Here is a 51023-nt window from a genome sequence, read left to right as displayed (position 1 = left end):
TTCTAAGTTACGATAATATACAGCCTGATTGCATAAGGCGATGAAGAATGACAAAAGACTGATAGAGTGTGACGGCTCCCTTAAAAACAAAGCGGCATTGAGTTACCTTAAAGCTAGACACTCCTCCATCCACTCATCCACTTCACTTTCAACCCAAGCTACAGCTCTATCCCCGAGGCTGATGGACTGAGGGAATTGATCTTCATTCATTTTGCGGTAAATCGCTGAACGGCTTAATGCTGTTTTTTCCATTACTTCTTTTAGTTTTAGAAATCTCATGGGACGTCCTCCTATGGCTGTGGTCCTCATGGGATAAGCAGGTTCGGTAAAAAAAAGTGGCATCGGCGTAGAGTACGTATAATCAAAAATTCTTCAGGTATATGTCATCTCTGTGAATCCATTCCATGACTGATACAGGAAGCCTGAATATGTCCCATTTTCCCCGTTACGGTAGTTTGTTACCTCAAAAAGAATATGAACACCGCGTGCTCGAAGAAGCCGCTGAAATACTCAAAGATCGTTATGTTCGTGGTGATGCGTTTTCAAGTCCCGCGGCAACCTCAGATTACTTACGCTTCAAATTGGCAGGGTATGAACATGAAGTTTTCGCGGTCATGTTCTTAGACAATCAGCACCGCTTGATTGAGTTTAAAGAGCTGTTTCGTGGCACGGTTGATTCCGCAAGCGTTTATCCTAGAGAAGTCGTCAAAGAAGCTCTGTACACCAATGCTGCCGCGGTGATATTTGCTCACAACCATCCATCTGGAGATCCTAATCCATCTCAGGCGGACAAACGGATCACTGAGCGTTTAAAAGAAGCACTCTCGCTGGTGGACATTCGAGTGCTTGACCATTTCGTTGTGGGAGACAGTTGCGTCTCATTTGCTGAGAGGGGGTTGCTATGATCATTGATGATTACAGAGGTATCCGGCTGCCAATCAGTTTTTGTGAAACGATGGATAACCTTTTGACGCGTTTCAAGGTTCCTGATGATGCAAAGCGCCTAGTATTCAACTTTAGAGATCCGACATACTATCAATCCAGAGTGGGCTTACACCCAGTCGAAATACAATTAAGCAGAGACAATGATCGAGCGCCTTGGTCATTCGCGTTTCTCGCCAGTTTTTCTTATCAAAGCGATAGTGCCCAATCCCTTGATGTCGAGCTGTACTTTCACTTACGTAACCATTGCTGCTATCAGCCCGATGCTGGCACTGCTGATCTCTCACAGCCTGCTGTTTTAGATCTTTTCAACACCTGGTGCACCGCACTAGAGCGACACATAAATCGCCGAGCATTCAGCGATATCCAGTTAAGCCAAATCCGTTAAATCCTTTTCTGTTCACTCTAATCTTACCTTTGTAGGAGGCATCACCATGTCTGATATTTTGTTTAATGCTTCAAGCTTGCCTGTTTCAAAATCACTCCATTCCCTTCTGAGTAAAAGTCTTATCGAGAAGCTCGCTGAAGGGGAGCATATTGCCACCAGCACTTATCTCGTATTTAACTTTCGTGATAGTTCCTACAGCGCTGAAGCGGGCGGTTTTCATCCTGTTGAAATTGCTATTGCTCAATCAAGTGATGGGCGATGGAATATTGAATACGCGACAGATTTTGCGTACGTGGGTAGTGCTTATCCTGAGCTAGAACGTTGTCTCGACTTCGACTTTCGAGATCAGTCGTTTTATGCTCAGTACAGTGGGTGGGCGCCAATGAAAGGAAATATCTCAGCCATCGAGCTCTATCAGTTATGGGAAAGTAACTTTCTTACTTACGCCGATATGGAGGTGTATGACCAGGTTTCTGTTGCGCCGCAATGAACTTCTCTGAGTTACTTTGCCAATAGCAACAACGCATTCACACCGTGGATTGATGTGCTCACTGAGCACGTTAGATTGAAGGTAAAACCCAGTGTTTGGCCGTGATAAAAAGACAAAATAAAATGCCGATATAGTGTGCCATTTGAGGCTCTATATCGGCATGTTTTATTACAAACGCTCGCCTTTGAGAGGGCGACAAACCCTTGTAGCACAAGGGCTGAACACCATCCAAGGACCGAGCGCAGGCAAACTGGACTTACAACTTGCTAAGCGCTTGTTTTGCCATGTTATACGCTTCGTTCAACGCTTGATGCGTACTTGGGGTTGCTCTGATTACCTCGACGTATTTTTCGGCTCTTATCGCATCTACCTGTTGCCATAGGTCTCGATTTGCCACTGGTTTTTTATCTGACTTACGCCAACCTTTTTGCTTCCAGGTATCAATCCATTCGTTAAACCCACGAACACAAAAATCACTGCTGGTATAGATGACATCGCCATCACGCGCATATTGCATGCACTCCACCAGCGCAATTAGCTCTAGCTCAGTATTACTGGTATATCCCTGCATCGGTAAACATTGCTGGTCCATTAACTCACCAGCTTTGTCGTACACCACCAAACCAATTCCACCATCGACACTGGACGCCGTGACTGCAATATACAATGCGCATGATTCATTTTTCATTGTTTGTTCCTTTTCTATTTTGACAACGCAACGTGCTTGTCTCTCATCAGATAAGGATGTGATGTGAAAAATGAAGTACGCTCGCATCACTGTGCCCTGAACCATAAGGACACGTTATGACCACCTTTTCTCCGCTACGCGAGAAGATCTTAAAGGCCCTACTGAAAGCCGCCCTCGCAGGCTATCACCATCTCAGTGCCCACTTTCAAAAGGTCAAAGCTGAAATGACAGAACTCAGTGACCACGATTTATTTGAAGAAACAAAGCATCACCCCACCCTGCACTTACGCTGCCTCTTGGCAAGCTTTGAGCTCATCCAGCGTGGCTACTATCTCAGTGATATTCGTGACGTGAGGAATGACCTTTAACTTCATGGCACAAGTAATCTGCGTGTCAATTCACAAAACCATACCAATAAAATTGAGTGAGACATTATCTGTCTCACTCGTCCGTATTCTTTCACCAATTTACAGCACCGTGCTCTACGTGCGGATCGAGGATAAATAAATGAGTAAAAGCAACGTATTACATCACGTTGACGAACAGTCTCTAAATGACCTTATTCGGCGCCATGAATCGTTCACTTTAACGAATGTGAAAAATTTCAACCAAACGGTAAAAAAGGTCGAACGACTAATAGAAAAGCAAGGGCTGTCGTGCCGTGTATATACCGCAGGACGCTCTGCCACTATGGCAGCAGCTCTGGCCTCTGGGCCCGCAGTCATCTTTGGCTTAGCTTCTGCCGCAGCTATTGCGACACACAAAATAGCGACGTTAAACCCCGACTATGAAATCGCTAAGTATCCACTGGCTGACAAGCTTGTAGTGAACTTTAAGAAGTAATCATTACTAGGACTGTGTGGCCACCAGTCCTCCTTTTTTCCCGCGTTCTCTCCAAACATTCATGTCTTGGGGCCAGATAAACGTGCTTAAAATTTGGTGGTCCTATGTCTACTAGCACAAATCGACAAAGTGCCGAGCATCTCGAATTGATATTCGAGATTTATTCCCTAATCCCCACAACACGAAAAATAACAGCGCGAGAACTGCACCTTGCACTTAGCGATAAAGGGATCGCCCGAAGTAAACGTACTGTTCAGCGTTGTCTTGATTGCTTATTAACTTACTTTGATGTTGAACAAGATGCGACAAGCAAACCTTATGGCTATCGCCGTACAGCGAATTCAAAACTGGCTTTAGGTCCTCGTGAACACATGGTGTTTTTGTGGGCTGAAGCCTACTTAAAAACGCTTTTACCACGTTCTTACCATCTCATGGTGGATAGTGCTTTCGCACCTTTTAGCACTCTGAGTACTAAGCGCAAACTGATCGATATTCGGCTGCCAGTCACTACTTACTCCAACGAAACAAGCAGTATGGTTTTTGAAACCTTATGTACTGCCGTGTTTTACCAACGTGAAGTTAGGTTATCACTCATAAATGAGCCTCAGAGTCTGTATGTCAATCCATTGGGATTTATCGTGGAGCAAGGCCATTTTTACCTTGCATACCAATATCAAGCAACCTTTCACGTGGTCCTCATCGATGAGGTTTTGTCTGCGTATCTAACCACTTTTGCTTATCACTACCCCAACGATTTTTCACTTAACAACATTCCCCTTTCCAAGAAGGAACTCACACCATGAAACACACAACGATAAAAACGACCTTGAGCATATCTGGGTTATTACTACTCGCCGCATGTGGCGGTGGTAACGATAGTAACGGAGGTAGTACTAATCCAAGTACGTCTGCCAAAGTTGGCGGACTGGCGATTGATGGTTATGTTGAAGGTGCGACAGCATTCCTTGACTACAACTTCAATGGTGTGATGGATGAGGATGAACCTCGTGACATCACTGATCAAAACGGACGCTTCGATTTTGCTATTGAAGAAGATGACTTAATCTGTAAAGAGTACTCGCCAATTATCGTCGATGTACCTACTGGTGCGTACGATAGCGATTATGGGTTAGTTAATAAACCTTATCGCTTAACCTTTCCACCCTCATTCTCATCTGACAACGTAGGCGAAGATGTATTTGCTACTACTCCATTCACTACAGTGATTTGGTCAGCTGTTGAAACAGACCTATTACAAAGTGGTGTAAGCAACTGCAAAGAGTTAGCTGCTAATACTGAAGCGCAAAACAAAGTTTCACGTCTAGTCGCCGAGAAGGAATACGAGTTGGGTAACCGCTACAACATTCCTGCTAACGAGCTATACGCAGACTTCATCGCTTCTGGTAACACCGAGCAGCATCAACTAGCCCAGCTTCTAACCAGCGGTCTAGCAAAAGGCTACGCTGAAACTTCAGCTCTAGTCGATGCGAACCCTAACGCTTGGAAAGCTACAGTTGAGTACTACGTTCAGAAAGACGACGCAGGCAATTTCACTAAGTGGTATCGTGAAGAACGCGTGTTTGATGCCGACACACATTCTCTACGTGTATTTGAAGTATCTGCTGACTTAGAAACTGTAGGCCGTCTCATCGTTTACCGTAACAAAATCAAAGCCGAAGAAGGCGCAGTGCAAAAATACACTGATGACCTAATCGACTACCTACCAGAAATCAGCAAATACGGTTGTGGTTTAACTAATGATTACGTACAGAACTCAAAAAACTACGGCAACGACGCCGTTACATTCTCTGTATCAGCTTCTGTTCTAGTTGACGACCATACTGCATGTGCTGATCCACTCGTGTACTCTTCTAGCGTACCTTACGCTAACGTCATTCGTGAATTGAAAGACGGTAATGTGTTACTACAAGCTGGTATGTGGGGTTTTGACTTTGGTGATGATGCTGTTATCGATGACCTAATCAACGATGGTTTGTACTCTAACATCACAGACCCAACAGTGCTGGACCAGTTCTCAACTTGGAACTACTCACTGGACTCAACTGAATCTTACGGAGCCCCTCGTTGGACACGTACATCAGTTGTAAGTACAGCTGAGAAAAATATCATCACAGACGTGAACAGCAAAGGTATCTGGATTGTACGTACCACTTACCCTAACGGCACTCACCAAACGCAGTGTGGTGACTCTCTAGATACTTTAGTGGACGTGGCTAATATGGGTATGTGTGAAGAACTGCCCATAGTGCCTGCTAACTAATCATAACGAGTCGAGAGGGGATGTATCCCCTCTCTTTTTTTATTTTATTGAGCAACCAAAGTTTCTGTTTCCAGTACCAAATTGCTTGGTGCGTACTTTGGCAAAGTAACTGAGACGACGAAATAGCTCATCAAGAACAGAAGAAGATCTAAGGCTGTTTACATCGATGTGGTATACACAATTGTCAGGAAAGTGCACTAAACGACAGCCATCATCAAGATCAGTATCTAATGCCCGACACCATGCCGTTTTAATTTTGTGAGATAGGTTGTTTCGGTTAGAGAATGACCCCAGGCTGTTATATACATCCTTGTTAAACAACAGAACAAGGTGATAGTGATGATGTAACGCTTTATCTTTTTCCTTCACCCATACATATCTTAATCGACATTTCCGTTTCGGTTTCCCTGCTCTTTCTTTCCTTCTTAAATCAGCCTGTATTTGCGCATCCAACGAAGCAATGAAGTTTTTCATCAAATTTGATTCTTCCATCACCATTAAAAGCGGTAATCGCAAATCAACTCTTACCGCCATCGTTCTAGGATGATCATCCAAAGCTAAATCCAGCGTGTCATAAATCCTTTGTAGATAATCAACTAACAGCCCTTCTTTCAGTTTCAAAACAGGTAGGCCATTGAACTCATCATTATGAGTGACTTTCTTTTTTAGTGTTTTCATTTTCTATACCTCTGGTTAATTCGGTATAGAAAGGGGGATGGTTGTTAAAAATAATTTCACCCCACCATGTAGGTATATTAACCATAACCGCAATCCCCAATCTCAACTTTGGATAAGGAAAGACTTGTTCCTTATCCACCTCAAAGCTAGACCTGGCAAAACACTTCAGATGAGCGTAGTGGTGTAAGTTACCGGCCAATCAGTTCAAAACTGATAACTCTGAAGTTAAGTTCTAAGGAAAATAGTACGATTAGCATCAAAAAACTGCGCTTACACTGGGATAAATTCTAGGTTAAGGACAAAAAACAACCACTAAAATAATACAAAGATTCACTAACAATGCTACTTTGCAACTATCAAAAAACTACTAAGTAGAAAAATGAGTCAGCCGAACGAAGAAACACTTAAGAGTTACTTAAAAAATTATCTCAAACATCACTTGAACAAATAATAATCAGGGGGAATCAAGAAGGTTTCTTCGAAATCCCTGAAGACAAAATCTCTTTAAATCGAAAACGATTATCTGAGCTCATTGAGGAAGGGTTAGCTAAGAGATCACCATTAAGGTCTAGCAATAGCATCGCCGCAATTTCAATAATTGACAGAATTATAGAGGGCATAATTGGCGAGGATTGCATTGATTTTTTAGATTCGGATGACAAATCAATACTGGTATTTATGCTTATGCGTTTATCGATAGAAGATGAGCTGTCCTACGCATTATCAGATGACATCATGCAATGCTCTGACATGACATCTTTAAAGACAAAATTAAGAACATCCATACTTTCAATAAATGAAGACCCTGAAAAAATAAAGTCGCTAATAAGAATTTTGAAAGATGATTACTTTTTGTCAAAAAAACATTTTAATTTCAAATGGTTAAAAAACGACAACAAAGAACAAGCGAGATGGGCTGTTGAATACATATCAGAAAATAAGTTGATTTTAGAAGAGTACGAGAACCTCCCTTTAAACTTAATTGCTGAGAAAAATTACGTCCCTATCATAGAAGGTATTTTTCATTCTTTATGCTTCTGTGAACGGGAACAAGCTAAGTTATACGAACGGTTCAAGCGTGCATGGAGCCAGCACAAATTCAGAAAAAAAGCTGAAAATGAGAATAAAGTTAGCGTTAGCTTCTTAATGAAAGATAAAACAAAAAAAAGACTTCAAGAAGTTGCCGATTTCCATGAAACAAGCATGATTGATGTAATTGAAAGACTGGTCAATTCCTCTTGGGAAGCTTTCAATGAGGGCAATGATTCTCTGTAGACTCTCTGATTCATATTCAATGAGGGCAAAAGAGCCCTCAAATAAATCATAACTCAGCATAGTAATATCTAGCGTTAACACGTTGCTGAATCCAGTCTTGCACCTCACTCTCTACCCAAGCAACAGCACGTCCACCAAGCGGAACTTGCGCCGGAAACTGGTTTGCTTCGATAAAGCGGTACATACAAGAACGTGATAAGCCAGTCATGCCAAGCACTTCATTTAGACGGATCAAACGGATAGTTGGTTTAGGCATACATACCTCTTCTGTGTGTGAACATCACATAGATAACATATGCCTGTAAAAATTTTGAACGATAGCAAGTGGCCGTATAATACAGCCATAAATCAGATAACCTGGCTTAAATGACGTGAACCTGTAACGCTGTAACTTCCATAACTCGATTTATCGATATGTTCACTCCACCAGCTCATTAATCTACGACGTGAATCCAAGTAATCAGTGCGGTTGTAAGCTTTGCGTATTTGATTTTTGTCTGTGTGAGCAAGGGCAGCCTCAATGACATCAGGCTCAAAACCCTGTTCATTAAGAGTTGTACTGGCCAAAGCTCGAAGGCCGTGAGCTGTCGTCCTATCTTTAAACCCCATCCGCCCTAGTGCTTTATTGGCAGTTTCTGAATCGGTTGGGACCTTAGGATTACGGCTCGAAGGAAATATATAGTCTCGATGACCACTAATCGGTTTAATCGCTTCAAGAATTGCTAGAGTTTGTGTCGTAAGTGGAACTACGTGTTCACGGTTCATTTTCATGCGCTCTTTCGGGATAATCCATAGCTGGTTTGCCATATCTATTTCTTCCCAGCGAGCGCCTGACGCTTCATTAGGGCGAACCATGGTATGAAGCTGCCATTCAATCAAAAAGCGCGTCACGTGCTGAATATTGGCTGTTGCTACCGTGCGAATAAGCTCATGCATCTCATGAGGTTGAAGCGCTTTCATGTGCACTACTTTGTGCTTCTTGAACACATCACGGATACCAGATAATGGATTAGAATGAATCACACCGCTGTTTACAGCATAATTCATGATCTCATTCATCAGTTGAGCGGTACGTTTTACAGTTTCTAATAAACCTTGTGTTTCAACGGGACGCAACGCCGCAATAGCGATAGGCGCCGTGATTTTATTAACGGGTATCGTGCCTAGCTTAGGGAAGGCATAGAGCTCCAGTTTGCGCCAGTTACCATTAAGAGTCTTCTCTTTTATCTGCCCTTCCTTCGCTGCCTTCCACTGCTCAGCGACAAACTTGAACGTCGCATTTTGCTCAACAATAACTTTGGCTTTTTGCTCTTCTTTGGCCAACTGAGGATCAATACCATCCGCAAGCATCTTTCGAGCTTCTAGCGCTTTCTCTCGCGCTTCCGCCAAAGACATATCTGGATAAGTTCCAAAGGAAAGATAAGTGATTTTGTCCTGGCCAGGTCGTTTATAACGAAACTGCCAAGAACGTGAATTGCTTGTACGCACACAAAAGTAGAGATTGCCGCCATCAGATAAGCGATAGAGCTTATCTTTGGGCTTTGCCGTTTGGACTTGCCTAGCCGTGAGATTATTCGCCATTTTGATCCCTCAAGTAATACCTGAACAAAGCTCGATTTTCGAAAAATCTAGGTATTACTTTTGATCGATAACTTCTTAACTTACATCAAGTTAAAGATCGAACTGATAGAGAAAATGACAATAAAGTAATACCTGATTTAGTGCTCAAAAGTAATACTAGCATCAAGTAGGAATACTGGGTATTACTTTAGGTATTACTCTAGACAAGCGCTTTTACGACACTTTATGGAACGCTACGGAACCGTAACTCATTGATTTTAATAATCTTTAGATAAGAAAAAAGACGCCCTGAGACGTCTTTAAACTTGAATGTGGCGGTGAGTGAGAGATTCGAACTCTCGGTACGTTGCCGTACACACACTTTCCAGGCGTGCTCCTTCAGCCACTCGGACAACTCACCGTATCGTTAACAACTTGGCTAACGAGGCGCTAATTTAATGATTCTATAGAGTTAGGTCAAGCCAAAAGCTAAAAAAATAACGTACTCGTGAACCAACTGGTCACTCTCTAGCTAATTTGCTGGCGCTTTAGCCAGTCCAATCAACAGATTAAGCTTGTGAGTAGTAACCCGGAACCTTAAACCACTTACGACACAGATCCAAAAAGTAGCCGTATAAAATCCCCATGGCACAAGACACAATCGCATTTGAAGCCACCGCGGTGATGATCTGCTCGGTAGAGGCACCAACCGTAAACAAAATACCAGCGTAAACGGGAGATTGAAATAACACGTAAGCAACCAAGTCAGACAAGTTTTTCATTCGCTTCGACACAGAAACACGAGCGCCTTGGCGTAAAACAAAATCTCTAAACACACCGTAAGGCCACGCAATCGCAATATTGACAGGGATAGATAGTAATCGTGATGCAAGAGATTGTTCAAATGTCATACCTGAAATGAAAATTTCGATAAACATACCTGAAATAAAGCAAAACACGACCATCGCAAAAGTATCTGCTACTGCACTGCGGAAACAGAAGGACCCACGAGCTTTCATTCTAAACTCTCAACACATATCACTAGCATAGTGAATAAAGGACAATATAAAACGCCCAGCAATGAGCAAATCACTAGATTTATTCGCTATTAGAACATAAGTTATTAAGAATTAGATTTCATTTTAAATAATTACTTGTCAACAAACTGCTAGTTTTTGGTGTTTAAGTAGCCAAAAATGCTCAAACTGCCAAAATGGCGGTTTGAATAAGGAATATTGACCGAATTATGATAGTTGGGATTAGCTATCTTTCAAAAGTACCGTCAAAACATCTAGTTCATGGCTAGAAGGGAGAGATTTGCTATCAATCAATGGCGCGAGCATCTCCGTCAGTTGATTCACATTACGTAAGGATTGGTGATTAGCATACTCATTAATCGTGGTAATGATTTTATGAGCCTCTTCTGTTTTTTGATCTTCAACAGCAATATGCAGTGATACCAATTGTTGTTCTGCATTAAATGCAACAAAGGTGGTTTTATCCGCTATCGATTTGAACTGGTAGAGTTTTTCATAATACCTTGAGAGCATATCGTCTAACTCTTTTTCATCGATAGGTTTCGATATAATGCAGTCAACACCTGCTGCTAACATTCGTTCTCGAGTTTCTTTAAATAAGTCGGCAGTGCAGCCAAATATTAGCGTATTAGCCCGTTTATTTTTTAATGCACGGATTTCAGCGGTTGCTGTAATACCATCTTTATTTGGCATATGGTTGTCCATTAAAATTAAGTCATATTGGCCGGTTTGCAGCGCATCAACGGCTTGCTGTCCATCTTCTACATTTTCACAAGTAAAGCCCTTGCTGCTCATAAAAGAGTTCATGATGATAGTATTAGTACGATTATCCTCTACGATCAATGCTTTAAGACCGCTATAATCATGCTTGCGATGCTCTATAACCTCCGTGATGCTTGGAGGACAAACTTCCATTTCAAGAATAATATCAAATGTGGTCCCCACCCCGACTGCGCTTTGTACCGAAACGTCCCCTTTCATCAATTCGCCAATTTGCTTAACGATGGCAAGCCCAAGCCCTGTGCCACCAAAACGACGAGTTGTCGATGACTCAGCTTGTTCAAAAGGGTTAAAAATTTTCTTTTGCGCGACTCGATCAATACCAATCCCTGAATCTGAGACTTTGATATTCAAACAGTTTCCTCCATCCAGAGTGACTTCACTTAAATGAACGTCAACAAAACCATGGGCAGTAAATTTAACCGCGTTGTTTAATAAGTTAAACAACACTTGGCGTAATCGTGCTTTATCAGAAAGATACCAACGATCTTTATTCACCTCATTGTGAATATTGAACGCTAATCCTTTTTCTGAACACAAGGTGTAATAAACACTGTTGATACTGCCTAAAATAGACTCCAATGGAAACGGTGCTTTTTCTAGCTCAAGGTGTCCCTGCTCTATCTTAGAAAAATCTAAAATTTCGTTGAGTAACAGCATCATGTGGTCACCCGAATCATACAAGGTCTTGAGGTGTTTACGCTGTTCGTCACTCAAATCGGTTTTTAATAATATTTGTGCGGTGCCCAACACACCGTTCATTGGCGTTCTGATCTCGTGTGAAATAGTGGCTAAGAAGGCACTTTTTGCTCGCGTAGAGGCTTGGGCTTTTTTCTTCTCTTGCTCAAGGAAGATGGTTTTTTCATTGAACGTGTCGATAAGGTGCTTTATTTCGTCGTTACTGTGATAGCCAATGTCAATGATACCGCCCGCTTTCGAATCATCGACCTTTTGCGCAATCAGTGTGATTGGCTCAATGATAAAGCGGCTCAGCAACACATAGCCAAACAATACGCATAGCAACATGATAGGCACAATGCCCTTTTCAACCTTGCTCACTAAATCATATACCTGTTCGGCCACTAAACGGTGAGCATTGACGACGTCAATCGTCCACTGGAAGCTCCCAAATTGCTGGCGACCGATATAAATATCTTCTGCGACTTGAAAATTATGTTCGATGATGACATCACCAAAGCCATCGCGAACCAACACGCCAAGATCATGCTCTTCAGCATGCCTGCTGACAAAGGAGATTAATGTTTCAAGGGAGACATCAATGGTCGCAACACCGGCTAGTTCACCATTAATAAAATAGGGCGAAGAGGCCGTGATCATTTGTACATGAGTAAAAGGGTCAATATAAACGGGAGACCAAGCCACTGTGCCTGGTGCTTGATCGACAGCTGATAGATACCAAGCTTCTTTGTCATAGCCACCAGACTCCGCGTTATTCCAAGCGTTAACCCTATCTACTTGCCCATCACTGGCGCGATTGAAAAATAGGCTTAGATACGCTTCGTTTTTATCGACAGAATACGGAATCGGCCATAGGCCACCACTGGTCGTGATGCCATCAACCACTAAAAATAGAGAGTGCAACAATTCACTTTGCTGCGACTGGACAAAGCCGGTGTTACCGATACTCACAATGCTTTGTAAGATGCCCAATGAGCTATCGAGCGGCGCCTCTATCTGGCTGGAGATAATTTTTGAGCGGGAATCTAGGTTACGAACTAGTTGTTCTCGGATCGGGGGTTCCACCACCCAATAGCTAATCGTACCTACCGTCGCAACCACGAACGCCAGATACAAGCCAAGGGCAAATATACTTTTCCTTTTTAGTGACGAGCTCTTAACCATAACCAACTGAATTTTTGACGTTTATATAAAATTATAGTCAATACTGAGCAACAGCAACCTATTTTTGTCGTAAAGGTACTGTTACTATATCCGCATCAACATTTACAACCAAAGTAGTGGTATTCATTTTGACTCTACAAGACATTCTAGCCCTTCCTGAACTTCAAGAACGATTGATTAATCAGGCCAAAACTCAAGGTTTTGTTACGGCGATGGCCGCAGCACCACACACCCTTGATCCCCATGAATGGCTGCCATTCCTATGGGGTGGTGAAGACGTCGCTCCATTTAGCGATGGCGAACAACTAGAGAGTTACATTGAACACGTAATTGCCTTATGGAATGACTATCGTCCAGCATTGTTAAATAATCAATGGCAATGGCCAGAAGGCTGTGCATTAGACGAACAGGAAATTGTCACTGAAGCAACACGTGACTTCTGTGAAGGCTTCCTGCAAGGCTGGCAACTTTCTCGCGATGATTGGGAATCAATCATGCCAGAAAACAGCCAAGAAAATGCCCTACTTGGCGGTGTACTGCTTTCACTGAGCATGCTTTATGATCCTGAAACGTCACTGGCGACCATTGCAGAGCAAGGTATTGAAGGATTAGAGCAGTTTGAAGAAATTTTCAACGCAACGCCAACGATGCTGTCAGGCTTAACTATGCGTGGCATGCAATTAGTTGAAGCTGATAAGTAACGCCAGTTCTATCAATTCGATAAAAAGCTTCACTATTAAGAAGGCTTCCTTTGGGAAGCCTTTTTTGTGCTAAAACGTTTATTGTTTACTCTTCACTTTCGGCTATGCCAACAATCATTCAATTGGCCAGCCTCACCGATAACCGATAACCGATAACCGATAATACAAATTAAAGCTCAGACCAATCGATCTGCTCAATACGTTCATCGGCGATATAAAACAGTTTTGTCCCCGGGCGTATTTCTGCGTCAAGTTCAGGGTTTAATTCCATCCCATGCTGGCCTTCTAACGCGATCAATGTTGCTTTGTGCTGTTTCTTTAAAAACAAAAATACCGCTTCGACTGGTGTTGATGCCGCTTCAATTGGGTAATGCGTTGAGTATTGGGTCATGCCACGAGTTGATGCGAGTAACTCTTGATGGAGCGCACTCGAACCAGGATCAACCGCGGCTTTAGCGAGCATTTCAGCGCCAACCGCGGGAATACACTCTGCATTTGGGCAATGCTGGCTCAGTAACGAACTGAGCGCTTCATCTTTAAAGTAAGCGACCAAGTGGGCTCGCGGGTTAACGTTAGCGCAATAGAGCGACGCTGAGAGCGTAATATCATCTTCTAGGTTATCCACCACAATACAGCTTGCTTGCTCTATATTGGCATTCTTCATTTCTTGGCTATCGGTATAACTGCTGACTTTGATAAAACCGATCTCACCCGGTAATGGGTTCTCAATTTCAGAACGTGTACACAGAACAATGGGTCTGTTGCCCTCTTCTTCATGCTGCAGCATGCGGATTAAATGCAAAGTACGTTGACCATTCCAACCCAATAACAAGATATGATTATTTGTATTCACTTTTCGCTTCCCTAATACACCTGCACGCCAATATTCCACTAAGCTAGAGCCTACTCGGCCAAGAATTGAGGCAAACAATGCCAAACCACCGGGTATAACAAATAGCACGACGGCCCATTTGCCCGCATCTGTGGTTGGAGAATGATCGCCATAGCCCACTGTCGAAGCTGTCACCATCAAGTAATAGATAAAATTAGAAAAATTATCTGTCAGTTGATGTTCCCCTGCCGATGCCAATAACAGCCATGACAAAACCACATAGAGAGCCGAAAGGATGACAAGGTTTCGCGTACTCAAGTCAAATAAGCTAGATCGCAGCTTGCGCCTTAAATAGAGCCATATCGCCATAAAATATCCTTATTTAAAATCTCAGCGTCACTCAAGGAGTAAACGTTGCTGCTGTATTTATTGTACGCAGAATTAGGCGCTTTTTTCGAGTTTGCAGGCCATTGCACAAGTATAGTTGAGAAGCGTAAGGCAAAACGAGGCTAGCCTGAAACGATTTGGACAGTATCCACACAGGAGAAATCATCAAATATGGCGCATAAAAAAAGCCAGCACGTGGGCTGGCTTTCATTGGAATCGGTCAATCGCTTATGCGTTGCCTTTAACCTGTAGATTAAGCTGCTCAGCAAAATCCAACATGCGGTTCAAAGGGATCAGAGATTGTACGCGCAGCGCTTCATCAACAAAGATTTCATGTTGCTCACCACCTTCACTCAGCGCTTGTTCAATCGCTTGCAGGCCATTCATCGCCATCCAAGGGCAATGTGCACAACTGCGACATGTCGCGCCAGCACCAGCGGTTGGGGCTTCAATCAGTTCCTTCTCAGGTACCAATTGTTGCATCTTGAAGAAGATGCCTTTGTCGGTTGCGACGATCATTTTTTGCTGCGGTAGTTCTTTCGCCGCTTTGATCAATTGGCTGGTCGAACCCACTGCATCAGCTAATTCAACCACACTCGCAGGAGACTCTGGGTGAACAAGAATTGCCGCTTCAGGGTAAAGGCCTTTCATTTTGCGCAAAGCATCCGCAGAGAACTCATCGTGCACGATACACTCGCCTTGCCACAGCAGCATTTCTGCGCCGGTTTTATTAGCAATGTATGAGCCTAAGTGACGATCTGGCCCCCAAATGATTGGCTTATCTTCGCTGTCTAGATGCTCAACGATTTCAAGAGCAATACTGGAGGTAACTACCCAATCTGCGCGAGCTTTTACTGCCGCAGAGGTGTTCGCATAAACCACAACGGTATGATCAGGGTGCGCATCACAAAATTCAGAGAACTTGTCTGCTGGACAACCAAGATCTAATGAGCATTCTGCGTCAAGTGTTGGCATTAGAATGCGTTTTTCTGGCGTAAGGATTTTGGCAGATTCGCCCATAAAACGCACGCCGGCAATAATTAGGGTGCTGGCAGGATGGCGGTTACCAAACTTAGCCATTTCTAATGAGTCACCAACAAAACCGCCTGTTTCTTCAGCTAAGGCCTGAATTTCCGGGTCCGTATAGTAATGGGCAATCAGCACTGCATCTTTATCAATCAGCAGTTGCTTGATATTGGCTATGTGGGCTTGCTTTTGCTCTGCCGTCAATGGCGTTGGCTTAGGAGGAAAAGGGTAAACAGTATCGATCTTATCTAGAATGTGACTCATTGCTTTGCTCTACGCAACTTCCGTTAATCCGAGCATTGTAACTCCGATCGACCTCAAGAATCAAAGCTGTTTGCGGTTAAAAGCAGGATAAAAAAAAGGCGCATCAGCGCCTATTTTTGTCAATTAGCTTTTAGTTGAGCTTTTGCTGCGCAACTTTGGCTGAAGCACTATCTGGGTATTCACTCACCACTTGCTGATAGTATTTCTTCGCTTGCTCGACGTTATTGTTACGTTCGGCAATATCACCTAACTTCACCAATGCGTCTGCTCGCTTATTTGAGTCTTTATAAGCAATCACAGCGGCAAAGCTCTTAACCGCTTCTTTATCTTGTTTCTTAGCAAAATAAAGCTGGCCTAGCCAATAATGCGAATTCGGTGTGAAGGTCGAATCTGGGAAATCTTTCTGGAACTGAACGAAAGCGCTTATTGCACCAGAGTAATCACGTTGTTTAAGAATTAAATCAACCGCGTTTTGGTAAGCTGTTTGCTCATCCGCATTGCTACTATAAGTACCCGTCGACGCGGTTGGTTCTGTTGCATCAACCACCGGAAGGACAGGCGCAGCTTTGGCTTCTTGACGAACTTTATCCAGTTCAACAAACAACTCTTTTTGACGTTGCAACATTTGCTGCATGTCATAATTATTCTTTTCAATTTGGCCACGAAGTTCACTCACTTCGAGAGCCATCGTATCCAACTGTTGCTGCATTTGCAGTTGCACTCGGTTACGATTTTCCAGAAGACGTTCTAAACGCTGAATGTCAGATTCATTGCCAGAAAACGTTCTAGAGCTACTGGTATTGCCGCCAATATCTGCTACTGGGGCTGGTGCAGCGAACGCGAAGTTCGCTGCACTGGCCAGTAACGTAAGCGAAAAGACATGCTTTAAGTTACTGAACATGAGGTTATCCCCGAATTAGTACACTAGAACTGCGCGGCGGTTCTTAGCGTAAGCTTCGTCAGATTGACCTAGTACTAGTGGCTTCTCTTCGCCGTAGCTAACGATAGCGATTTGGTCAGCGTTAACACCTAGTGCTTGAAGGTACATAGATACCGCTTGTGCACGACGCTCGCCTAGTGCGATGTTGTACTCTGGCGTACCGCGCTCATCAGCGTGGCCTTCAACCGTCACTTTAAGTGCTGGGTTAGAGCTTAGGTACGCAGCATGTAGCGCTAGAACTTTCTCGTAGTCGCTTGCGATTGTTGCGTTATCGAATGCAAAGTAGATAGTTGAAGCTTGCATTACTTGCTCTTTCAGCTCTTGCTCAGATAGTTGACCATTCTGATCGATTGGCGTTGCTACTACTGTGCTAGAAGAACCGTTGTTCGTTTCTGAGCCAGACGCGTTTGCAGCATCATCACTCGAGCTACATGCCGTAACCGCTAGTACTGGTAGTGCAATGAGTAACCCTTTAAGAACTTTGTTAAGTTGCATTGTTATGTTTTCCTTACTTTTAATACTTAGTTGCTACAAAAACGGTGACCACGCAGGCGCACGGACGCGTCCATTTGTTGCTGGTAATCGAGCTTTAAAACGACCATCGATAGAAACCATCGATAATACGTTGGTTTTATTGTAAATCGAGCTGTAGATGACCATTCCACCATTCGGGGCAATACTCGGCGACTCGTCTAACAATGTTTTGGTCAAAACCTGAACCGCGCCAGTCTCTAGATCTTGCTTAGCAAGATTAAATCCAGAGTTGCTTCGATTCACCATTACTAGAAAGCGTCCATCGGGAGTAATTTGACCACCCAAGTTTTGACTGCCCTGCCATGTTATGCGGCTAGTATCACCGCCAGCCAAATTTACTCGATAAATCTGAGGTTTACCACCCCGATCGGAAGTGAATATCAAGGATTTTCCATCGGGGTGCCAAAATGGTTCTGTATTATTTGATCTACCACGCGTTATTTGTGTGAGCTTGCGCGTTTGAATATCCATGGTGTAAACCTGCAAACTGCCGGTTTTTGACAATACCAAAGCCAAGGTTTTGCCATCTGGCGAAAATTTTGGTGCACCATTATGACGAGGGTATGACGTAAGCTTTTCGCGCTCCCCGGTATAGATATTCATTAGATAGATTTCAGCTTGGCCGTTCTGGAAACTCACATAAGCAAGCTTTTTACCATCCGGAGACCAAGACGGTGACATTAATGGCTGCTTTGAGCGCAATACCAAACGTTCGTTGTAACCATCGTAATCTGCGACGCGTAATTGATACGGGTATGATTCTTTATCACTAACGACAACATATGCGATGCGTGTCAAAAATGCACCGCGCTCACCCGTTAATTGCTCGTAAACCAAATCAGAAATTCGGTGTGCGTATTCGCGCAAACGGCTCTCAGGTACCGTGGCACGTTTATTAAACAAAACGTGATCTTTTGACAGTACCAACTCGCCATCTTCACCTAATGCTTTGCTTTGGCCTTGCGTTAATTGGCCACGCACCACGTCCACTAATTGGTAACTAATGACGTAGTCACCTTTAGCATCCTGGGTGATTGAACCCGTCAGCAGCGAATCAACGCCTAGACGTGTCCATGCGTCAAAATTAACTTCGCTTTCGTTATAAGGCGTTTGTGGCATTTTACTGGTTGCCACTGGGCTAAATTTACCACTGCGTTGTAAATCAGAGGCAATCACCGCTGATACATCTTGTGGTAGTGGCTTGGTGCCTTCCCATTTAAACGGCACGATAGCAATCGGACGAGCCGAGTCTATACCGTCAGTAATAACCAATTCTAGCGCCGCGTTGGCTACTTGAACGGTACTAGAAATAATTAGTGCTAGTCCTAATATAAGTCGCTTTAACACAAGCTAATCCTTTAATTACAGTTCAACAGTTAAATTGATGTTTTTCAGTTTATTCACAACATCGGCTTCTTTAGGCAATGGGAAGCTAGGAACTTGAGCTACCGCACGTTTTGTTGCCGAGCAAACTCGGCTATCGCCATCAAGTATGCTGAAGTTTCCTACTATCGCACCCGCACCAGTCGGAATGAGACGCAAGTTAACTCGACAAGACTTTCCCTGAAAGTAATCCTCCACTAACAGGTTCTGTTTGATCAGTTGAGTGTAAATCGCACCGTATCGTGCCACTTCACTCTCAACGTGCTGCCCTCGCGCAGCGCTGTTTTGCTCAGCTTCTGATTCTAAGCCAGCAAAAATGTCGTTCATCGCCGCTTCTTGCTCTTTGCGTTCGCGCTCCAAACGCTCTAAGCGTTGTTTTTCTTGGCGCGCTTTTTCGGCGGCCTCTTTGGCAGCCTTCTCTTTCGCTATGCGCTCTTTTTCTGCTTTAGCGGCGGCTTCTTGCGCTGCTTTGGCCGCTTTTTCTTTTTCAATCCGCTGCTGTTCAGCTTTTGCTGCTGCCGCTTCTTTCTCAATACGTTGCTGCTCTGCTTTTGCTACCGCAGCTTCTTTTTCAAGGCGCTGCTTTTCCGCTACTCGTATTGCTTCTTCTTTCTTTTTACGCTCTTGTTCAAGCTTCACTGCTCGTTCTTTTTCTTTACGAACTCGCTCTTCTTCAACTTTACGCTCTTGTTCTTTTTGCTTACGTAACTTTTCAGCATCACGCGCCGCTTTCGCTTCTTTAACTTGTTGCTCTTTCAGCTTACGGATGCGTTCTTCTTCTGCTTTACGATTTTTCTCAAGTTGTTCGCTTTCACGACGTAACTTGTCTAAGCGATCTTGCTCTTTACGCGATGCTTCTTCTCGCTGCTCACGAATTTGTTGCGCCTGTTGGCGCACCAGAGCGGGGTCAATCACCACCGCCTCCACCATTCGCCCCATAGGCTCAGGTTTTGACATGGTAAAATCCGCGCCCCAAAGCAACGCAGCAATTAAGACTGCGTGTAAGGCAAACGAAATAAGCATCGGTTTGCCAAGTTTGTTTTTATTGGGCTTCTTGTCTTTCATGGAGTGATTGAACTTATTCCTTGATGTCCGTTAGCAGACCCACTTTTGGGATACCTGCTCGGCCCAACTCATCTAAAACCAATACAATCTCTGCATAAGGTGTTGCTGCATCCCCGCCCACCGCAACCGGCGAATTAGGTTTGAGACTGAGTTCCGCTTTCACGCGAACGATCAAATCTTGTAATGCGATTCCACGCATCACTTCTTCATCATTGACGCTCAAACCTAGGTTTCCATCACGATCAACTTCAACGATGATGAAGCTGGTGTTTGGATCTTCAGCCATGTCTTGCATCGATTCAGCCGCTGTCGTTTTTGGTAGCTCGACTTCAACACCTTGTGTCACGAATGGTGAGGTCACCATGAAAATGATCAACAACACCAACATGACGTCGATATACGGCACCACGTTGATTTCGCATGTCATTTTACGCTTTTTAGGTTGATAACCCGCCATGCGTTACTCCCTGCCAGCCATCGCTTGACGGTGCAAAATGCTGTGGAACTCTTCTGAGAACGTCGCGTAGTTATGTTCAAGCTTTGATACTTTATTGCTCAAGCGGTTATACGCCATTACTGCAGGAATAGCCGCAAATAGGCCCATTGCCGTCGCAACCAATGCTTCTGCAATACCTGGCGCCACCATCGCTAGCGTCGCTTGTTTTACTTCACCTAACGCAATAAACGCGTGCATGATGCCCCATACGGTACCAAACAGGCCTATGTAAGGACTGATAGAGCCAACCGTTGCCAAGAAAGGCAAGTTGGTTTCCAACTCATCCACTTCACGAGCCACCGCGACGCGCATCGCACGGCCGGTTCCTTCCATGATGTAATCTGGAGAATTCGCGTTGGATTTACGTAAGCGTGCAAACTCGGTAAAGCCTGCATAGAAGATTTCTTCAGTACCAGTAAGCTCGTCTTTTCTTTTATTTACCGCTTGATAAATAATAGAGAGATCGGTACCAGACCAAAACTTATCTTCAAATGATTCTGTCTCTTTGGTTGCTTGAGAAAGCACTTTACTGCGCTTAATGATCATCGCCCATGAGGCGATCGACATACCAAGAAGGATCAGCATCACCATCTTTACTAGCAAGCTTGCTTGCAAAAATAGGTCAAGAATTGAAATATCAGCGGTCACTTCGTGAAAACTCCATATAAATTGCTTGAGGAATCGCAGTCGGTCTCATCCTCTGATTATCGATACATGCTACCTTAACCATTGCTCTGCACAATGTTTTACCATCAGGATTGACGATCTCCTGACAGAAGGTCAAAGAGGCTTTCTTGAGTTCAGAAATCGTCGTGGTGACCATTAGCTGCTCATCAAGGCGCGCCCCTTGTAAAAAATCTATGTCCATGTGTCGGACTACAAAACCAATATTTTGTTCCAACAAAGCGTGCTGTGATACACCAACACTGCGAAGCAGCTCTGTTCTTGCTCTTTCAAAATACTTCAAATAATTTGAGTGGTAGACCACGCCACCGGCATCGGTGTCTTCATAATAAACGGTCACTGGCCATTCAAATGCTTTCAAAAATGCATCCACGTTTGTGCTCTAATTCCAATTATTTGGTTATTACTATACCCCATCTAGATTGGATATGGGCAGTGGCTAATGATCGATTTCAGATGTTAGGCAAAAAAATAGCGCCAACTTATCAAAAGTGGCGCTATTTAAATGATTTTCTGATGGTTTTTCAGGCTAATTTATTACGAAACGTAAAGAACCGTTAGATAAATAAGAATCGACAAACTGAAGTATGGGCTAAAGAGTAACTGCCAATACCAGTTATGCGGTTTGAACGACAAACCAAATACCATACTTGAGCAAATTGCCCAAATCATCAGTGGCGAAATGACGGTATTGAAACCGCCAATCGCTTCTGAATAGGCATGTGGGTCCCACATCACCATAGCAACGTGGAAAAAGCCTAAAACCAGAGATAAGCCCCTAAACAGGGCCTTATCCAAAGGGGCATGTATTTTTGCCGCCTTTTCAGCGAGATCACTCACTGTCTTTATCCATCATTTCCGAATGCTCTAACCAAAGAGCGTTGATGATACCGAATGCGCAAGCAAGCAGTACACCTAGAATCCATGCGAAATACCACATTGTGATTGCTCCTTAGTAAAGTGAGTTTTTGTTTTCTTCAATGAACTTGCTATCCAAGCGGCCGAACATTTTGTAGTACGTCCACGTGGTGTAGCCAAGGATGATTGGCACCATAACAAAGGCAACCGCTGTCATCAGGTTCAATGTCAGTTCAGATGATGTTGCATCCCACATGGTCAAGCTGTGGCTTGGCACGCGGCTTGATGGCATCACGAACGGGAACATTGATAGGCCAGCAGTGAAGATAATGCCTGCATTACCTAGGCTTGAGAACAAGAATGAAAAACCACATTTTTCAAAGCGAGACGCAAGCACTGCTAGCAGCGGCATTACGACACCTAAGATAGGTGCAGCCCACATTGCTGGGTAAGTCTCGAAGTTATTCAGCCAAGCACCTGCTTCACGTACCACTTCTTTTGTTAGTGGGTTAGAAGCTGCGCCAGTATCAATCACAGATTTGATAACGTAGCCTTCCATATCTTGGATAAAGAAGCCTGCTGTTACAAATGTCGCTACCGTTAGAAGGCCCATAATTTGTGCCACGTTACGTGCACGCGTATGAACTGCATCAGTCGTTTTCATTTGTAGCCATGCTGCACCTTGCATCAAGATCATGAACAAGCTCACTAGACCACACAAGATAGCAAAGCCGTTCAATAGATCGAAGAAGTTGCCATGATACGTCGGCATCATGAAATCGCTCAGTTCAAACGGTACGCCTTGCAGTAAGTTACCAAACGCAACACCGAAGATGATTGGTGGAACGAAACCACTGATTGAGATACAGATATCCCAAGTGTTACGCCATTTTTTATCTTCAATTTTCGAACGGTAGTCTAGGCCGATAGGACGTAGCCATAGCGCCGCAAGCGTTAGGATCATTGCCAGATAAAAACCTGAGAATGACGTTGCGTACACTAGCGGCCATGCCGCAAACAACGCACCACCCGCGGTGATAAGCCAAACTTGGTTACCATCCCAGTGCGGTGCGATCGAGTTGATCATCACTCGGCGTTCAGAATCATTTTTACCGATAATAGGTACAAGCGCGCCCACACCCATATCGAAACCGTCGGTAATTGCGAAACCAACAAGCAGCACACCGATCAGTACCCACCAGATGAATCGCAAGATTTCGTAATCAAACATATTCTTTCTCCTTACGCTTCTACTTGGCGACTAACTTTGTCTTCAACAGAGTCAGCGTTTTGTTCGAAGTGGTAGCGGCCTGTTTTCAGACTGCTTGGTCCTTTACGTGCAAACTTAACCATTAGGTAAACTTCAGCAATCAAGAACACCGTGTAAAGCGCTAGAATTGCAAATAGAGAAGTCCAGATTTCAGCTGCCGTTAGTGCGGATGCCGCAACGTGAACCGGTAGGATCTCACCTACAGCCCATGGTTGACGACCGTACTCTGCAACAAACCAACCGGCTTCAATCGCAATCCATGGTAGTGGAATACTAAATAGTGCCGCTTTAAGAACCCACGTTTTTTGCTCAATCTTTTGACGGCAAGTTTGTAGGAATGCAGCGCCGAAGACGAATAGCATAATAAAGCCACACGCAACCATGATACGGAATGACCAGAATAGTGGCCATACAGTTGGGATTGAATCATCCGCAGCCGCTTGGATTTGAGCTTCGCTCGCATCCGTTACAGTATCAGTGTAACGCTTCAGAAGTAAGCCGTAACCAAGGTCACCCTTCACTTCATCAAACGCTGCCATGTTCGCTTCTGATTTTTCGCCAGCACGTAGCTTCTCTAGAAGTTCATAGGCGTACATACCGTTACGAATACGATCAACGTGTTCGTCACGTAGGTCACGTAAACCAGTAACTTGCTCATCCAAAGAACGCGTCGCGATGATACCCATCACAAACGGAATTTTTAGCGCGTAATCGGTTTCCATCGTCTCTTGGTTTGGAATACCAAACACAGTAAACGCAGCAGGTGCAGGTTCAGTGTGCCATTCCGCTTCAACCGCGGCGAGTTTCACTTTCTGAACTTCACCTAACTCGTAACCAGATTCATCACCTAGCACGATAGTAGATAGAATCGCTGCCATACCGAACGATGCTGCGATAGCAAATGAACGACGAGCAAAAGCCACATCACGACCTTTAATTAGGTAGTAAGAGCTGATACCAAGAACGAACATCGCACCACAGGTGTAGCCTGATGCTACCGTGTGTACGAATTTAACTTGCGCTACTGGGTTTAGTACAACGTCAGCAAAGCTCACCATTTCCATACGCATGGTTTCAAAGTTGAATTCTGCGCCGACTGGGTTTTGCATCCAGCCATTAGCAATAAGAATCCAAAGTGCTGAGAAGTTAGAGCCTAGAGCAACCAACCACGTCACCACTAAGTGCTGGCGTTTTGTCAGTCGATCCCAACCAAAGAAGAATAAACCTACAAAAGTGGATTCTAAGAAGAAAGCGACAAGAGCTTCAATGGCCAGTGGTGCTCCGAAGATGTCACCAACATAGTGGGAATAGTATGACCAGTTCGTACCAAACTGGAATTCCATGGTTAGGCCTGTAGCCACACCAAGGGCGAAGTTAATACCAAAAAGCTTACCCCAGAACTTAGTCATGTCCTTATAGATTTGCTTATCGGTCATTACGTACAGTGATTCCATGATGGCAAGCAGAAATGCCATACCTAGGGTCAGTGGTACGAATAGGAAGTGATACATCGCAGTTAAAGCAAACTGCAACCGCGATAGATCAACTATGTCAATCATGGTAACTCCTATGTGTCGGCTGAAAGACACGCTCTACATTAATTGCTTTGGCACCCCGATCGTTGAACAAACTCGAGATTTGTTTATAAAAACGTCTTGTTGTTATAAAAATGTGCCGCAATGGTTAGTTAATTGTTAAGCATCAGCTAATATAGCTATCGCTAATATTACTTTGAAATTCCCAATGTTTCAAAAGGTTTATGGCAAAGGTTCGCTTTGATCTGCGTCAAGTTTAATTTTGCATTTTTGGGCAAAAATGCATCAATTTGATCCAAATCAAAAGCTTAGCAAGTTTATCAACAGAGGATAGCGAAAATGAGAAGTTAATCAGAACATAATCAACATCAATAGTTAACAAGCCATCATTATCAGCTACTTAGAGCGTGTTAGGTAAGATTTATTAAATGTGACTCATGGCACAAAGCGCCATTTTTGAAGAGAAAATCAAAACAAACTCACTCAAGTATTCACAATTTATTGTAATTTTTTACGAACACTTGAGTGTATGCGATCAAATCGGTAATCAAAGTTTACTTGTCGATACCGAAATGGAGATAGGCGCGATCGGTTGCAATTCGTCCACGTGGGGTTCGTTGCAAATAACCTTGCTGTATAAGGTAGGGTTCTAGTACATCTTCAATGGTGTCTTTTTCTTCACCAATCGCTGCGGCCATGTTGTCCAATCCAACCGGACCACCACCAAACTTTTCCATAATTGCCAGTAATAGCTTGCGGTCCATATAGTCAAAGCCTTGCGCGTCTACATCGAGCATATTCAGCGCTTTATCCGCGATGTCAGGGCTAATATGACCATCCCCTTTTACTTCCGCGTAATCTCGAACACGGCGTAACAGACGGTTTGCAATACGCGGGGTACCACGAGCACGGCGCGCAACTTCAAGTGCGCCTTCCGATTCCATCGACAAACCTAAGCAATCGGCACTACGCTGAACGATATGCTGCAGATCTGGCACTTGGTAATACTCTAGTCGCTGGGTAATACCAAAGCGGTCGCGCAGTGGTGAGGTCAATGACCCCGCGCGCGTAGTGGCACCTATTAAGGTAAAAGGAGGTAGGTCAATTTTGATCGAACGTGCTGCAGGGCCTTCACCAATCATAATGTCTAACTGGTAATCTTCCATGGCAGGATACAGTACCTCTTCCACCATCGGGCTGAGGCGATGTATTTCATCGATGAACAGTACGTCATTTTCTTCAAGATTGGTCAGCAATGCCGCCAAGTCACCCGCTTTTTCTAACACCGGGCCGGAAGTAGTACGAATATTAACGCCCATCTCATTGGCGACAATGTTAGCCAAGGTGGTTTTACCCAAACCCGGAGGACCAAAAATCAGTAGATGATCCAGTGGTTCACTACGAAGCCGAGCCGCTTGAATGAAGATCTCCATTTGGTCACGAACATGATCCTGACCACGATAGTCATCCAGTTTTTTCGGACGTATCGCACGGTCTATGACATCTTCATCATGAAAAACCGGGCTATCAGGTGCAATTAAACGATCAGCTTCAATCATGAATAATCCCCGTTACACCATCGATTTAAGAGCGTCTTTAATCAGCTCTTCACACGTCATTCCCGGTTTCTTCACTTGAGAAACGACTTTAGATGCTTGTACTGGTTTATAGCCAAGCGCCAGCAGTGCACTCACCGCTTCTTCTTCCGCGTTGCTTTGAGACGAACCGGTACTGTTATCCAATGGTGCTGCGTCGGTAAATGGGGTAAACAAATCGCCGGCACTCCAGCCTTTAAGACGATCTTTCATTTCAACCACTAGGCGCTCTGCCGTCTTTTTACCTACACCCGGTAGTTTCACTAACGTTGAGATATCTTCACGTTCAACGCTGGCAACAAATTGCGTCGCAGTCATACCAGAAAGAATCCCCAAACCTAATTTTGGCCCCACACCATTCGCTTTGATGACTTCACGGAACAAGGCACGCTCTTTTACGGTATTAAAACCATAAAGCAGTTGGGCGTCTTCTCGGACAACAAAGTGAGTATAGATGATCGCTTCTTCACCGATATTGGGTAGCTCGTAAAAGCAGCTCATTGGCATTTGTACTTCATAGCCAATGCCATTGACTTCAATCAGGAGTTCAGGAGGTTGCTTTTCTAGCAAAATGCCGCGGAGACGTCCAATCACGGTAGGTACCTAGTGTAATAGAATTTGCTTCGATGATAATAAATAACTGGATGGATAGCCAGTAAAAACTGGCTATTGAAATCGCTGTGGCGACAAGCTTAACGGTAACGACCGCGTCTTGCGCTGGTTGCCCTACCCGCCAAAGCGACCAGGGTTTTATTGGTGTTGGCATGACAAATTGCGACGCCAAGTGCATCCGCCGCATCCGCTTGTGGACACGCGGGTAACTTAAGCATCTGTTTAACCATATGCTGCACTTGCTGCTTATCCGCTCCACCGGTTCCTGTCACGGCTTGTTTGATAAGTCTTGCCGCATATTCATACACTGGTAAGTCCGCGTTTACCGCGGCGACAATCGCACTGCCGCGTGCTTGACCAAGCTTAAGCGCAGAATCGGCGTTCTTCGCCATAAACACTTGCTCAATTGCGAACACATCAGGTTGAAACTGAGTAATGATTTCCGTTACACCCGCATAAATCTGCTTTAGTCGGCCTGGAAGCTCTTTCTCTGAGGTGCGAATGCACCCACTACCAAGATATTGGAGATGGCGGCCTTGTTGGCGAATAACACCATAACCCGTGATGCGAGAGCCTGGGTCAATTCCCAAGATAATAGACATACGAAAACCTAATTAATGCCTTACTTTTCGGCTAGTGTATAGCAGCGCCCGATGATTGGCGAGTTTAACCCACTGTCAGTATTACGCGTGCCGATAAACCCAATCCGAGGTTACGCCCAAGGCTTGCACGACTCTTAATTGAACTGCAATCCAACCAATGCCGTTTCACCGCTTTGCTTAACGCACCTCAGTAGCGCTTCCAACCCATCGCCAAGAATTGACATTGTCATCGGCCAATACGCTGGCCCAAATAAGACTAAGCGCAAGATGGAAGGGGGTTATATTTTTTGATTATTCCAGATGAACACCGATGAAAAAAAACCAGCCCGAAGGCTGGTTTTTGTGTTTCGTTATCGCGAGTAAACTAATAATTAGTTAACTTCGATTGGACCACCGAATGAAGTCACTGGTGGCACTTTGCCTTTGAACTTCTCAAAATCAACGATACAAGTGTTTGCAGACGTTGCTTGAGCTAGCTCAGAAGAACCGATGTCCAGCGTTAGTGTGTTTGGATCGCCGTAAGTACAGATTGCGCCCACTTTTTCAGATAGTGGACCGTACCATGCACCTTCTTCGATACGAATAACACCACGTGGGTAGCTGTCAGTTAATACAGCACCAGCCATTAGCTGACCACGGTCGTTAAATACGCGTACCAAATCACCATCTTTGATGCCTTTTGCTTTAGCATCTAGTGGGTTGATGTAAACCGGCTCACGACCTTGAACGGTGTAAGTTGCACGGAATTCATCAGACTCACACATTTGTGAGTGCAAACGCTTGTCTGGGTGGCAAGATTGCAACCAGTACGGGTGTTTGTCAGAACCTGGACCACCGTGTGAACGCTCTGTCTTTTCAAACCACATTGGGTGTTCTTGACAGTGTTCGTAACCGTAACGGCCGATCTTACGAGAAGTGATCTCGATGAAGCCTGATGGTGTACCTAGTGGGTTGATCTCTGGGTCTTGACGGAAATCAGCGTGGCGAACCCAAGGTTTACCTTCACCGAAATCTAGAACACTCTGTTCCCAGAACTCAGCAAATTCTGGCATTTCAAACTTACCAGTGTTCGCTGCTTTACAATCGTTGTATAGGCTTTGAATCCATTCCATCTCACTCATACCACGAGTGTATTCGTCACGACGGCCAAAGCGCTGAGTTAGTTCACTCATGATTTGGAAGTCAGTCTTAGATTGGAACAATGGGTCCACTAGACGATGCATCGCAACCAAACCTTTGTTTGAGTACGAACCGTATACGTCGATGTCGTTACGTTCCCACTGAGTACATGCTGGAAGCACGATATCAGAGAAGCGACAAGTTGCCGTCCACGCAAATTCAATCGTTACTACCGTTTGAAGCTTCATAAACGCTTTCTTCATACGGTTGCGGTCTTGGTGGTGGTGCCATGGGTTACAACCCGAGATCACCATCATCTTGAAGTCTGGAAGCTTCACTTTACCGCCGTTGTAACGGATCTCTTTACCCGGTTCAAGTAGACAGTCAATCCAACGAGCAACAGGGATTGTACGGCTGTAGCCGTTGAAATCGTTGTTGTCCCATTTTGGCTTAGAACCAGTATCAAGGTTACGAGGGAAACCACCAGGGCCAGCAAAGCCAGTTGATGGAACACCGATACTTGAGTAGTGGTGACCGTAAGAGATACCGCCGCCAGGTAGACCAATTTGACCAACCATCGCTGCAACTACTGCTGCTGCCCAGTATGGCTGCTCACCGTGCTCTTGACGTTGGATACACCAACCCATCAGGATCTGTGTACGACCATTAACAAGCATGCGAGCAAATTCGCGGATCTTGTCAGCTTTAACGCCACAGATCTCTTCTGCCCACTCAGGAGTCTTAACAACTTTATCTTTGGTTTCGCCTTGTACGTAACCAATGAAGTCTTCAAAACCTAGACAGTAAGTCTTAATGAACTCTTTGTCGTACAGGTCTTCATTGTAAAGAACATGCGCGACAGCCATCATGAACGCCACGTCTGTCATCGGGTTGATGTACAGGTGATCGTTATTCAGGTAACGCTGAGTTTTGTTCTTAACTGGGTCAACTGAAAGTACATTGATTTCGCCTTTCGCTACTTTCTCTTGCAGTTGAGCTAGGTACTTAAATGACTCATGCGTTTCACAGTTCCAACCTACTTGTAGGTTTTTAACTGGGTCGTTTGCCCAAAGTACGATGTTGTCTGAGTTTTCTAGGATTTCAGACCAAGAAGTACCTTGTGCGTAAACTTCAGTAGAACCAAGTACGTAAGGCATGATGGTTTGACCAGCACCCGTCGAGTAGTCACCTACTTTTGTGATGAAGTTACCATGCATACCAACGGCACGTTGCATGTGTGCAGTACAGTTGTTGAATGAACCTGTTTGGTTCCAGCCTGTTTGACCTGCGTGCAGAGCCCAAGGACCGTAATCTTTTTGAACGCGCTCTAGTTCACGGTAGAACAAGTCTAGTGCTTCATCCCAAGTAACACGGATAAAACGGTTGTTACCGCGAGTTTCTGCGCTGTATTTGTGCTTCTTCAACCAATCTAGACGTACCATTGGGTAACGTACACGTGATGGGCTGTAGATAATGCCTTTAATACCGTTCAACATCTCGGTTGGGTTTTTATCTAGCTCAATTGGTTGAATCTCTTGAACTTTACCCGCGTAGATGTGGGCGCGGAATGCGCCCCAGTGAGAACCGGTTACTTTCCAAGTACCCGTGCTCTCAGCAGCACTAGCTGAAGCTGACGCTAACAGACTAGGACCGATTACTGACGCAGCACTGGTAGTTGCTACGCCCTTAAGAAAACTTCTTCGTGTAATTGCCATTAAAATTACTCCATCCGACGCGTATTAGTGGTGACCTTCAGCAAAATCTGAAGAGTGCATCTGTAGGTACTTCAAGATCAGTGCTTCACTATCTGTATCTAGGTTAACGAACGCAAGCATACCGTCGAACATACCTGGCCAAGTGTTCGCATCGAAGTGCGCTTCAGCTGGTTGGGTATGACATACTGAACAGTTTGTTTTGTATGCTTCTGCCGATTTTTCCCATACAGGCGTGATGTCGTTTAGCATAGATTCTTTCTTGATCCATACCGTCGCAGCCACTTTCTCCCATGGAAGACCCGTTAGCTCATCCACTTTTTTCTCACCGGTGGTAACCACTTTGCTGTCCGTTGATGCTTCTTTTAGAAGTGATGCAACAGCAATGTTTTTACCAAAATCAGCTTGGATTACACGACCAAAGCCTTTCGCTTTGCGCCAGCCATCGATTTCGATTTCAGCGTAGTCGCCTTTGTCCGCGATAACTTTAACAACCGATGCAGGATTTAGAAGACCCGCTTCTTTCTCGCCTTTGTCATCGAAGTAAATTGGTAGGTGACGAACGCTCACCAATTCTTGGCCTACATCGTAGTTCGTGTTCGAAGCTAATGCTTCTAGATCACCTACGATACCGCCGATGCTATCCATACCAGCTGGTAGGTTGTGCGCGATGCCTTTGTGGCAATCAACACAGCTTTGATCTTTTTCTGCCGCTTGCTTCATTTGAATACGAGCAGTTGGAGACATTTGCTCGAAATCCATCGATTCGTAGTTGTGACAATCTTTACATTCTTGAGATTTGTTCGCCGAGAAACGATCCCATTCATGTTTAGCAAGCTCTATTCGACGCTCTTCAAACACACCTGGTTCATCATAGTTGCCGAATACTTGAGCAAATACTTCTTTTGAAGCTTGCATCTTACGTGCAATCTTGTCTGTCCAGTTGTGAGGAACGTGACAGTCAGGACATGTAGCACGAACACCAGAGTGGTTTTTCCAGTGAACAGTCTCTTGCAGTTCTACGTACACGTTGTCACGCATGGTGTGACAACTGATACAGAACTTTTCTGTATTGGTCACTTCTAGCGCAGTGTTGAAACCACCCCAGAAAATAACACCAGCAATAAAGCCGCCCATCGTCAGCACACCTAGGCTGATATGAACCGCAGGACGCGACATTGTGCGCCACAATTTGATAATCATATTTTTCATGATTCGCTCTCTTAAAATTCTTATATAGAAGTGTCGTTGTGAGCTCGAGGCTTAACCACCGTGAACGCCAGGAGGTCCAAAGAAGAACACTTGCAGCGCCCAAACAATAAATCCGTAACCGCCTACGAATGCGACACTAAGAATTGGAAAGAGAATCACTGTGATGAAGAGGAACGATTTCCACTCCAGCGAAAGCTTCTCGCCTTTTTCAATTTTGTTAACATCACTCATACATTTGCCTATTGTGTATCTAGTGTTTTTGGTTAGCCCAGAAAATCGGACTATTTGTTTTACTGTTTCTAAGGAAAATTTTAGACCATATTCTTTGTAGGGTTCAATCAATTACTCCTTTATAAACCGCGTTATCGAATACTTTTTTGAGCTGACACAGAGATGTGTCCAATTAAGGTTTGATGTAAAAATATACATTAAGTTATGACAATTCATTAATGGAATAAAAGGCCAAAATTTATAACAATTTTCGCCACGAAACGGAGCTCTTCCCTCTCTATTTCAGCCAAAAACCAACTATTATCAGCCCCAATTGTTACATTAAAGTTAACCATTAGATAATTAAAAAACCTGTCGATATCATCGCTTTATCGTATTTAAACACGCCTTGCTCCACCATTTAATGTAGACTAGAAAAGTCATTTGGAGAGGTATCATGACCACAGTTATCGACATTCCTTGGGCAATTCTTGCTCTATTTTTTTGTACTCTTTTGATCCCGATAGTGATCAGTCGTTACTTACAGCTGAGTATCGAAAAAGAGTTATTGGTCAGCGTAGGACGCATGTTTGTCCAGTTGATCTTCGTTGGTCTATATCTTGAGTATCTGTTCCAAATTAATAGTCTTATCATCAATTTGGCGTGGCTACTGTTCATGCTTTTAGTTGGCGCTAGCTCCATCGTTAGTAAAGCACGCCTGCCTAAAACAAAATTATTGATGCCAGCAGGTTTAGGTTTACTACTTGGGTTAATGCCGATGTTAGTGTTGGTCTGCGCCGCTGTTATCCGCCCAACCCCTACTTATAATGCCCAGTATCTGATTCCGTTAGCCGGCATGCTGCTGGGTAACTCCCTCAGTGGCAACATCGTTGCTTTACAAAACCTTTTTTCAAGTTTTGAACAACGCCAAGCTGAATATGAAGGTGCAATTGCGCTTGGAGCATCACCAAAATACGCGAGTTTGCCTTTCATACGAGAAGCAATGCAAAAGTCTCTTGCGCCCTCTTTAGCCAGTATGAGCACGATGGGATTGGTCACGTTACCGGGGATGATGACCGGACAAATTTTGGGTGGGGCGAGCCCGATGATCGCGATAAAATATCAGTTGATGATTATGGTCGCTATCTTTGTGGTGCTCACCATCTCAACCACCACAACTTTATCGCTAGCGGTGCGAGTATGCATCAACGCGAACGGGCGAATACTGGCAAAGCCGTACAACAAATAATCAACAAATCACTTTACCCACCAGCAATTTAGGATCTTATCCACAGAATCTGTGGATAACACTGTAGGCAGTTATTTAACATCGCGAATTTTCGTCATCATTTTTGTCATCATTGCGTAAAAAACGCACTCTACACTCTCGCTAAATAGACGGATTTATCTAGCAACGAGGAATGGAAAATGCAATTTGAGACCAATGAACACACACGTCAAGTTCAAGTTAAAAATCATGTTGAGAACGATGATCAACGTAATTGGCTGGTCGACCTACCTAAACAAGTCAAGGCAAGTGAACCTCTCGATATCAACCGTGATGTGTTTTTATGGATGTAAAAAAGGCCCGCTATGCGAGCCTTATTAATATCGATGTATCAATGTTGATCATCACGTAAATAGATCATCCAGTACCATATCCCAACAAATAGACCACCACCAATGATGTTGCCTAATGTCACGGGTACAAGATTATTCATAATGAAATCAATCATATTAAGATCAGCATAATCGGCGATGTTCGCACCGGTCATTTGCCAGAACTCCGCTGGTGCAAAATTTTTGATACCAATCGCCATCGGCACTTGGAACATGTTAGCAATACAGTGCTCAAAACCCGCTGAAACAAACATAGCCACGGGTAAAATCATTACCATGATTTTGTCAGTCAATGTACGACCACTGAAGGTCATCCATACCGCAATACATACCAGCACATTACACATAATGCCGAGTGCAACCGCTTGGAAGAAGCCATGATGTAATTTGTGTTGCGAGATCGCCATGGCATTTAAGCCTACTTGGCCATGATCGAACATGTATTGTTTGGTCAACAACATACAGCCAACCAGCAGTAGCGCACCGATCATGTTGCCTACATAGACAACACACCAGTTCTTAATCAACATTCCCCACGAAATTTTGCCGCTAGCGCGCGCGACTAAAGTCAACACCGAGCTGGTGAAGAGTTCACCACCAGTGACAACCACGAGGATAAGACCAAGGCTAAACGCGATACCACCAATTAGGCGCGTCATACCCCAAGCCATCTCGGAGGCACCAGTGGTCACCGTGGTATAGAATATAAAAGCAATACCAATATGAATACCGGCAGAGATAGCGAGTAGAAAAGACTTTACGGGATCTTTGGTTGCTTTGCCTAGGCCAATTTCAGCAGCACGCTCAGCCATTTGAGGCGGCAATAAAGAGTCAAATTGATTAAGATTCATAGTGGTAGCGTAACAATTTGATGCAGGGATTGGAGGCCGCGGATAATCCCTCTAATCAAAAACAAATTCAAGCACTAATTTGGGCGTTAACTAAAAATGTTTTAAATGAGATTTTCAACATGATCTCAATCCTGTTATTGCACTATAAAAAATAATAAAACAATCTAATCAAACCAATATTTTCATATTAAAATTCAATAACTTGATTGAACTTTAAATTTTATTTACTGGCATTATTCCTCGTTTAGGCTAATTTTTCATATTAACCCTATTCGTTATGCAAAAATCTTCTTTTTTGGGCTGCCTAACAATTCTTATCTTAGAGTATTGTTTCTAAGTCACATTAGCAGTATTTTTGAAGATACCCAGTAACCAAAAGGTTTAGAAGAGACTATCTTTACTGTTACACGGGTGTTGGTACTAATTATAAGGAACAAACCATGAAATACTTGCCAGAATATCTTTCAGAACTTAATTTGCTACTGCAATTCGACATTAGTAGCTCGGCTACTGGCATTAAAGTTCATAGTGACGCATCAGAAGACATGCAACTTGCTGTGAAACGTTTATTTGAAAAGGGACTTTGTACCCTACCAGATGGTGGTTACTTAACTGATGAAGGCATCGAAGTAGCTGAAAACGCAGATAAGATTCTGCGTGTGTTAAACTCTCAGAAGTAATCTCGCGCATGATGCGAAAAAAAAGAGCACCACGGTGCTCTTTTTTAATGCCTGTCAGATAAGTTTCATCGCCGTAATGACTACGCCGCTTTGATTTTCCCACCAAATACGCGCTGATAGGGTTGAATACGGTCATAGCACCAGTTGAAGCCCGTCGCATAGAAAAAGAAGAACACTAAGAACCCTGCTTCTAGCAACAACGCCGCTCCGATACCGATTTGTAAAAACCACGCAATGGTCGGTACCGATAAGAAAATTAATCCCCCTTCAAAGCCAAAGGTATGACCGATTCTTAGTGCTAATGAACGATTACTGCGCTCGTTGCCAAACCAACGGTCAAAAAGAATATTGTAGAAATAATTCCACACGACGGTAAATAAGCTTAAGCCAACGATAACCAGATCACCCGAGGCTTTACCGGTAATGAATGCAGCGGTTGGAATAATGATCGCCAATGCAATCATTTCAAATGTCACAGCATGGAAGATTCGTTCTTTGGTTTGCATGGTGTTTCTCTCAGTATGTTTCGATTTGCGCTTATTTTCATCTACAACTATGATAGTTAAAAGTTAGATACCATCAGTTAAAGTGATATGTTTAGTATTGAACAACTTGAAGCTTTCGTCACAACCGTCGAACAAGGCTCATTTTCCGCAGCGGCACGCAAGCTCAACAAAGTACAATCCGCCATCAGTCAGCATGTGATGAACATTGAGATCGATTGCGGTTTTGAATTATTTGATCGCAGCTCTCGCTATCCAAAACTGACCCTGCATGGGCAACGTCTACTGCCTTACGCCAAAGCTTCTCTTATTCAGCATCAACGCCTACTAAACTGCGCACAACACCTAGAGCATGCCGATTTTCAAGATATTACCCTAGCTGTTGATGAAGGCATCCCGATGACACAGCTCTCGGCCGCCCTTACACGAGTGTGTGAACGCTACCCCACATTAAGGTTTGAATGCCTTACCGCCTCAAGTATCGATATCATTGCGCTAGTGGTACAACAGCGCGCCACAATGGGAATCATGTTCAACGAAGTCTCTTTGGATGAGAACCTCGATTTTGAAGGGCTTGGTAGTGTTGAGTTTGATGTGTATGTGGCAAACAATCACGCTTTGGCTCAAGAAACCGTCCCACACCTGGATATGCTTCGATTGCACCGACAAATCGTGATACGGTCTAAATCCAGTGAGATGAGCAGTTTTCAACATGCGCATAGCCCTGAAGTATGGTTTGCCGATAGTTACTATATTTTACTTGAGCTCATCTGCAGTGGTTTTGGTTGGGGCATGCTGCCCAAGCACATTGCTCAACCCGCTCTGGAAAGTGGCAAGCTCATTCGACTGCGTTCACAGTTTGAAAACTTGTCATGGCACGCCAATATTGATGTGATACAGCATCAGACGGTCAGTCACTGTCCTGCGCATACTTTTATGCGTCACCAATTACGAATGTTGCTCAACGCAGAAAAACAAACCTAACCGGAGGTGGGTGATGAAACAGATAGGGATCATTGGTGGAGGTTGGCTTGGTCAACCTCTTTCTCAATTTTTGGCTAATTTAGGCCATACTGTCACGGTGAGTAAAACGACTTCACTAGGCTGTGATCATCTCAACGATCTTGGTTATAAAACAGTGCAGGTCAACCTCTCTGATGATATCGATATCTGCTACCAGCAGTTAAAACCATTACAACTAGATACAATCATTGGCTGTTTCCCACCAGGGTTTCGCCGTGGCAATGGCGCTGAATATGCAGAATATTGGCATAAGTTGGTTAACATAGCACGCCAACTAAAGGTGCAGAAAATCGTCATGGTTAGCTCAACGACGGTCTATCCAGATCGAGCAGGCACCATGCGAGAAGAAGATGCAACATTATTGCTGGCACAGCAAGATAGCACTTTTTCTGCCAATGCCAACATCATGCTGCAGGCAGAACAAGCTCTTATCGATAGCGGCCTCGATTACGCCATTGTCCGCTGTAGTGGCTTAGTTGGACCAAACCGCAATCCTGCCAATTTTGCTGCTAGACTACGTCAAGTCAGCGATCTTGCTCCTGCCAATATGCTCCATCAGATTGACGCCGTTGGCGCGGTTACCTTCGCAGCGCTGAATCTTTCCTCACAAATCATCAATGCGACGACGCCCAACACCACCAACAAAGCGGAGTTTTATCAAACCGCGTTACATCGTTCAGGCAGCAATGAAGCGTTACCACCGATAGTGCACAACGAAGACAAATTGGTCAGTGCTGAAAAGCTATGTCAACTTGGCTATCGATTTCACTTTCAACACACATTAGAGCTACTGTAAGGAAACCGTGTAGTGAGTACTAACCCTCCTCTGTTTCGCCACATTGAAACGGTGTGGCAATACATGCAACTCGACCATACCGTCACAGCGGCAGATTGTATTTTTGTATTAGGCAGCAATGATCCTCGCGTTGCGGAATATGCCGCACAACTCTACTTACAAGGACTAGCAGGTAAGATCCTTTTCTCTGGTGGTTTTGGCCGTTTAACGGAAGGTGTCTTTGCACAAACGGAAGCGGAGACCTTCGCGACAATCGCCCAAGATCTCGGTGTACCTGCTGGCGATATTATTATTGAAAAGCACTCAACGAACAGTGGCGAAAATGTCTTATTCAGCGCCCAACGTCTGCAAGAGTTAGATCTCCACTTTAACCGTTTCATCTTGGTGCAGAAGCCTTATATGGAGCGCCGAGCTTATGCGACGTTTCTAAAGCAATGGCCGACAACAGTCGAACATGTTGTGGTCACTTCGACCAAACATAACTTTAGTGATTATTTCACTGACGATATTGATTCGTTTACCGTTATAGAGGCGATGATGGGTGATTTTGAACGAATTAAAAGCTACCCGGCAAAGGGTTTTCAAATTGAACAACCGGTCCCATCAGAAGTAAACATCGCCTATCAAGCCATCTGTAAGTCGTTAGCGTTGTAGAATTTCAGTTGAATTTAAGCAAAAAAAAGCCAGAACTTTCGTTCTGGCTTTTCTATTTGATATGTCGCTTATTAATGGGCAACGGCTTCTTTTTCTTGATCAAAGAAAAATTCTAACTCATCGTCTTTCAAGGTCACTTTCACTGAGCCGCCATCCACTAGAGCGCCAAACAGCAACTCATTGGTTTTTTCAGTTTGTCCTGAATGACGCGTCCCATTGGACGAGCACCCATCGCTTTATCGTAACCTTTCGTTGCCAACCACTTACGTGCTTCATCAGACACTTCCATTGAAACGCCGCGCGCATCTAACTGTGCTTGCAACTCAACAATGAATTTGTCCACCACTTGATGAATCACTTCTTCATCTAAGCTATTGAACCACATAATGTTATCTAGACGGTTACGGAATTCAGGGGTAAACACCTTCTTAATTTCCGCCATCGCGTCTGGGCTATGGTCTTGTTGCACTAGGCCGATAGAACGTTTTTCCGTTTCTTGTACACCAGCATTGGTCGTCAGAACTAAAATCACGTTACGGAAGTCCGCTTTACGGCCATTATTATCAGTTAGCGTACCGTTATCCATCACTTGCAACAGCAAGTTGAAGATATCTGGGTGAGCCTTTTCAATCTCATCGAGAAGAACGACTGAATGGGGGTGCTTTAACACCGCGTCTGTCAGCAAGCCACCTTGGTCGTAACCAACATAACCCGGAGGCGCACCAATCAAACGACTTACCGAATGACGCTCGCCGTATTCCGACATATCAAAACGCAGCAGTTCGATACCCAACAGTTTCGATAGCTGTACCGTTACTTCCGTTTTACCCACACCAGTTGGACCAGCAAATAGGAACGAACCAACCGGTTTGTTATCTGCACCAAGACCTGCTCGTGTCAGTTTGATCGCTTCAGTCAATACTTCAATGGCATTGTCTTGACCAAACACCATCATCTTCATTTTCTGCTCTAAAGTCTGAAGGACTTCTTTATCAGAGGAAGAAACTGATTTTTCCGGAATACGCGCCATCTTAGCAACCATCGCTTCAATATCAGCCACACCGACTGTTTTCTTACGGCGACTTGCTGGCGCTAAGCGACTGCGAGCACCTGCTTCATCAATCACATCAATTGCTTTATCTGGCAAGTGACGTTCATTGATGTATTTAGCGGACAATTCTACTGCAGCGCGCAGCGCTTTGTTGGTGTAACGGACTTCATGGTGCGCTTCGTATTTTGTCTTCAAGCCCATCAAAATTTTGGTGGTGTCATCAAGCGATGGCTCAACAACATCAATTTTTTGGAAGCGGCGAGCAAGCGCGCGCTCTTTTTCAAAAATATTGCTGTACTCTTGATAGGTGGTTGAACCAATACAACGTAACTTACCGCTGCTGAGCAATGGCTTAATCAAGTTCGCGGCATCCACCTGGCCACCTGACGCTGCACCGGCGCCAATAATGGTATGAATTTCATCAATGAAGAGAATCGCATCCTCTTCTTTTTCCAGCTGTTTCAGGATCGTTTTGAAACGTTTTTCGAAATCACCACGATACTTAGTACCGGCTAACAATGAGCCAATATCCAAAGAGTAAATCACGCTATCTTTAATGATTTCTGGCACTTGGCCTTCAACGATACGCCAAGCCAAACCTTCTGCAATGGCGGTTTTACCCACGCCTGCTTCACCCACCAGCAATGGGTTATTTTTACGGCGACGACACAGAACTTGCACCGTGCGTTCTAACTCTTTGTCACGTCCGATTAAAGGATCTATTTGTCCTTGTTTCGCTGCTTGGTTAAGGTTTTGTGCAAAACTTTCTAGACGCTCTTCACCATTCGCTTCCTCAACTGGCGCATCGCTGCCAAAAGAGTCTGATGATGAATCATCATTTGACCCGCTACCTTTGGTAATGCCGTGAGAAATAAAGTTAACGATATCCAAACGACTTACATCATTTTTCTTTAGTAGGTAAGCCGCATGGGACTCTTGCTCGCTGAAGATCGCAACAAGTACATTTGCACCCGTCACTTCACTGCGTCCTGACGATTGAACATGGAAGACGGCACGTTGTAATACGCGCTGGAAACTCAAGGTTGGTTGCGTCTCACGTGTTTCATCGTTTTCAGGAATAAGTGGCGTGGTTTGATCGATAAATACATCAAGCTCGTTGCGAAGTGCATCAATGTCAGCTTGACAAGCAGTAAGGGCATCTCGCGCTGCATCGTTTTCCAACAACGCCAACAGGAGGTGCTCGACAGTCATAAACTCATGTCGTTTGTCTCGGGCACGAGCGAATGCGCCATTGAGACTCGATTCTAATTCTTTATTCAGCATAAGGACCTCCTCAAAGAACAATTGAAATTGTTCGATCAAGCATTAAGCTTGTTCCATAGTGCAAAGCAGCGGGTGTTCATTTTCCCTTGAATACATTGTCACTTGCGCTACTTTGGTTTCTGCGACTTCGGCAGTAAAGGTGCCGCAAATAGCTTTCCCTTCATAGTGAATCTGGAGCATGATTTGCGTCGCTTTATCGATATCCATTGAAAAGAAACGCTCTAGAATTTCAATAACAAAATCCATTGGTGTGTAATCATCGTTATTTAACACAACGTGATACATGGATGGTGGCTTAACGTCAGTTTTCTCTAACTCCAGTAGATCTGAGTCCGGAGTTACCCATTCAAAATGTTTGCTCATGATTCGTATTGTCTAGACAGTTTCATTGGTTACTTTAACACTCCGTTATACGGAATAAATGGATGGATCTCTTAGTAAGAGCAAAAACATATGCAGTTAAAAACCCCATACTTAGAGACTAATGCAGCAATGGTATCGCTGCAAATAAAAGATTTCCTTGTGGAGAGAAATACTTAACAACTGACTAAAAACGCATCTAAAGTCGCTAAATTCATTCAAAGTTTCATGTCGCCACAGTGAAAACAGTTATTAAAATGTAAAAGATGAAGCACGATTGTGTGTAAATATTTAGCAAGTAATACCTTTTTACTATTGACTGTACTCTATCATTGACTACTCTGGAAAAATAGTGCTTTGAATTTTCGGCAGCGCCTGAATGAATATTCACTATTACATTGACGCACAGGAGTGACGTCAGTTTCGCAACGTAAGTAAAAAATGCATGAGGGATGTATAGCATGGCTACAGGTACAGTAAAATGGTTTAACAACGCCAAAGGATTTGGATTCATCTGTGCGGAAGGGGATGACAGTGACGTATTTGCGCACTACTCCACTATTCAAATGGATGGCTACCGTACTCTGAAAGCAGGCCAACAGGTTTTCTTCGAAGTTGAAGAAGGCCCTAAAGGATACCACGCTAGTGTCGTTACTCCGCTGGAAGCTCAGCCAGCAAAATAATCGCTGCCGATGTAATGATGGTTTAGAAGAGAAAAAACCCGCCAATGGCGGGTTTCTTCGTTTTTACGCTATCAACAAGTCAAACTAAGCACTGATGATGGCATTCAATGTTGCACTTGGACGCATCAATGCCGATGTTTGTGCATCCACCAAGGCATAGTAACCACCTAAGTCGCCAGCAACACCTTGTGCGCCATTAAGTTCAGCAACAATATCCGCTTCACCTTCAGCAAGCGCTGCGGCAATTGGTGCAAACTCAGCAGCCAATTCTGCATCTGACGTTTGCGCAGCCAGTGCTTGAGCCCAGTAAGTCGCTAGGTAGTAGTGGCTGCCACGATTATCCAACTCACCCACTTTACGTGATGGTGATTTATTGTTGTCTAAGAACTCGCCTGTCGCTTTATCTAGCGCATCTGCCAATACTTGTGCTTTGCTATTGCCAGAAACGGTACTCAAGTGCTCTAGAGAGGCCGCCAGTGCTAAAAACTCACCTAATGAGTCCCAACGTAAGTGGTTTTCTTTTTCAACCTGCTGAACGTGTTTTGGTGCCGAGCCACCTGCCCCCGTTTCAAACAGACCACCACCATTCATAAGCGGCACAATCGACAACATTTTCGCTGAGGTGCCGAGCTCAAGGATCGGGAATAAATCTGTTAAGTAATCACGCAGTACGTTACCGGTTACTGAGATGGTATCTAAACCTTCTTTGATACGCTCTAGCGAGAACTGACATGCATCCACTGGCGCCAAAATCTTAATCTCAAGGCCTGTGGTGTCGTAATCTGGTAAGTAGGCATTCACTTTCTTGATAAGCTCAGCGTCGTGTGCACGCGCTTCATCTAGCCAAAATACCGCTGGTACGTTGGTTGCACGGGCGCGTGTTACCGCTAATTTAACCCAATCTTGGATCGGCGCATCTTTAACCTGACACATACGGAAGATATCGCCTTCCTCTACGCTTTGCTCTAGTAGGACCGCACCAGCAGCATCAACGATACGTACAGTCCCTGCTGCGTCTAAGATAAAGGTTTTATCATGTGAACCATATTCTTCTGCTTTTTGCGCCATCAAACCCACGTTAGGTACACTACCCATAGTGGTTGGATCAAACGCGCCGTATTGCTTACAGAAATCGATAACCGCTTGGTAAATACCTGCATAGCTGCGATCTGGGATCAGTGCCTTAGTATCTTTTTGCTTACCATCTGGCCCCCACATTTGACCCGATGAACGCAGCATTGCTGGCATAGATGCATCCACAATGATGTCACTTGGTACATGTAGGTTGGTAATACCACGGTCAGAATCAACCATAGCCAATGGCGGCTGTGTTTCGTAAACCGCTTGCAATGCCGCTTCAATTTCAGCTTTTTGCGCAGCTGGTAATGTCGCAATTTTTGCGTAGACATCACCTAGACCGTTATTCACATCCACGCCTAGCTCTTCAAATAGCTGGCCATATTTAGCAAATACGTCTTTGTAGTACACTTTCACTGCATGACCAAAGATCACCGGATCTGACACTTTCATCATGGTCGCTTTTAAATGCAACGACAATAGAACATCTTGCTGCTTCGCTTCAGCGATTTGCTCTTCAAAGAACGTAACTAAAGCATTCTTGTTCAATACAGAACAATCGATAATTTCTTTATCTTGGATAGCAAATGGGGCTTTAAGCTCTTTGCTTGTGCCATCAGCAGCAACAAATTCAATCTTAACTTTGGTTGCACCACTCACTGTGGTCGATTTTTCACTACCAAAGAAGTCCTTATCTTCCATGCTCGCAACATGTGATAGTGACTCTTTTGACCATGCCCCCATTGAATGTGGGTTTTTCTTCGCATAGTTCTTCACAGAAAGAGGCGCACGTCGATCAGAGTTACCTTCACGCAGTACTGGGTTTACCGCACTGCCTTTGATCTTGTCGTAAGTCGCTTGAATCGCTTTTTCTTCGTCGTTGCGACACTCTTCTGGGTAATTAGGTAGGTTATAACCTTTCGCTTGTAGCTCTTTAATCGCCGCTTTCAATTGCGGAACTGAGGCTGAAATGTTTGGCAATTTAATGATGTTTGCTTGTGGCGTTTTCGCCAACTCGCCTAGCTCAGCCAGAGCGTCGCCAATGCGTTGTTCTTCAGTTAAATAGTCTGGGAAGTTAGCAATAATACGCCCAGCAAGAGAGATATCACGTGTATCAACGTCAATACCCGATGAAGCAGTAAATGATTGGATGATTGGCAGTAGCGAGTATGTCGCTAATGCGGGTGCTTCATCAGTAATGGTATAAATGATTGTAGGTTTATCTGTAGGCATGAAATTTCCCTATTGTTCTAACAAAGCCTCTGGGATGAATGGCTTTGAATATGTGTTCGCTAGCAAGTTAATGCTTCATCCCCTCACTTGCTTACGATTTGTTCGTCTCTTTAATTCTCTGCCAATTTAGGCAAAATCCATGAGAGCTAATCGTTATAATTAAACAAAACTACGATAATAGTCTATTATCTTGTGCGCCAATCCAGATTTCGGCGCGCAAATAATAGCTTAAACCGTATAGCCTTTAAACCAATCCACACACTTTATTTACATTTTTGCAGGGTAGTTAACATGCAGGCACGTTCTAGTCGTCCGGCTTCAAATAAATCATCTCAACGTACGACAAAGCGTTTCAAACGTGACGATCAAACCGCCCAAGCTCGGTCTCATTCTTCGACTCATCGTAAGAAAACCGCCTCCACTAAACCGCGTATTACGCTAGAGCAACGTAAGGTCATCATTTTTAATAAGCCTTTCGATACTCTGACTCAGTTTACTGATGGTGAGGGACGTAAGACTCTAGCGGACTTTATTGATGTAAAAGATGTCTACCCAGCAGGTCGTTTAGATCGCGACAGTGAAGGCTTATTGGTGTTGACCAATGATGGTATTTTACAAGCCAAACTGACCCAACCAAGCTCGAAATCACCTAAAACCTATTGGGTTCAAGTCGATGGTGCGCCAAGCGATGCTGATTTGGATAAATTACGCGCAGGTGTTGAACTCAAAGATGGTATGACATTGCCGGCGAAAGTCGAAGTGATGGCTGAGCCTGAGATTTGGCCGCGTACACCGCCCGTGCGCTTTCGTGCCAACATTCCAACCACATGGTTAGCGATTACCATTATTGAAGGTCGCAACCGTCAAGTACGTCGTATGACTGCACACATTGGCTTCCCAACATTGCGCTTAATTCGCTATTCAATGGGGGAGCTCATGTTGGGCAATCTCCAACCCGGCGAATGGCAAGAAGTCATCGTGAAATAATGGCGCTTTAAACCACCACTGCGTTGCGACGTTGGTGATGGAGAATAAACGACAATGCCCCTCGTAATTGAGGGGCATTGTCGTTTTACTGCGAGTGTTTGTCGATTACAGAACCTGTAGACGATCCACATCGATTTCTGGTGTGCGGCCACTTTCAAATTCGCCATACAGACGCACACGAGTCGTCGCGGTCAACGCTGATTGCAGACGGATATCATCATCCAGTTCAACCTGCACTTCGGCATTACCATCAGAAAAAACAAATGTCTCCGCTGAGATTTGACGAATAAGATGACCTTCAACAACCACCTCTTTTTCTGTAAACATCGTGCTTTCTTTCAGCAACGTGGCCACATTAGATAACGCCACAGGTCCGTTATATTGGATCGCGTTATTTTGTTCATGACGCTGATCATGTTGATGGTCGCCCGCAAGCGCAATTGAAGGAGCAAGAATAAGTGCAGCGATAGTAATCATTTTTTTCATAACTAGGTTCCGTTTTATTTTTTAAGGCTCTATGCCTGACTTGATGATGCTATTAAACACCAGCGCAACTGAACCTAGAGTGACGCTGCTATTCATTTTCCATTCATGGCCATTAACCATGTTAAAAACACCTTGAGGTTTGAGTAGGGTTAGATCAGGCGCATGCATACCATTTGTTTACAAATCTTTGCTTGAAACCTTTCAACATCTTATCTAGGCTTGCGCGCTGTAGATTGATCAATTGAGAGCACTTTGTTAGCGATGCCATACAAAACTAAAAAACATCGTTTTCATGCTTTTTGGGCACGACTATTAATCGCTTTAGTGGTTATAAGCTGCCTTAATAAAACCGTTTTTACCGCCCATTCATGGCTAACCAATAGCGATGTCGCGTTCACGGCTCAATCAGTTCTGACTGACAGTGCGTTAAAAAACCTATACAGCAGCCATTTCGATCGTGATCTATCAAGCCAAGTAGACGCGGATAACAGCGACTCGTGCAGCTATACCCCTCCTCATCTGCCACAAATACAGTCCAAAACCGATTGGATCGTCCCTTTTATGGCTCTGTTTTTGGTGGCTTTTGTTTATCGTCACTTACTGTGTCTCTACGCCAGAAACCTCGCAACACCACTATTTAAACCCAAACAACGCATTCACCTGACTCAGTGCGTATTCCAAGAATAAATCGCATCCATTAAACCCAGTATTTTTCTAGCAGAAATAATCACTATATTTAGCGATATGAAAGTCAGCTTTTTATCGTATCTGAAATTTACCCCTATACCGTCACGCAGCAGGGAAGCGGCAAGCAAAGTTCTTGTATTAAAAGCTTGCGTGAGATTTATGTAAGATTGGCGAGGATAATTCAACGCCAGCGGAATCTCATTTAGGAATCGGTATTACGAATTTAATTGGAGCATCTTGTGTTGCCAAGAGTCATCAATTTAGTATCTACATGTCAAAATCGAGTCAGCGGCCAAGCACGGCTACTGATTGCAATCATGATCGCGCTGATCATCAATATCACTTCATCATCCTTAGTCTTTGCCCAAACCACAGGCTGGATAAGCGATGTTAAACATCCTCCGGTTAAGTTACGCCTGATGCTAACCGGTGAGCAACAAACACACACGAGAACCCTACAAGCGGTGCTTGATGTTCAGCTAGAAGGTGAATGGAAGACCTACTGGCGCAGTCCAGGAGAAGCTGGCATTGCACCGCAACTTGATTGGGGAAACTCCACAAACATCGCTGCCGTTGAGTGGCACTGGCCAATCCCGCGCTATTTTGAGCAGCTTGGCATTATGACACTAGGCTACAAGCACCAAGTCAGTTTTCCGTTGACGATTACACTAGAAGATCCTCTTCAGCCAGCGGTTCTCAAAGGTCAATTACGTTTGCCATCGTGTACTGATATCTGCGTTATCACTGATTACCCGATTGAACTTGAGTTTAATCCTCAAGCCCTGCATCTTGATTCTGAGGCGATGTTTCTGTTTAACCAAGGGATGAGCCAAAGTCCTAAGGACAGTAACCAAGTGATGGTTAACAAAACCTATTGGGATCAGAACAAACAACAATTCATTGTTCAGCTAAGTAACGCTATTGCATGGCAATCCCCCCAAGTATTGGTTGATGGCCAACAAGTTGAGAACCAATTTTTCGATCAACCGAAATTGATCTTTGATCAAGAAGTTAATCGACTCACCGCAATATTTGATGTCACCAACTGGAAAGGACATGTCGATCTAAACGGCAAATCGGTCACAGTGACGGTGTCTGATAATACCTTTGCCACCGAACTGACGACCGAGGTCGGTACCACTCCGATAGAATATCAATCCACCAGCTTTATCACGATGATCGGTTTTGCCTTCTTGGGAGGGTTAATACTCAATATCATGCCGTGTGTCCTGCCAGTACTCGGATTAAAGCTCAACAGTATTGCGACACAGTCAACATCGCAAGGTGGAGTTCGAGCGTCATTCATTGCTTCTGCGCTAGGTATTATCAGCTCCTTTGCCCTGCTTGCTGCCGCATTAAGCCTGTTAAAGGCCGGCGGCGAGAGTGTTGGGTGGGGTATTCAATTTCAAAGTGTTGAGTTCTTGATATTGATGCTCATGGTCACGTTGGTTTTTGCACTCAATTTATTGGGTCTATTTGAGTTTCGTTTACCCAGTCGCTTAACAACTTGGATGTCGCAACAAGGCGGTCACGGACAGGCTGGGCATTTTATTCAAGGGATGTTCGCAACACTACTTGCGACGCCTTGTAGTGCGCCTTTTCTAGGTACAGCCGTTGCCTATGCACTTGGCGCAAGCTTTAGCGAATTGTGGATAATTTTTATTACCTTAGGTATCGGCATGAGTGCGCCATGGCTAATTTTTGCTCTCTTTCCGAATGTGGTCGCGGCAATGCCTAAGCCTGGGGTATGGATGAACCGAACTAAAATGTTGTTTGGCTTCATGATGTTGTTAACGTCACTCTGGTTAACCAGCTTACTCATGCCGTTTTTTGGCCAGTTTATTGTTCTGGTGATCTGCGGGGCGATCCTAATAGTCACATTTATTTGGTTAGGTCAAGTGCACGGTAGGAAACTCTTGATACCACTCATCGCCCTACTCACTTTCATCGGCGGTGGTAGCTTACTTCTGGGCAGCTTAACAGCCGATCATTGGGCAACACCGATTGTCGATGATTTACCATGGCAAAAACTGCAAGCCGATAAAATCCAGCAGTTGAGCGCTCAAGGTAAAACCGTCTTTGTTGATGTGACGGCAGATTGGTGCATTACTTGCAAAGCCAACAAGATTGGTGTGATTTTACAAGACCCGGTCTACAGTGCGCTAAAACATCAAGACATGGTACTCATGAAAGGCAATTGGACCACGCCTAATGATAGCGTGACGCAATACTTACAAAGTAATGGTCGCTATGGGGTGCCATTTAACATTGTCTACGGACCTAATGCCCCGCAAGGGATAGCTCTACCAGTGATACTGACCAGCGACCAAGTGATCAGTGCAATCAACAAAGCAGGTAACAAATGATGGCAGAGCAAAACAACACAGAAAAGAACACGGACTTGGCGAAAAATCACCACCGTTCTGGCTACCGTCGTTTACGTAAGTGGGCCAAAGAGCTATTCGGCATTATTATCATCATTGGAGTGGTATCAATAGTGATGGATTTTTATCATGGTGCTTCAATGCCAAGTGGTGTTGCGCCAGAAATCCAAGCCGTTGCTTTGAATGGTGAGTCAATTGATGTAAATGCATTGAGTCATGACAAGCCAGTAATCGTTTATTTTTGGGCGACATGGTGCGGGGCGTGTAAATGGGTAAGCCCAACGATTGATTGGTTTGCTCAAGATCATCAAGTGGTCACTGTCGCACTTTCATCGGGTAGCGATCAGCGAGTAAAAAGCTATTTGGAAGCAAAGCAACATCAGTTTACCGTCATTAATGATAATAGTGGCCGGATAAGCCGAGATTGGCATCTCAATGTCACTCCAACGATTGCGATTATAAAAAATGGCGAGATTCAATTTCTTACCTCCGGCATTACTACACCATGGGGGCTGTGGCTACGGACGCTATTGTCTTAATTCAATCCCGAAGAATTTGAGCTTGCACCTTCCAAAGCAATACGCCTAATGCACCGCACTCCAGTGGCGATAGAATGTGCTTGGGGAAGCAACGAAATGCACCAATAGCTCATCATTGGTCAGACAAAATGATGAGCTATTCTATGCTATTAATGCGACTTGGATCGTTAAAGTATTCCGCTTTATTGAGGATATCCAGCCAGTCTTGCCAATTTAGTTTATACTCAATTCGATGCACTCACTTGACTATATAAGTCGTTGTTAGGGGAATTGGTGACCAAAACATACTGTCAGTTTGGCGACACTATGGAGAGTGAACTCGTCGAGCAATGTTCTGGAATTAGACATAGTTTGATTAAAAACATTCCAGAACTCGAACTCAATGATATCTGCTACGCCTATGATGTCCTCTGCTACCTATTGAGCAGCCAGAGTAATCAGAGAAAACTTGCAGACCAGAACCAAATTACTAACAGAACTATCGATAAAAAAGTCGATATTCTTCATCAGACAGCACGCTTCGCCTTCGACTTAGACCTCGACAGCCACACTTATCAGCAGGTAGGTCGTCGGTATATCGAGCTCGTTCAATTCAACACCGACATCATGAAAGATTTCAGTATTCGAGACAATTTAACGGGAGCACTCTCATTTGATTATTTGAAATCGCTTAATGAGCGCCTTTCTAAAGAACATTTTCTTCTGTTTTTCTTTGACTTAAACAACTTTAAAGCTCTCAATGATGCCTATGGTCATGAATTTGGTAATCAAGCTCTCAAAGCCTTTGCCGGCGTACTGATCGATAACGTTCAGATCAACGATCTTGTCTTTAGGTATGGTGGTGACGAATTCATCATCCTTTTATTTGACACCGATATTGACCCCAATCAACTCATTACACGTTTAAACCGGCAGTTAAATTACGACATTCAGTACAGTGTTGGTTGGGCATACAATACGGAGCGAGATTTATTTAAAACCATCAAACTAGCTGACTCTTTAATGTATAAAAACAAAAGGAGACTGGAATGAAGTGTATTTTATACCGAAGTGACTCAACGTTAGGCAAAATCGATATTCAATCATTACTGACCTCTGCCACCGAAAAAAACGCCCAATTGGATATCACGGGTTTTTTGATGTCACATTCTGGCGGTTTTATTCAGTACATTAAAGGAACCAATAACGCTATCGATGGACTCTATGCAGCAATCTCATCGGACCCCAGACATTCAAATGTGACCATTTTATTCGAGTCTGAAATTAGTCAAAGAATGTACCAAGAGTGGAATATGGGGCATGTCTACATCGCTGATGACAGCATGATTGAGATGCTAAAAAATTCAGATGGCCTTCAGTGGTTTGAGTATCTAAAGCAACGAACGCTATTTCTATACCCCAATGAATTTAATCAACAACACTCCAGCTCTTAACGGCCAGTGTGGCCTCGCGCACCTCAACGTGAGTCACTCCCCGCTTATGTTTCACACATAAAAAAGCCACTTCAAATGAAGTGGCTTTTTTGTATAACGCGTGGCGGTTGAATTACTCAGCCGCTTTCTCTTTCGCAGCCGTCACAGCAATCGCAAGCTCATCTAGAGATGCTGGGTTTGCTACGCTTGGTGCGTTAGTCAGTAGACACGCAGCCGCTGTTGTTTTAGGGAACGCGATAACATCACGGATGTTATCAGTACCACATAGCAGCATCACTAGACGGTCTAGACCGAATGCAAGACCTGCGTGTGGTGGCGTACCGAATTTCAGTGCGTCTAGTAGGAAACCAAACTTCGCTTTTTGCTCGTCCGCTTCAATACCTAGAATACTAAATACTGCTGATTGCATTTCTGCGTTGTGGATACGTACTGAACCACCACCAACTTCGTAACCGTTAATAACCATGTCGTAAGCATTTGAGTTTGCTGACGCTGGGTTTGCGATTAGCTCTTCAGCTGTTAAACCTAGAGGAGAAGTGAATGGGTGATGCATTGCATGTAGGTTGCCTTCGTCATCTTCTTCAAACATTGGGAAGTCGATAACCCATAGCGGTTTCCATGCTGCTTTATCAGTAAGCTCAAGGTCAGTACCCAGCTTCAGACGTAGTGCGCCCATCGCTTCAGTCACAACACGTTTGCTGTCTGCGCCGAATAGAATGATGTCGCCCGTTTCTGCTTGAGTACGCTCTAGGATTTGAGCAACCACTTCTTCGTTTAGGAACTTAGCCACTGGAGATTGCACGCCTTCAAAGCCAGCAGCGCGGTCGTTC

General features: G+C 44.2%; 55 protein-coding genes, 1 tRNA gene and 1 pseudogene (1 of these 57 only partly in view). 22 read left to right on the top strand and 35 right to left on the bottom strand.

Annotated features, from left to right (window positions below; all coding sequences use genetic code 11):
* Positions 1 to 102 precede the first annotated feature (102 nt).
* Positions 103 to 279, bottom strand: a complete 177-nt coding sequence (locus tag RH85_RS12580; protein ID WP_039453734.1) for an AlpA family transcriptional regulator — start codon at positions 277 to 279, stop codon at positions 103 to 105.
* 149 nt (positions 280 to 428) lie between these two features.
* Here RH85_RS12580 and radC point away from each other — a divergent pair, with 149 nt between their 5' ends.
* Genes radC through RH85_RS12565 form a run of 3 tightly spaced genes read left to right on the top strand, consistent with a single transcriptional unit; the run spans position 429 to position 1820 of the window.
* Positions 429 to 905 carry a RadC family protein gene (radC, locus tag RH85_RS12575; protein ID WP_006712702.1) on the top strand — a complete coding sequence of 159 codons (477 nt, stop codon included), beginning with the start codon at positions 429 to 431 and terminating at the stop codon, positions 903 to 905.
* Positions 902 to 1330, top strand: a complete 429-nt coding sequence (locus RH85_RS12570) for a DUF2787 family protein (RefSeq protein WP_006712700.1) — start codon at positions 902 to 904, stop codon at positions 1328 to 1330. The genes radC and RH85_RS12570 overlap by 4 nt, the downstream gene beginning before the upstream one ends.
* A gap of 46 nt (positions 1331 to 1376) precedes the next feature.
* Positions 1377 to 1820, top strand: coding sequence for a DUF2787 domain-containing protein (locus tag RH85_RS12565; RefSeq protein ID WP_006712698.1), 444 nt, complete (start codon positions 1377 to 1379; stop codon positions 1818 to 1820).
* A 256-nt stretch (positions 1821 to 2076) separates the two neighbouring features.
* Here RH85_RS12565 and RH85_RS12560 read toward each other — a convergent pair whose 3' ends face one another.
* Positions 2077 to 2595, bottom strand: coding sequence for a ribonuclease HI (locus RH85_RS12560; RefSeq protein ID WP_072039124.1), 519 nt, complete (start codon positions 2593 to 2595; stop codon positions 2077 to 2079).
* A gap of 29 nt (positions 2596 to 2624) precedes the next feature.
* Here RH85_RS12560 and RH85_RS12555 point away from each other — a divergent pair, with 29 nt between their 5' ends.
* The 4 genes from RH85_RS12555 (at position 2625) to RH85_RS12540 (ending at position 5632) form a co-directional block, all read left to right on the top strand.
* Complete coding sequence (locus RH85_RS12555; protein ID WP_006712693.1) at positions 2625 to 2876, top strand: hypothetical protein; 252 nt, start codon at positions 2625 to 2627, stop codon at positions 2874 to 2876.
* 139 nt (positions 2877 to 3015) lie between these two features.
* A complete protein-coding gene (locus tag RH85_RS12550; RefSeq protein ID WP_006712691.1) occupies positions 3016 to 3351 on the top strand; it encodes a hypothetical protein in 336 nt (111 codons plus the stop codon).
* 104 nt (positions 3352 to 3455) lie between these two features.
* Positions 3456 to 4154: a hypothetical protein gene (locus RH85_RS12545; protein ID WP_006712689.1), complete on the top strand. Its 699-nt coding sequence runs from the start codon at positions 3456 to 3458 to the stop codon at positions 4152 to 4154.
* Entirely contained in the window at positions 4151 to 5632 is a 1482-nt protein-coding gene (locus RH85_RS12540) for a hypothetical protein (RefSeq protein WP_006712686.1), read from the top strand. The genes RH85_RS12545 and RH85_RS12540 overlap by 4 nt, the downstream gene beginning before the upstream one ends.
* A 39-nt stretch (positions 5633 to 5671) precedes the next feature.
* Here RH85_RS12540 and RH85_RS12535 read toward each other — a convergent pair whose 3' ends face one another.
* Positions 5672 to 6310 (bottom strand): inovirus Gp2 family protein, encoded by a 639-nt coding sequence (locus tag RH85_RS12535; RefSeq protein ID WP_006712684.1) that lies wholly within the window; start codon positions 6308 to 6310, stop codon positions 5672 to 5674.
* A gap of 684 nt (positions 6311 to 6994) precedes the next feature.
* Here RH85_RS12535 and RH85_RS12530 point away from each other — a divergent pair.
* Entirely contained in the window at positions 6995 to 7585 is a 591-nt protein-coding gene (locus RH85_RS12530; RefSeq protein ID WP_138956477.1) for a hypothetical protein, read from the top strand.
* 46 nt (positions 7586 to 7631) lie between these two features.
* Here the strand turns inward: RH85_RS12530 and RH85_RS12525 are convergent, their stop codons facing one another.
* The 5 genes from RH85_RS12525 to RH85_RS12505 form a co-directional block, all read right to left on the bottom strand.
* Positions 7632 to 7841 carry a helix-turn-helix transcriptional regulator gene (locus RH85_RS12525; RefSeq protein ID WP_006712680.1) on the bottom strand — a complete coding sequence of 70 codons (210 nt, stop codon included), beginning with the start codon at positions 7839 to 7841 and terminating at the stop codon, positions 7632 to 7634.
* Positions 7842 to 7933: 92 nt separating this feature from the next.
* Positions 7934 to 9166: a tyrosine-type recombinase/integrase gene (locus tag RH85_RS12520; protein ID WP_006712678.1), complete on the bottom strand. Its 1233-nt coding sequence runs from the start codon at positions 9164 to 9166 to the stop codon at positions 7934 to 7936.
* 312 nt (positions 9167 to 9478) lie between these two features.
* Positions 9479 to 9566, bottom strand: a tRNA-Ser gene (locus RH85_RS12515).
* Positions 9567 to 9714: 148 nt separating this feature from the next.
* Positions 9715 to 10164: an L-alanine exporter AlaE gene (locus RH85_RS12510; protein WP_006712676.1), complete on the bottom strand. Its 450-nt coding sequence runs from the start codon at positions 10162 to 10164 to the stop codon at positions 9715 to 9717.
* Positions 10165 to 10404: 240 nt separating this feature from the next.
* Positions 10405 to 12825, bottom strand: a complete 2421-nt coding sequence (locus RH85_RS12505) for a hybrid sensor histidine kinase/response regulator (protein ID WP_039949001.1) — start codon at positions 12823 to 12825, stop codon at positions 10405 to 10407.
* Positions 12826 to 12953: 128 nt separating this feature from the next.
* Here RH85_RS12505 and RH85_RS12500 point away from each other — a divergent pair, with 128 nt between their 5' ends.
* A complete protein-coding gene (locus tag RH85_RS12500; RefSeq protein ID WP_006712673.1) occupies positions 12954 to 13526 on the top strand; it encodes a UPF0149 family protein in 573 nt (190 codons plus the stop codon).
* Positions 13527 to 13695: 169 nt separating this feature from the next.
* Here RH85_RS12500 and RH85_RS12495 read toward each other — a convergent pair whose 3' ends face one another.
* From RH85_RS12495 to torE, 19 genes are all read right to left on the bottom strand, one after another.
* Positions 13696 to 14727 (bottom strand): potassium channel family protein, encoded by a 1032-nt coding sequence (locus RH85_RS12495; RefSeq protein ID WP_006712671.1) that lies wholly within the window; start codon positions 14725 to 14727, stop codon positions 13696 to 13698.
* A gap of 246 nt (positions 14728 to 14973) precedes the next feature.
* Complete coding sequence (gene nadA / locus RH85_RS12490) at positions 14974 to 16035, bottom strand: quinolinate synthase NadA (RefSeq protein WP_006712669.1); 1062 nt, start codon at positions 16033 to 16035, stop codon at positions 14974 to 14976.
* A 130-nt stretch (positions 16036 to 16165) separates the two neighbouring features.
* Positions 16166 to 16936: a tol-pal system protein YbgF gene (ybgF, locus tag RH85_RS12485; protein ID WP_006712668.1), complete on the bottom strand. Its 771-nt coding sequence runs from the start codon at positions 16934 to 16936 to the stop codon at positions 16166 to 16168.
* 15 nt (positions 16937 to 16951) lie between these two features.
* Positions 16952 to 17470, bottom strand: a complete 519-nt coding sequence (gene pal, locus RH85_RS12480) for a peptidoglycan-associated lipoprotein Pal (protein WP_006712667.1) — start codon at positions 17468 to 17470, stop codon at positions 16952 to 16954.
* Between the two features lie 33 nt (positions 17471 to 17503).
* A complete protein-coding gene (gene tolB, locus RH85_RS12475; RefSeq protein WP_006712666.1) occupies positions 17504 to 18856 on the bottom strand; it encodes a Tol-Pal system beta propeller repeat protein TolB in 1353 nt (450 codons plus the stop codon).
* A 15-nt stretch (positions 18857 to 18871) separates the two neighbouring features.
* The gene (gene tolA, locus RH85_RS12470) at positions 18872 to 19957 is read right to left on the bottom strand and encodes a cell envelope integrity protein TolA (RefSeq protein ID WP_006712665.1); all 1086 of its coding nucleotides are present in this window, start codon (positions 19955 to 19957) and stop codon (positions 18872 to 18874) included.
* A gap of 13 nt (positions 19958 to 19970) precedes the next feature.
* Positions 19971 to 20414, bottom strand: a complete 444-nt coding sequence (locus RH85_RS12465) for an ExbD/TolR family protein (protein WP_006712664.1) — start codon at positions 20412 to 20414, stop codon at positions 19971 to 19973.
* A gap of 3 nt (positions 20415 to 20417) precedes the next feature.
* Positions 20418 to 21101, bottom strand: a complete 684-nt coding sequence (gene tolQ / locus RH85_RS12460; RefSeq protein WP_006712663.1) for a protein TolQ — start codon at positions 21099 to 21101, stop codon at positions 20418 to 20420.
* Complete coding sequence (gene ybgC / locus RH85_RS12455; RefSeq protein WP_086027077.1) at positions 21091 to 21498, bottom strand: tol-pal system-associated acyl-CoA thioesterase; 408 nt, start codon at positions 21496 to 21498, stop codon at positions 21091 to 21093. The genes tolQ and ybgC overlap by 11 nt, the downstream gene beginning before the upstream one ends.
* Positions 21499 to 21674: 176 nt before the next feature.
* Positions 21675 to 21977 (bottom strand): cyd operon protein YbgE, encoded by a 303-nt coding sequence (gene ybgE, locus RH85_RS12450; RefSeq protein ID WP_006712661.1) that lies wholly within the window; start codon positions 21975 to 21977, stop codon positions 21675 to 21677.
* Positions 21970 to 22077 (bottom strand): cytochrome bd-I oxidase subunit CydX, encoded by a 108-nt coding sequence (cydX, locus tag RH85_RS22360; protein ID WP_000270284.1) that lies wholly within the window; start codon positions 22075 to 22077, stop codon positions 21970 to 21972. Before cydX ends, ybgE begins: the two co-directional genes overlap by 8 nt.
* A gap of 12 nt (positions 22078 to 22089) precedes the next feature.
* Positions 22090 to 23226 carry a cytochrome d ubiquinol oxidase subunit II gene (cydB, locus tag RH85_RS12440; protein WP_006712610.1) on the bottom strand — a complete coding sequence of 379 codons (1137 nt, stop codon included), beginning with the start codon at positions 23224 to 23226 and terminating at the stop codon, positions 22090 to 22092.
* An 11-nt stretch (positions 23227 to 23237) separates the two neighbouring features.
* Positions 23238 to 24824: a cytochrome ubiquinol oxidase subunit I gene (gene cydA, locus RH85_RS12435; RefSeq protein WP_006712608.1), complete on the bottom strand. Its 1587-nt coding sequence runs from the start codon at positions 24822 to 24824 to the stop codon at positions 23238 to 23240.
* Positions 24825 to 25354: 530 nt separating this feature from the next.
* Complete coding sequence (ruvB, locus tag RH85_RS12430; protein WP_006712606.1) at positions 25355 to 26359, bottom strand: Holliday junction branch migration DNA helicase RuvB; 1005 nt, start codon at positions 26357 to 26359, stop codon at positions 25355 to 25357.
* Between the two features lie 12 nt (positions 26360 to 26371).
* A complete protein-coding gene (ruvA, locus tag RH85_RS12425; protein WP_006712604.1) occupies positions 26372 to 26989 on the bottom strand; it encodes a Holliday junction branch migration protein RuvA in 618 nt (205 codons plus the stop codon).
* A 98-nt stretch (positions 26990 to 27087) separates the two neighbouring features.
* Complete coding sequence (gene ruvC / locus RH85_RS12420) at positions 27088 to 27609, bottom strand: crossover junction endodeoxyribonuclease RuvC (RefSeq protein WP_006712602.1); 522 nt, start codon at positions 27607 to 27609, stop codon at positions 27088 to 27090.
* Between the two features lie 371 nt (positions 27610 to 27980).
* Positions 27981 to 30443 (bottom strand): trimethylamine-N-oxide reductase TorA, encoded by a 2463-nt coding sequence (gene torA / locus RH85_RS12415; RefSeq protein WP_006712600.1) that lies wholly within the window; start codon positions 30441 to 30443, stop codon positions 27981 to 27983.
* A 24-nt stretch (positions 30444 to 30467) separates the two neighbouring features.
* Positions 30468 to 31652, bottom strand: coding sequence for a pentaheme c-type cytochrome TorC (gene torC / locus RH85_RS12410; protein WP_006712599.1), 1185 nt, complete (start codon positions 31650 to 31652; stop codon positions 30468 to 30470).
* Positions 31653 to 31703: 51 nt separating this feature from the next.
* Positions 31704 to 31883 carry a trimethylamine N-oxide reductase system protein TorE gene (torE, locus tag RH85_RS12405; RefSeq protein WP_039949006.1) on the bottom strand — a complete coding sequence of 60 codons (180 nt, stop codon included), beginning with the start codon at positions 31881 to 31883 and terminating at the stop codon, positions 31704 to 31706.
* 436 nt (positions 31884 to 32319) lie between these two features.
* On the opposite strand from torE, the gene RH85_RS12400 reads away from it, so the two are divergent.
* Both RH85_RS12400 and RH85_RS23010 read left to right on the top strand, forming a co-directional pair.
* Positions 32320 to 33111 (top strand): ABC transporter permease, encoded by a 792-nt coding sequence (locus RH85_RS12400; RefSeq protein ID WP_006712597.1) that lies wholly within the window; start codon positions 32320 to 32322, stop codon positions 33109 to 33111.
* Between the two features lie 179 nt (positions 33112 to 33290).
* On the top strand, positions 33291 to 33443 hold the full coding sequence (locus tag RH85_RS23010; RefSeq protein ID WP_006712596.1) for a hypothetical protein: 153 nt from the start codon (positions 33291 to 33293) through the stop codon (positions 33441 to 33443).
* A gap of 38 nt (positions 33444 to 33481) precedes the next feature.
* On the opposite strand, the gene focA is transcribed toward RH85_RS23010, so the two are convergent.
* On the bottom strand, positions 33482 to 34333 hold the full coding sequence (focA, locus tag RH85_RS12395; RefSeq protein ID WP_006712595.1) for a formate transporter FocA: 852 nt from the start codon (positions 34331 to 34333) through the stop codon (positions 33482 to 33484).
* A 440-nt stretch (positions 34334 to 34773) separates the two neighbouring features.
* Here focA and RH85_RS12390 point away from each other — a divergent pair, with 440 nt between their 5' ends.
* A complete protein-coding gene (locus tag RH85_RS12390; RefSeq protein ID WP_006712594.1) occupies positions 34774 to 35013 on the top strand; it encodes a TIGR02647 family protein in 240 nt (79 codons plus the stop codon).
* 80 nt (positions 35014 to 35093) lie between these two features.
* Here the strand turns inward: RH85_RS12390 and RH85_RS12385 are convergent, their stop codons facing one another.
* Positions 35094 to 35519 carry a PACE efflux transporter gene (locus RH85_RS12385; protein ID WP_006712593.1) on the bottom strand — a complete coding sequence of 142 codons (426 nt, stop codon included), beginning with the start codon at positions 35517 to 35519 and terminating at the stop codon, positions 35094 to 35096.
* An 87-nt stretch (positions 35520 to 35606) separates the two neighbouring features.
* Between RH85_RS12385 and RH85_RS12380 the strand changes: the two genes are divergently transcribed.
* From RH85_RS12380 to RH85_RS12370, 3 genes are read left to right on the top strand one after another with little or no spacing between them, the layout of a single operon-like run.
* Positions 35607 to 36500, top strand: a complete 894-nt coding sequence (locus RH85_RS12380; RefSeq protein WP_006712592.1) for a LysR family transcriptional regulator — start codon at positions 35607 to 35609, stop codon at positions 36498 to 36500.
* Between the two features lie 13 nt (positions 36501 to 36513).
* The gene (locus RH85_RS12375) at positions 36514 to 37335 is read left to right on the top strand and encodes an NAD-dependent epimerase/dehydratase family protein (RefSeq protein WP_006712591.1); all 822 of its coding nucleotides are present in this window, start codon (positions 36514 to 36516) and stop codon (positions 37333 to 37335) included.
* Between the two features lie 12 nt (positions 37336 to 37347).
* Positions 37348 to 37989 (top strand): YdcF family protein, encoded by a 642-nt coding sequence (locus tag RH85_RS12370; protein ID WP_006712590.1) that lies wholly within the window; start codon positions 37348 to 37350, stop codon positions 37987 to 37989.
* Between the two features lie 71 nt (positions 37990 to 38060).
* Here the strand turns inward: RH85_RS12370 and clpA are convergent.
* Positions 38061 to 40324: pseudogene (gene clpA, locus RH85_RS12365) on the bottom strand (ATP-dependent Clp protease ATP-binding subunit ClpA).
* Positions 40325 to 40366: 42 nt separating this feature from the next.
* Entirely contained in the window at positions 40367 to 40687 is a 321-nt protein-coding gene (gene clpS, locus RH85_RS12360; RefSeq protein ID WP_006712588.1) for an ATP-dependent Clp protease adapter ClpS, read from the bottom strand.
* A gap of 458 nt (positions 40688 to 41145) precedes the next feature.
* Between clpS and cspD the strand changes: the two genes are divergently transcribed.
* Positions 41146 to 41367 (top strand): cold shock domain-containing protein CspD, encoded by a 222-nt coding sequence (gene cspD / locus RH85_RS12355; RefSeq protein WP_006712587.1) that lies wholly within the window; start codon positions 41146 to 41148, stop codon positions 41365 to 41367.
* Between the two features lie 84 nt (positions 41368 to 41451).
* Here the strand turns inward: cspD and RH85_RS12350 are convergent, their stop codons facing one another.
* The gene (locus RH85_RS12350) at positions 41452 to 43677 is read right to left on the bottom strand and encodes an NADP-dependent isocitrate dehydrogenase (RefSeq protein ID WP_006712586.1); all 2226 of its coding nucleotides are present in this window, start codon (positions 43675 to 43677) and stop codon (positions 41452 to 41454) included.
* Between the two features lie 291 nt (positions 43678 to 43968).
* Here RH85_RS12350 and RH85_RS12345 point away from each other — a divergent pair, with 291 nt between their 5' ends.
* Positions 43969 to 44664 carry a pseudouridine synthase gene (locus tag RH85_RS12345; RefSeq protein ID WP_006712585.1) on the top strand — a complete coding sequence of 232 codons (696 nt, stop codon included), beginning with the start codon at positions 43969 to 43971 and terminating at the stop codon, positions 44662 to 44664.
* A 105-nt stretch (positions 44665 to 44769) separates the two neighbouring features.
* Here the strand turns inward: RH85_RS12345 and RH85_RS12340 are convergent, their stop codons facing one another.
* Complete coding sequence (locus tag RH85_RS12340) at positions 44770 to 45150, bottom strand: YgiW/YdeI family stress tolerance OB fold protein (RefSeq protein ID WP_006712584.1); 381 nt, start codon at positions 45148 to 45150, stop codon at positions 44770 to 44772.
* Between the two features lie 21 nt (positions 45151 to 45171).
* Positions 45172 to 45318 carry a hypothetical protein gene (locus RH85_RS23300; protein WP_006712583.1) on the bottom strand — a complete coding sequence of 49 codons (147 nt, stop codon included), beginning with the start codon at positions 45316 to 45318 and terminating at the stop codon, positions 45172 to 45174.
* Positions 45319 to 45411: 93 nt separating this feature from the next.
* Between RH85_RS23300 and RH85_RS12335 the strand changes: the two genes are divergently transcribed.
* The 5 genes from RH85_RS12335 to RH85_RS12315 all read left to right on the top strand — a co-directional run bounded on the left by RH85_RS12335 (position 45412) and on the right by RH85_RS12315 (position 50193).
* Positions 45412 to 45837: a hypothetical protein gene (locus RH85_RS12335; RefSeq protein WP_006712582.1), complete on the top strand. Its 426-nt coding sequence runs from the start codon at positions 45412 to 45414 to the stop codon at positions 45835 to 45837.
* Between the two features lie 317 nt (positions 45838 to 46154).
* Positions 46155 to 48203: a protein-disulfide reductase DsbD family protein gene (locus RH85_RS12330; protein WP_039949005.1), complete on the top strand. Its 2049-nt coding sequence runs from the start codon at positions 46155 to 46157 to the stop codon at positions 48201 to 48203.
* On the top strand, positions 48203 to 48760 hold the full coding sequence (locus RH85_RS12325) for a protein disulfide oxidoreductase (protein ID WP_039949004.1): 558 nt from the start codon (positions 48203 to 48205) through the stop codon (positions 48758 to 48760). The genes RH85_RS12330 and RH85_RS12325 overlap by 1 nt, the downstream gene beginning before the upstream one ends.
* 273 nt (positions 48761 to 49033) lie before the next feature.
* Positions 49034 to 49792, top strand: coding sequence for a GGDEF domain-containing protein (locus tag RH85_RS12320; RefSeq protein WP_138956476.1), 759 nt, complete (start codon positions 49034 to 49036; stop codon positions 49790 to 49792).
* Positions 49789 to 50193 carry a BLUF domain-containing protein gene (locus RH85_RS12315; RefSeq protein WP_006712577.1) on the top strand — a complete coding sequence of 135 codons (405 nt, stop codon included), beginning with the start codon at positions 49789 to 49791 and terminating at the stop codon, positions 50191 to 50193. Before RH85_RS12320 ends, RH85_RS12315 begins: the two co-directional genes overlap by 4 nt.
* Before the next feature lie 112 nt (positions 50194 to 50305).
* Here RH85_RS12315 and aspS read toward each other — a convergent pair whose 3' ends face one another.
* Positions 50306 to 51023: the 3' end of an aspartate--tRNA ligase gene (gene aspS / locus RH85_RS12310; RefSeq protein ID WP_006712576.1), read on the bottom strand. 1061 nt of this gene lie beyond the right edge of the window; the window shows 718 of its 1779 coding nt (coding positions 1062–1779); its start codon lies off the right edge, out of view — the gene reads right to left on this strand; it ends in the stop codon at positions 50306 to 50308.

This window comes from Vibrio ichthyoenteri ATCC 700023 (genome assembly GCF_000222605.1).
Classification (GTDB): Bacteria; Pseudomonadota; Gammaproteobacteria; order Enterobacterales; family Vibrionaceae; genus Vibrio; species Vibrio ichthyoenteri.
Note: the sequence above shows the minus strand (reverse complement) of the source record. Positions and strands in the feature narration are given on the sequence as shown.

Coding starts and splice junctions, on each gene's coding strand:
- RH85_RS12580 (WP_039453734.1), bottom strand. CDS start 279: ATGAGATTTCTAAAACTAAAAGAAGTAATGGAAAAAACAGCATTAAGC.
- radC (WP_006712702.1), top strand. CDS start 429: ATGTCCCATTTTCCCCGTTACGGTAGTTTGTTACCTCAAAAAGAATAT.
- RH85_RS12570 (WP_006712700.1), top strand. CDS start 902: ATGATCATTGATGATTACAGAGGTATCCGGCTGCCAATCAGTTTTTGT.
- RH85_RS12565 (WP_006712698.1), top strand. CDS start 1,377: ATGTCTGATATTTTGTTTAATGCTTCAAGCTTGCCTGTTTCAAAATCA.
- RH85_RS12560 (WP_072039124.1), bottom strand. CDS start 2,595: ATGCGAGCGTACTTCATTTTTCACATCACATCCTTATCTGATGAGAGA.
- RH85_RS12555 (WP_006712693.1), top strand. CDS start 2,625: ATGACCACCTTTTCTCCGCTACGCGAGAAGATCTTAAAGGCCCTACTG.
- RH85_RS12550 (WP_006712691.1), top strand. CDS start 3,016: ATGAGTAAAAGCAACGTATTACATCACGTTGACGAACAGTCTCTAAAT.
- RH85_RS12545 (WP_006712689.1), top strand. CDS start 3,456: ATGTCTACTAGCACAAATCGACAAAGTGCCGAGCATCTCGAATTGATA.
- RH85_RS12540 (WP_006712686.1), top strand. CDS start 4,151: ATGAAACACACAACGATAAAAACGACCTTGAGCATATCTGGGTTATTA.
- RH85_RS12535 (WP_006712684.1), bottom strand. CDS start 6,310: ATGAAAACACTAAAAAAGAAAGTCACTCATAATGATGAGTTCAATGGC.
- RH85_RS12530 (WP_138956477.1), top strand. CDS start 6,995: ATGCGTTTATCGATAGAAGATGAGCTGTCCTACGCATTATCAGATGAC.
- RH85_RS12525 (WP_006712680.1), bottom strand. CDS start 7,841: ATGCCTAAACCAACTATCCGTTTGATCCGTCTAAATGAAGTGCTTGGC.
- RH85_RS12520 (WP_006712678.1), bottom strand. CDS start 9,166: ATGGCGAATAATCTCACGGCTAGGCAAGTCCAAACGGCAAAGCCCAAA.
- RH85_RS12510 (WP_006712676.1), bottom strand. CDS start 10,164: ATGAAAGCTCGTGGGTCCTTCTGTTTCCGCAGTGCAGTAGCAGATACT.
- RH85_RS12505 (WP_039949001.1), bottom strand. CDS start 12,825: ATGGTTAAGAGCTCGTCACTAAAAAGGAAAAGTATATTTGCCCTTGGC.
- RH85_RS12495 (WP_006712671.1), bottom strand. CDS start 14,727: ATGGCGATATGGCTCTATTTAAGGCGCAAGCTGCGATCTAGCTTATTT.
- nadA (WP_006712669.1), bottom strand. CDS start 16,035: ATGAGTCACATTCTAGATAAGATCGATACTGTTTACCCTTTTCCTCCT.
- ybgF (WP_006712668.1), bottom strand. CDS start 16,936: ATGTTCAGTAACTTAAAGCATGTCTTTTCGCTTACGTTACTGGCCAGT.
- pal (WP_006712667.1), bottom strand. CDS start 17,470: ATGCAACTTAACAAAGTTCTTAAAGGGTTACTCATTGCACTACCAGTA.
- tolA (WP_006712665.1), bottom strand. CDS start 19,957: ATGAAAGACAAGAAGCCCAATAAAAACAAACTTGGCAAACCGATGCTT.
- RH85_RS12465 (WP_006712664.1), bottom strand. CDS start 20,414: ATGGCGGGTTATCAACCTAAAAAGCGTAAAATGACATGCGAAATCAAC.
- cydX (WP_000270284.1), bottom strand. CDS start 22,077: ATGTGGTATTTCGCATGGATTCTAGGTGTACTGCTTGCTTGCGCATTC.
- cydB (WP_006712610.1), bottom strand. CDS start 23,226: ATGTTTGATTACGAAATCTTGCGATTCATCTGGTGGGTACTGATCGGT.
- cydA (WP_006712608.1), bottom strand. CDS start 24,824: ATGATTGACATAGTTGATCTATCGCGGTTGCAGTTTGCTTTAACTGCG.
- ruvB (WP_006712606.1), bottom strand. CDS start 26,359: ATGATTGAAGCTGATCGTTTAATTGCACCTGATAGCCCGGTTTTTCAT.
- ruvC (WP_006712602.1), bottom strand. CDS start 27,609: ATGTCTATTATCTTGGGAATTGACCCAGGCTCTCGCATCACGGGTTAT.
- torA (WP_006712600.1), bottom strand. CDS start 30,443: ATGGCAATTACACGAAGAAGTTTTCTTAAGGGCGTAGCAACTACCAGT.
- torC (WP_006712599.1), bottom strand. CDS start 31,652: ATGAAAAATATGATTATCAAATTGTGGCGCACAATGTCGCGTCCTGCG.
- torE (WP_039949006.1), bottom strand. CDS start 31,883: ATGAGTGATGTTAACAAAATTGAAAAAGGCGAGAAGCTTTCGCTGGAG.
- RH85_RS12400 (WP_006712597.1), top strand. CDS start 32,320: ATGACCACAGTTATCGACATTCCTTGGGCAATTCTTGCTCTATTTTTT.
- RH85_RS23010 (WP_006712596.1), top strand. CDS start 33,291: ATGCAATTTGAGACCAATGAACACACACGTCAAGTTCAAGTTAAAAAT.
- focA (WP_006712595.1), bottom strand. CDS start 34,333: ATGAATCTTAATCAATTTGACTCTTTATTGCCGCCTCAAATGGCTGAG.
- RH85_RS12390 (WP_006712594.1), top strand. CDS start 34,774: ATGAAATACTTGCCAGAATATCTTTCAGAACTTAATTTGCTACTGCAA.
- RH85_RS12385 (WP_006712593.1), bottom strand. CDS start 35,519: ATGCAAACCAAAGAACGAATCTTCCATGCTGTGACATTTGAAATGATT.
- RH85_RS12380 (WP_006712592.1), top strand. CDS start 35,607: ATGTTTAGTATTGAACAACTTGAAGCTTTCGTCACAACCGTCGAACAA.
- RH85_RS12375 (WP_006712591.1), top strand. CDS start 36,514: ATGAAACAGATAGGGATCATTGGTGGAGGTTGGCTTGGTCAACCTCTT.
- clpS (WP_006712588.1), bottom strand. CDS start 40,687: ATGAGCAAACATTTTGAATGGGTAACTCCGGACTCAGATCTACTGGAG.
- cspD (WP_006712587.1), top strand. CDS start 41,146: ATGGCTACAGGTACAGTAAAATGGTTTAACAACGCCAAAGGATTTGGA.
- RH85_RS12350 (WP_006712586.1), bottom strand. CDS start 43,677: ATGCCTACAGATAAACCTACAATCATTTATACCATTACTGATGAAGCA.
- RH85_RS12345 (WP_006712585.1), top strand. CDS start 43,969: ATGCAGGCACGTTCTAGTCGTCCGGCTTCAAATAAATCATCTCAACGT.
- RH85_RS12340 (WP_006712584.1), bottom strand. CDS start 45,150: ATGAAAAAAATGATTACTATCGCTGCACTTATTCTTGCTCCTTCAATT.
- RH85_RS23300 (WP_006712583.1), bottom strand. CDS start 45,318: ATGCATGCGCCTGATCTAACCCTACTCAAACCTCAAGGTGTTTTTAAC.
- RH85_RS12335 (WP_006712582.1), top strand. CDS start 45,412: ATGCCATACAAAACTAAAAAACATCGTTTTCATGCTTTTTGGGCACGA.
- RH85_RS12330 (WP_039949005.1), top strand. CDS start 46,155: ATGATCGCGCTGATCATCAATATCACTTCATCATCCTTAGTCTTTGCC.
- RH85_RS12325 (WP_039949004.1), top strand. CDS start 48,203: ATGGCAGAGCAAAACAACACAGAAAAGAACACGGACTTGGCGAAAAAT.
- RH85_RS12315 (WP_006712577.1), top strand. CDS start 49,789: ATGAAGTGTATTTTATACCGAAGTGACTCAACGTTAGGCAAAATCGAT.